Consider the following 57,671-nt stretch of genomic DNA (forward strand, 5'->3'; position numbering starts at 1 on the left):
CATAATCCCCCTGTTATGGTCTATGACACTTCAGGTGTTTATACAGATCCGAATGTTCAAATTGATTTAGACAAAGGTTTACCTTCAGTTCGCCAAAACTGGATTGAAGAACGTAACGATACTGACGTACTTTCTGGTTTAACTTCAACTTTTGGTCAAGAACGTTTAAAAGACATTCGCACCGCTGACATTCGTTTTGCTCATATTCAAAACCCACGCCGCGCTAAAGCTGGCAAAAATGTCACTCAAATGCACTATGCCAAGCAAGGTATTATCACACCTGAAATGGAATATATTGCAATTCGTGAGAATCAGCGCCAGCGTGAAGGTGTTGATATGCGTCAACATGCTGGACAAAATTTCGGTGCAAAAAACTTAAAAGAAATTACACCTGAATTTGTTCGCCAAGAAGTTGCTGAAGGTCGTGCGATCATTCCTGCCAACATTAACCATCCAGAACTTGAGCCAATGATTATTGGCCGTAATTTCTTGGTTAAAATTAATGCCAACATTGGTAACTCAGCGCTTGGTTCTTCAATTGACGAAGAAGTTGCCAAAATGACGTGGGCAACGCGTTGGGGTGCCGACACCATTATGGATTTGTCGACAGGTAAAAACATTCATGAAACACGTGAATGGATTATTCGTAACTCACCTGTTCCAATCGGTACCGTACCGATTTATCAAGCGCTTGAAAAAGTTGATGGTGTTGCAGAAGACCTAACATGGGAAATCTTCAAAGACACGCTGATTGAACAAGCCGAACAAGGCGTTGACTACTTCACGATTCACGCAGGTGTATTGCTTCGTTATGTGCCACTTACAGCAAACCGTTTAACAGGTATCGTGTCTCGTGGTGGTTCAATCATGGCGCAGTGGTGTCTAGCGCATCATGAAGAAAACTTCTTATACACTCATTTCGATGAAATCTGTGAAATCATGAAAGCCTATGACGTTTCATTTAGCTTAGGTGATGGCTTACGTCCGGGTTGTATTCAAGATGCGAATGACGAAGCACAGTTCAGCGAACTTAAAACCCTAGGTGAACTTACACACCGTGCATGGGAACATGATGTTCAAGTCATGATTGAAGGCCCTGGTCATGTACCAATGCACATGATTAAAGAAAATATGGACCTTCAGCTAGAAGTGTGTAAAGAAGCACCATTCTATACGCTTGGGCCTTTAACGACTGATATCGCTCCGGGTTATGACCACATTACTTCTGCAATTGGTGCAGCCATGATTGGTTGGTACGGCACAGCGATGCTTTGTTATGTGACACCAAAAGAGCACTTGGGCTTACCAAACAAAAAAGATGTTAAAGACGGAATTATTACCTACAAGCTTGCGGCACATGCTGCTGACCTTGCGAAAGGACATCCGGGTGCTCAAGTTCGCGATAATGCCTTGTCAAAAGCACGTTTTGAATTCCGTTGGGATGATCAGTTCAACTTAAGTCTAGACCCTGACACAGCACGTAGCATGCATGATGAAACCTTGCCCAAAGAGGCTCATAAATCTGCTCACTTCTGTTCAATGTGTGGACCAAAGTTCTGTTCGATGAAAATCACCCAGAATGTTCGTGACTATGCCAACAACCTCACTAATAGCAATTCAGAGGTTGAAGAAGGCCTCAAAGCGATGAAAGAGGTTTATCAAGAGCAAGGTCAAAAACTGTATCACAAAGTGTAAATATTCAAAAAAAACACTTGCCTAGCCATGATTCTCGGTTAGGATGAAATAAATAGATTTCGTCCTGACCGAATCATGAGTATTGTTGAACGTCCAAGTTATACATCTAAAGATGTCGAAGTAACATCACGTGAATCTCTATTCCGTGGTTTTATTCAAGTTGAAAAAGTCAGCCTTCGACATCGTCTATTTAATCAATCTGAATATACTCATGTATTGCAGCGTGAACTCGTTCATCGGCCTGAAGCAGCTGGTGTACTACTCTACAACGATCAAAAACAACAGTTTGCACTGATTGAACAGTTCCGTGTTGGGGCTTTAGATGATCCTCAATCACCGTGGCAGCTGGAAATAATTGCAGGCGTGTTAGATGGTGATGAATCACCAGAAAGTTGTATTCGACGAGAAAGCCTTGAAGAATCAGGTTGCGAAGTTCAAAATTTAGAGCATCTATTTAGCTTTTATCCATCTGCTGGTGCTTGCTCAGAGTTATTTCATCTCTATGTTGCCGAAACTGAATTACCCGCTGAAGGGGGTGTTTTTGGCGTAGATGATGAGGGGGAAAATATTCAACTGCACTTATTTAATTATAGTGAAATCCAGACTCTACTTGACAGCGGACGTTTAAGAAATGCTCCTGTCATTATGGCATTACAATGGCTGGCCCAACACAGCAAAACGATAATAAACCCGAAGAGGTAGGACGGTGACTTTTCAAGTCTCAACACTTTCACAAAAAGACCATGTCATTATACAAATTACCGATACCCACCTATTGGAGTATCCGCATTTAGAATTTGTGGGGATGAATCCTGAAGAAAGTTTTCATGCCATTATTCAACAGATCCTAAAAAAACATCCTGAAACTGATGCCATTATCCATACTGGAGATTTGGCTCAAGCACCAACGCCTATTACCTACAAACGTTATATTCAATATATGCAAACCTTAGGTCTGCCATTTTTTCAGACACTGGGCAATCATGATAACGTTGATCATTTTCCATTACATAAAGAAAATCATCAGGAACCTGTGGTCATTTGTTTAGGAAACTGGCGCATTATTTTATTAAATAGTGCAGTAAAAGGTCAGATCAATGGGCACCTGTCGCCAGAACAACTACAAAATTTAGCGGCATTACTCGAAGAATTTTCAGATCACCCTGTTTTATTGGCTTGTCATCACCATCCTTTTGCAATGAAATCCAAATGGATTGATCATCACAAGTTACAAAACTCTAATGCTTTGCTTACCACATTAGGTCCATTTAAAAATGTAAAAGCTTTACTCTGCGGGCACGTTCACCAAGACTCACTAAACACTTGGCAAGGGATCGAATTTTTCTCGACCCCCTCAACAAGCGTTCAGTTTAAACCGTTTAGTAATGAGTTTGCCCTAGACCAAAATGCTCCCGGCTACCGTTACATTCGTCTAAAAAACGATGGTAGTTTTGAAACAGAAGTCTTCCGTCTTGAAAATTTTCAGGGTCTTATAAATACCAATATTTCAGGCTATTAGCTCTATTTTATATATGCTTATATGCAATTATGACTAGGGTAAACACGTTTTGAAATTATTTACGAGGCGGAATGACTATCATCTTGCAGGAAAAATCTATATGATGACGACCCGATGGGAAAATCCCATCGATGGTTTTCTATAAAAACACTTGCATATCACCATATTTTTTGCGTATAGATAATACGTGTATGATGAGGAATGCCCTATTATGGCGAATGACAACCACAACCAAGTTTTGGATGAACATACAGAAGTTGTAGTGGAAGGTGACAAAGCTTCTGCAAAACGTGCACGTAAAGTGAAACCTAAAACTTCTGACATAGGCACAACTGCAAGTTTATTTGGTATTGCACCTTATCAACCTAAGAAAAATGAAGAGTACATGTCTGAAGGACAGCTCGAGCATTTCCGACAAATTCTGCAAGCATGGAAAGCTGAATTAATGTCTGAAGTTGATCGTACGTTGAATACGATGCAAGACGAATCAACTGCATTGCCAGATGTAAATGACCGTGCCACCCAAGAAGAAGAGTTTGCAATTGAATTGCGTACACGTGACCGTGAACGTAAGTTAATTCGTAAAATCGAACAATCTATGGAAGCAATTAAAAACGAAGACTACGGTTTCTGTGAAACATGTGGTATCGAAATCGGTTTACGTCGTTTAGAAGCACGTCCAACTGCAACGTTATGTATTGACTGCAAAACTTTGGCAGAAATTAAAGAGAAGCAAAATAACGGTTAATATGACCGCTGTAGCTACTCAAGAAAAGCCTAGCTTTTCATACTCAGGCCGGTTTGCGCCCTCGCCAACCGGCCCTTTGCATTTTGGATCACTCATTACCGCCGTCGCCAGTTATTGTGATGCTAAAGCTCACCAAGGCAAATGGTTGGTTCGTGTCGAAGACACAGACATCCCTCGTATTTATCCGGGCAGTGAAGAGCATATTCTCACCTCACTGGAAGCCTTCCAGTTCGAACCCGATGCAGAAATCATTTTTCAAAAAAACCGTTTAGACATTTATGAAAGCGTACTAGATCAACTTAAAAAAGAGGGTCTAATCTATGCTTGTCAATGTACACGCAAAATGCTGGGTTCAAATGCCATCTATGCGGGAACATGCCGCAATCTTAATCTTGATTTTAAAGACCAAGCAATTCGGGTAAAAGTTAAAGATCAACAAATCTGTTTTGATGACCGACTGCAAGGGCATCATTGTTCTAATCTACAACATGACCTTGGAGACTTTGTTCTTAAACGCCGTGATGGGATTATTAACTATCAACTTGCTGTCGTCGTGGATGATTATCTACAAGGCATTACCCATGTCGTTCGAGGCTCAGACCTATTAGATAACACCGAACGTCAGATCTGGCTTGGCGAGCTCTTAGGATACCCTAAACTGAGCTATATGCACCTTCCTCTCGCCATGAATGATCAAGGGCAAAAGCTTTCTAAACAGAATCTTGCTCAAGCACTCGATTTAACTAAAGCGCCTGAATTGTTGCAACAAGCAGTACAAGCCTTGGGACAACCTCATGTTGATTTAGACCAGCCTAAAGTGATGCTAAAGCAGGCCATATCACAGTGGAATGTTGATTTAATTCCCCATGGACAAGAGCTCAGCGGAACATATCTATAAATAAAAAAAGCCCGATTTGATATCGGGCTTTTTATAACAACTGAAATGCTTTAGAAGTTTGATTCTTCTCTTTCAGGGTTCACTTCTTGAGTTGATGCATCAATCTTTAAGATCAAGCTAATCATCGCAGCACACATCATTAAAGATGTACCACCATAACTAATAAATGGCAGAGTTAAACCTTTGGTTGGCATTAAGCCCATGTTCATGCCCGCATTTACCAAGATCTGAAGCAAGAAAATAATACTGATACCGTAAGCCAAATAGCCTGCGCGAAGATAATGATGTTTCAATGCACGATGACCAATTTTGATACAGCATGCCAACATCAAGAAAGACAAACCAATGACAATCGAAATACCAAAGAAACCAAACTCTTCACCTAACACCGCTAACATAAAGTCAGTATGCGCTTCAGGTAAATAAGATAGCTTTTGAACACTATGTCCTAAGCCTGTACCAAACCATTCACCACGGCCGAAGGCCATTAATGCATTTGATAACTGATACCCCACCCCTAATGGATCTGCCCATGGGTCAGTAAACGAAATCAAACGCTGGAAACGATACGGCTCAAATAAGATCAAAAATACGATACCGGTTACAATCGCACCTAACATAATTAAGAACTGTGTTGGCGGTGCACCAGCTAAAAAGAATACCCCGACCATCATCAATACAATTACAATCGTAGCACCCAGGTCAGGCTCGGCAATAATCAAACCGACCGTAATTGCCATGACCCCACTTAAACGTAATAAGCCTTTCCAATGAGTACGAACCTCTTTGGCACGGCGCACAACGTAGTCTGCGGTAAAGATTGCCATCATGACTTTGGCAACCTCGGTTGGCTGTAAGGTAAAGCCACCGATCTTAATCCAACGTGTAGAACCGTTCACTTCTGAACCCACCACCAAAGCAGCAAGCAGCAGAACCATGGTCAACAGCCACAGCGGGAAAGTATTTTTAAACCACGTATTGAGTGATATCCGATAGGTCAAATAAGCCACCACAGCCGCAGCAACAATTGAAATACCATGACGAATCACATAGTGAAACGGGTTTTCATGCATATATTCAGCATAGGGCATCGAAGCAGACGCCACCATCACTGAACCGATACACAACAATGCAACGACACAGAAAATCAGGACATTACGTGGCGTCACTTCCGCTGGCCATTTAGGCAATATCCGTTCATACCAATGATTGATTTTCTGGATTGTGGTCTGAGCTAAGCCTGCCATACTACATTCCTAATCATGTTTTCTTTAAACCAACGAATTGACGCAGGCAACAAACTGCTGACCACGGTCATTATAACTTTTAAACATATCAAAACTTGCACAGGCTGGTGATAACAACACCACATCTTCAGCTTGTGTTTCACGTTGACACAGCTCTACAGCTTCTTTGAGTGTTGCTGCATGCAAAATTTTGGTTGCGCCCTGAATTGCTTGTTCAATAACAGGAGCATCTTCACCAATCAATACCACAACTTTGGCATATTTTTCGATAGAAGAACGTAATGGAGCAAAATCTTGACCTTTACCCTGCCCACCTAAAATCAAGGCAACCTTACCTTTTTTAACCTCAATTGCAGCACCTAAACCGTCAATTGCTGCAAGTGTAGCACCAACGTTGGTTCCTTTAGAGTCATTGTAGTAACGCACATCATGTACCGTTCTCACATACTCACAGCGGTGCTCTAATCCTTTAAATTGTTTTAACGTTTCAAGCATCGACTCCATAGGCAAACCAATTGCTTCACCTAATGCCAAACACGCTAAAGCATTGGCTACGTTGTGCATGCCTTGAATATATAAATCTGAGCTTTTAATTAAACGCTGCAAACCACGTGCAAGCCAAAGCGTGCCATCACCATCTCTTAAAACACCATATTGATTTAAGTCTGGTGCATTTAGACCAAAGCTCTGCATTGGTGTTGTATCTGGAACAAGAGGGCGACTTAAAGCATCATCACGGTTAAATATTACTTTTTTAACGCCTTGAAAAATACGGTGTTTTGCTTGGTGATAACCCCACATATCGCCATGACGATCTAAGTGATCTTCACTCATGTTAAGGACCACAGCAACCTCAGCATTTAAATGTGAGGTGGTTTCCAACTGAAAACTTGATAGCTCAAGTACAAGCAACTCTGGTTGATCTTTTAGTAAATCTAGGGCTGGGCGTCCTAGGTTTCCACCCACAGCAACTTTTTTACCCGCATCTTTAGCCATTAAACCAATTAAAGTCGTTACTGTACTTTTCGCATTAGAACCTGTAATAGCCACAATAGGCACTTCGGTCGCACGGCGTAATAGTTGAATGTCGCCTATCACTGAAATACCTTGAGCAATAGCTGCCTGAATTTCTGGTAATTGTGGTGCAAGGCCTGGGCTTAAAATAATTTCTTCTGCTTGTAATAATAATTCTTGGTCAAGTTGACCAAAACTGGTTTTAACGCCAGCTGGAATCTGGTCATGACCAGGAGGGGTTGGACGAGAGTCCGTTACTGCAACTTGGTAGCCTTGTTCATGCAGGAAATTAACAGCAGAAACACCTGATATTCCTAAGCCTGCGACAACTTTTAATCCACCACGTTGTATTAACATTTTTGCCCCACAATTTATCAATCGACAGAATGGCAAAAATGTTAGCACTTTGCTGTTTTGAATGCTTTTTCAGTTTGAACTTTATTCATCTTTTTTTGTGTCAGTGCGTAAAAAAGCCATCAATATGATGGCTTTTTAAACGAAACAGGAAATACTAAATTTATTGCCATTTAATCGGCTTGATTTCTTGAACTGTATTGGTAGGTTTATCTTCGCTTGAACAACCACAACCACCAGCACAACCAAAGGTCATTTTTGGTTTAAGCCATTTTGCCAAGGTTGCCCAACCCTGCTTTTCACAAAATACAGAGAGTGAAGAAAAGACTGAATTTGCTGTTTTTGGAAATACTTTCTTAAAAACAACAACTGCACTCCAACTCACTAAAACCGCAATAATCAGATATTGAATCATATACAACCTCCTTTCTTGCTTTAACCCCAATAGTGGGAAGCAATTTGATAGGTAACAAACGATGCCAAATAAGCCAAACCGAACAGATATGCAGTCATGGCAGCAACATGTTTCCATGAACCTGTTTCACGTCGTACTGTTGCCAACGTAGCCAAACAATGTGGGGCATAAATAAACCACACTAAAAGCGACAATCCTGTTGCCAAAGACCAACCTGTGCCATCTGCACTAATCAGATGTGACAAACCTTGAGCTACAGCATCGTCACTCGTTGCAGACAAGGCATAAACCGTACCTAATGCTGCAACCACAACTTCACGCGCTGCCATTGCTGGAATTAAAGCAATACAGATTTGCCAGTTAAATCCGATTGGAGCAAATAAAGGTTGAATAAGGTGTCCGAGCATACCGGCAAAACTATAATCTATAGCAGGTAATGTCGCCCCTTCTGGTGGTTGTGGGAAAGTACACAAAAACCAGAGCAAAATAGAGAGCGCAAAAATGATTCCGCCGACGCGTTTTAAGAAGATTTTTGCACGGTCGAGCAAACCGATTCCCACACTTTTTAAATCAGGGAAACGATAACTTGGCAGCTCTAGCAATAAAGCATGCTGTGACTTATCTTTTTGCAAAAATTTCATTAAAAATGAAACACAAAGAGCGCTCACAATACCAGCCATATACAGACCAAATAACACCAGACCTTGTAAGTTGAAAAGCCCCCAGACCATTTTCTCTGGAATAAATGCAGCAATCAACAAGGCATATACAGGTAAACGTGCCGAACACGTCATTAATGGTGCAACCATAATGGTTGTAAAGCGATCACGAGGGTCACTAATACTACGCGTTGCCATGATTCCAGGTACTGCACAAGCAAAGCTTGAAAGTAAAGGAATGAAGGCACGGCCGCTTAAACCAGCTTGAAACATTAATTTATCAAGCAAAAATGCTGCACGCGGTAAATAGCCAGATTCTTCCAATACTAAAATGAAGAAGAACAAGATAAGAATTTGTGGCAAGAACACAACTACGCTACCTGCACCTGCAATAATTCCGTCAACAACCAAACTATGCATTAGAGGCTGTGTAATCACAGTTCCCACGACTTCACCTAACCAGCCAAAGAAGCCTTCAATGCCATCCATGAACGGAGCTGCCCAAGCAAAAACTGCCTGAAACACAATAAACATCATGAGCGCAAGGCTAAGCAGACCTAGAACTGGGTGTAAGAAAATTCGATCTAGAAAATCAGTACGCTTATCTCCCTGATCGACATATTGAACAACATCTTTAAAAATCATATCGATTTTTTGATGATGAGTTCCAGTTAAACCACTCAGTTCTGTCTGTGGCACACTGTATTTTTCTTGATCAAGAGCATGTAATAGATTTTCAATACCCGCATTACGGACAGCAACTGTTTCAACAACGGGTACGCCCAAACGTTGAGACAACTTTTGAGTATTAATTTGGATGCCGCGACGACGCGCTTCATCCATCATATTCAATACAATTAAAATCGGACGGCCAAGCTCGATCATTTCGAGCACCAGTCCTAAATGCAATTTTAAGTTAGTCGCATCAACCACACACAAAAATGCATCTTGCTGCCCTTCTTCTGCAATCTTACCCAAGCAAACATCCCGAGTAATAACTTCATCAGGACTAGTTGCATTTAGACTATAGGTACCCGGTAAATCGAGTACACGCACTGCTCGACCTGACGGTAACTGAAATTGACCTACTTTACGCTCAACAGTTACGCCCGCATAGTTTGCAACTTTTTGTCGAGTTCCAGTTAAATGGTTGAAAAGAGAGGTTTTACCGCAGTTAGGGTTTCCCACAAGGGCAATACGTAACGCATCACTCATGCGGGTACTCCTTCTTCTACTAGAATTTCAATTTTTTCCGCTTCTGCTTTACGTAAAGCGAAACGTGTAAAGCCAATTTGGATCAAGATCGGATCACCACCAAAAATACCTTTGGTAATCACTTCCACTCGTGTGCCGGGTACAAAGCCCAGACTTTCCAAACGAATTGCGACCAAATCTTGCTGCTCGGACTCTACTTCTATCCGATTCACTTTGGTGATGGTCGCCGCTTGCTTCACTTTTAAAGCTGATAAACGCACCGCATCCGATCCTAAACCTTTTTTTCTAGTATACATATAAATGAGAATAATTACCAAATAAGGTTAAATTTCACTTCTTATTCAGTTTAATCGACAAACCTTAAAGTTTCTTTTACAGTACAGAGGTTTAGAGGATCTAGTGTATGTTGAATAAAAAACCGCGTATTCCAAGCCCAGTTCAAATTCCTGAACATTTAAGCTTTTTACAAGGTTTTCGCGACTATTTAGTTGCACAGACAGTAAGTCCTCATACACGAAATGCTTATTTATCAGACCTTATTCAATGCAGTGAACTTCATAAAAAATCAGCTCTTCCAGAGTGGACAAGTGATGATATTGCTGATGTTTTGATTGAGTTGACCAAAGTTGGGAAAAGCCCCCGCTCAATTGCCCGCTGCTTATCTGCTCTACGCCAGTTTTACAAATTTTTACGTGAACAGAAATTACGAAGCGATAATCCTGTAGCAACTCATCATTCTCCAAAAATTGGACGAGCCTTACCTAAAGATCTATCTGAAGAAGATGTTGAAGCACTGATTCAAGCACCTGATATCAATACGGCACTTGGCTTACGTGATCGGGCAATGTTTGAAGTACTTTACGCGTGCGGTTTACGTGTTTCAGAACTACTTAACTTGCGATTAGAGCTTATTAATTTAAAACAAGGCTATTTACGTGTTACAGGTAAAGGCAATAAAGAACGTTTAGTTCCGTTAGGACAATTCGCCTGTGAATGGGTAGAACGCTATTTGAGTAATGCTCGGCCTCAGCTCTACAAAAGCTCGACTGACTATCTTTTTTTGACCCAACATGGCGGAATTATGAGTCGGCAGAACTTTTGGTATGCCATTAAACGCTATGCGCTTCAAGCCAATATTCAGGCTGAACTCTCACCTCACACCTTACGTCATGCCTTTGCAACGCATCTGCTCAATCATGGCGCTGACTTACGTGTAGTGCAAATGTTACTGGGTCATAGCGATTTATCTACAACACAAATCTATACGCATGTTGCACAAGTACGAATGCAACAATTACATGAAAAACATCACCCTAGAGGATGATAAAGCTTTAAAGCCCCAAGCAAGCATTTCATATCAATCGTTTGATTTCGTTCACAAAGGTTAAGAAAGTTTTAACAATACACATTAGATTTTTTGTTATGCTTAGCAGCTTCTGACTATAAATACTGATGAAATAAGGGTTATCTATGTCTTTTACCCGCTCTCAAATTTTTCTTGCCTGCGCTCTGGCATCTAGCCTTTTGTTCAGTGCTTGTTCTAAAGAAAACAAACCACAAAAAGAAGATGCGCTCACAGCGACTGCACCTGCTACTGGGGAAGCTTCAACCATTATCGAACGTAATGATAAGCAACGTTTGATCGAAACTTTGCAGAAACAATTTAAAAATGCAAACATCAACGCCAAAATTTTAGATATCAAGCCGACAGAAGTTCCTAATTTGTATTGGGTAAATCTCGAAGGAATGACATCAATTTATACAACCAGTGATGGAAAATATTTAATTCAGGGTGATGTAATCCGATTAGGAGGCAAAGAGCTTCATAATATTGGAGATAATCTTCAAGCTTCGGAAAATAAAAAGCATCTTGCTGCTTTAAAAAATGAAGATCTCATTGTCTACCCTGCAAAAGGTAAGGCTAAACACGTGATTTATGTGTTTACCGATGCAAGTTGTCCTTATTGCCATAAACTACATGAACACATTCCTGAAATTAATGAAAAGGGTATTGAAGTACGCTATATCGCTTGGCCACGTGGTGAGCAATTTATGCCGACCATGGAAGCTGTATGGTGTAGTGCAGATCGTAAAGCTGCCTTTAGCCAAGCAGTACAAGGCGTCAATATTCCGCCTGCTCAATGTAAAAACCCTGTTCGTGAACAATATCAACTTGGCTTAAACATGGGTGTAAATGGTACCCCTGCTATTTATAGTGTTGATGGCGAGTACTTAGGTGGATATCTAACACCTGATGAATTAATTAAACGTCTGAATAAATAATCCACTTAAAGTTGATGAATGATTAATCATCTATCTCTTACAAAAAGCGCTGCTCTCATTGCAGCGCTTTGTTTTTTCAATAAATAATGCTTTAACAATCTGTGTTTAAAGACTGATCTACTCTTCTTTTCCAAACATCGTACTCTAATTCATTGAACAGGCACTAAAAGCGCTAGAGTCTGGCGTTTTTTTTAGCTATGATCTAGCTTCAACTAAATGATTAAATGATGAATGGAGTGTGACGTGAAACCAGTTCGCCTGGCAATACTCGGTCTAGGAACCGTAGGTGGAGGAGCCCTTAAACTACTACAAGAAAATGCCGCTGAAATTAAACGTCGCACCGGTCGAGAAATTCAAATTACCCACGTTGGAACACGTCGTCCTCGTCCAGATCTAGAATTGGAAGGGATTAAACAAAGCGCAGATTTACTTGATATCGTTCGTCAACCAGACGTTGATGTCGTTGTAGAAGTAATGGGTGGTATCCATCCTGCTTACGAAATTATCATGGAAGCAATCAAGCACGGCAAACAAGTCGTGACTGCAAATAAAGCTTTACTCGCTGAACATGGCAATGAACTATTTAAAGCAGCTGAAGATAATGCTGTACAAATTGCTTATGAAGCAGCAGTTGCTGGCGGTATTCCAATTATTAAAGTCATCCGCGAAGGTCTTGCTGCAAACCATATTGAATGGTTGGCAGGCATCATTAATGGTACAGGCAACTTTATTCTGACTGAAATGCGTGAAAAAGGTCGTGCATTTGATGATGTATTAAAAGAAGCTCAAGAACTTGGTTATGCAGAAGCAGATCCAACTTTTGACGTTGAAGGTATTGATGCTGCGCACAAGCTTACAATTTTAGCGTCTTGTGCGTTTGGTATTCCTCTTCAGTTTGATAAGGTCTATACCGAAGGTATCAGTAAAATCACTGCACAAGATGTGAAATATGCAGAAGAACTTGGTTTCCGCATTAAACACCTAGGAATTGCACGTCGCGCTGAAAAGGGTATTGAACTACGTGTTCACCCAACGCTCATTCCAGATGAACAGCTTATTGCGAATGTAAACGGCGTTAAAAATGCTGTTTTAGTTCAAGCGCATGCTGTAGGCCCTACACTTTATTACGGTGCTGGTGCTGGTGCTGGTCCAACAGCTTCTGCTGTTGTTGCCGATGTAATTGATATTGTTCGTGACATCTCTTATACCGAAGACGGTGCAGGAACAATTCCTCAGTTGGCTTTTGAAGCATTAACAAATGTGCCAATTTTAAGCCGTGAAGAAATGACTACCGGTTATTACATCCGCTTAAATGCAGAAGATCAAACTGGCGTACTTGCAGATGTTACTACCATCTTAAGCCGCGCTGGAATTAGTATTGATGCCATCATGCAACAATCCCGTTTAAAAGACCTTATTCCAATCGTGATTCTGACCGATCCAATCGTTGAATCTAAAATGGATGAGGCTCTTGCACAAATCCAAGCATTACCTGCAATTCGTGGCGAAATCGTAAGAATTCGTTTAGAATCGCTCGATAGTTAATCAGGTTGAGGGAAAGATTCCCTCTCCCGCTTCACCTCTAATTGGAACACCATCATGTCTAATGCCAATCGTTATACTGGTCTTGTAGATCGTTATCGTGACCGTTTGCCAGTTTCGGCAACTACTCGTGCTATCTCTTTGGGTGAAGGCAACACCCCACTCATTAAACTTGAGAATATTCCACGTATTATTGGCAAAGATGTTGAAATTTATGTGAAATATGAGGGCTTAAACCCAACTGGTTCATTTAAAGACCGTGGTATGACCATGGCTGTAACCAAAGCGGTTGAAGAAGGCTCTAAAGCGATTATCTGTGCATCTACTGGTAACACTTCTGCTGCTGCTGCTGCTTATGCTGCACGCGCAGGTATCAAAGCATTTGTTTTGATTCCAGAAGGCAAAATTGCAATGGGTAAAATGGCGCAAGCAATGATGTATGGTGCGATCACTATGCAAATTCGTGGTAACTTCGATGATGGTATGCGTCTTGTAAAAGAAGTTGCTGATCAAGCGCCTGTAACGATTGTAAACTCAATCAACCCTTACCGTTTGCAAGGTCAAAAAACCATTGCTTATGAAATCGTTGAAGCTTTAGGCCGTGCACCTGATTATCACTGCTTACCTGTAGGTAACGCAGGTAACATCACTGCTCACTGGATGGGTTATACCGAAGCTGTAGCAAACCAACCTGCTGATCAGTTTGAACAAGTGATTTATGATGCAGCTACTGATCAATTCACTGGTCCAAAACCTGAAGGTTTACCAACAATGGTTGGTTACCAAGCTTCTGGCGCAGCTCCTTTCTTACGTGGTGCTCCAGTTGAAAGCCCTGAAACAGTTGCAACTGCAATTCGTATTGGTAATCCACAAAGCTGGAACCATGCAAAAGCTGTAGTACGTGACTCTAAAGGCTGGTTCGATGAACTTCAAGACAGCGAAATTTTAGAAGCTCAACGCTTACTTTCTATGTATGAAGGCGTATTTGTTGAGCCAGCATCTGCTGCTTCTATTGGCGGTGCGATTCGCGACATTAAAGCAGGTAAGATTGCTGAAGGTTCTGTCATTGTATGTACAGTAACTGGTAATGGCTTGAAAGATCCTGACACTGCAATCAAACAATGTGCTGATGCAGTAATGTTGTCAATTGATGCAACAATGAGCCAAGTAAAAGATTCGATTTTATCTAATATGTAAAATCTGAGTTTTCAAAAAAACGGCTGTTCAACACAGCCGTTTTTTTATGTCTTTTTTATAGCCATAAAAAAACGCTTCTTGATAGAAGCGTTTTTAGAATATTTAAATTAAATACGTTTTGGTAAATTACTTAACCAACCCAATAGGTTAGTTGCATCGTTATTACGTGCCTGCGTACTTGGCTCACCAAGTAATACAATCACTGCTGGACGCGAGTTTACAGTCGTATGCATGACAACACAGCGACCTGCTTCATTGATATAACCTGTTTTAGACAAGTTAATATTCCAACCACCATTACGCACTAAAGCGTTGGTATTATTAGATTTCAACACGCGATAACCCAAGTTAAAGTCATAGGTCGGTGTAGTTGAGAATTGACGAATCAAACCATATTGAGAAGCTGTACTCGCTAAAATTCCTAAGTCACGCGCAGAAGATACATTGCGTGGATCTAAACCAGTTGACTCATAATAATGCGTTGCATTCATACCTAAAGCACGTGCTTTAGCGTTCATTGCCGCTACGAATGCAGGACGTCCGCCCGGATAAGTACGCGCTAAAGCTGCCGCTGCGGGATTTTCAGACTTCATCAAAGCAAACAACAATACTTCTGCACGGTTCATTTTATCGCCAACACGAAGTGTTGAACTTGAATTTTTACCGTTTGCCCCAGCAAAATCGATTTGCTCAAGCATAATTTCTTCTGACATGTTTAAACGAGCATCTGCTGTTACCACTGCTGTCATTAACTTGGTAATAGACGCAATTGGCACAGAAGCATTGGTATTTTTACTAAACAGCACTTCACCCGTTTGCGCATCCATCACTAACGCAGCTCGAGCACTTACGCTCGGCTGAGCATTGTAACCACTCGTATCACGAATTGGAGCAAGCTTAGGAGCAGATGCTATAACTTTAGGTGCATTACTACCACGTAAAGTTGTAGTTACAGATGTTGATCCTTGAATAGTCGGCTCATCATCTTCATCATTCAACAGTTGACTAACGTCAGCTGAAGACCAATTTAAATTTGCAGTCCCAGTACTCCCTGAGGACGGGTTATTGACGAGTTCTGCAAAGCTTGTTGAACTCAAACTAAGCAAAATAGACATGCTTAGCACATGTATTAAAGACTTTTTAGAATTTTTCACGGCACAATACTCGACTCAGGGTGATACACATTTGCGCTTACTATAATTATGCCTTACATTTGAGGTATAAGGTATAACGCTTTTACCGACACAATTGTGCACAACTATTCGCTCACTATATAAGAATAGGATTGCTAATTTTGTCATTCCATTGCAAGCTAATTTTGCTTTATGTAACAAAAAACTTGTTTTTTGAAAGAAAGGAGGTCTTCTTGATTACAGTTTTAGTTGTGGATGACCATGAACTTGTACGTACAGGCATTTGCCGTATGTTAGAAGATCATGCCGATGTAGAGGTCATTGGACAAGCCGAATCGGGTGAAGAAGCAATTGCTATTGTTCGTCAGAAACATCCTCAAGTTGTGTTGCTTGATGTCAACATGCCAGGCATCGGGGGCGTAGAAACGACACGTCGTTTACTACAAACCGCACCAGACACAAAAGTTATTGCTGTAAGTGGTTTATCAGAAGAACCGTACCCTTCTCTTCTGCTTAAAGCAGGAGCTAAAGGCTATATCACTAAAGGTGCTCCCATTACAGAAATGGTTCGGGCAATCAACAAAGTCATGCAAGGCGGCAAATATTTCAGTGCCGATATTGCTGAGCAGTTGGCGAATTCCTATCTATCTGACACGCAGCAATCGCCTTTTGACGCTTTATCCGAACGAGAAATGCAAGTTGCAATGATGGTTGTAAATTGTATTAGCGCTCAGGAAATTGCGGACAAACTTTTTGTAAGTGTAAAAACGGTTAATACTTACCGCTACCGTATTTTTGAAAAACTCGCTATCGATAGCGACGTTAAACTCACTCATCTTGCAATCCGTTATGGTTTGATCAAGCCATAATTAAACTTATATGCAATTTCCCTTAAACTCATCGTTGTCCCATACGATTTTTCGTTTGGGCACGTGGTATGGTTTATATCGTCTTATTATTGCGGTTAGCCTCAATATTATTTTGGTTTTAACCGATGCTCAAATCGACAATAGTCTACAACAACCCGCTTTATATTCTTATACCCTGCTCGGCTATTCCATATTAAGCCTTCTTCAGCTTTTGTGTTTTAAGTTTGTTTCAACTCAGGCAACTAAGCAGCTTATTTTATTTTTTGTAGTTGATGTTATCTGTCTGAGTTTACTTACATTTTCTGTAGGCGAACCAAATTTACAACTCAGCTTACTGTATGTTATTGCTATATTTACCTCGGCAATTTTACTCAGCGCAAGAATGTCTTTACTCATTACATTACTTGCTGTCATTGCCGTTATTTACCAACGTTTTGTCGGTAGTTTGTTTGACTACAATAATCTAAATACGATTGGTAATAGTGCTTTATTAGCCTTCTTATTTTTTGTGGTGCACGGCATCGGGCAAATTGCGGTACAGCGCTTTAAACTACTTGAAGCACTGACTTTCCACCAATCTATAGAACTCTATCAACTGCAAAATATTAACCGCTATATTTTGGAACAAATTGAAGAAGGCTATTTGGTTCTAGATGAAAACTACGACATTGTTTTAAGTAATCCAGCTGCCTGCTCTCTGTTAGGGATTCCTCCTCAATTTGCTAGTGAAAAATATCCTTTAGCGAAATGGCACCCCGATTTATTTGAAATTCTTAAGTTTGATAACCTACAAGAAGGTGATCGTTTTATTTTTGAGTCTCGGCTATCGGCATATTCTATTAACATTAAAGTGCAACATCTTGTGGTGCCGCAACAAGCATTGACGCTACTCATCTTACAAGATGCACAGCAAATTAATCAGCAAGCTCAACAACTCAAACTTGCCGCTTTAGGGCAACTCTCAGCAAGTATTGCACATGAAATCCGCAATCCTCTTGCAGCAATTGTGCAAGCAAATGAACTACTTAAAGATAGTGATTCAGAACAGCAAAATACTTTACGCCGTATGATCGGTAAGCAAACCAAACGCATCGATAGTATTGTTCAAGACACATTAGGACTGGCCAACAGCGAAAGAACTTACCCAATCCAGATTGAATTAACCAACTTCATAAAGACGTTATTAGACGAAGATCTTTTAGATGTTAAACATTCAATACAGCTTAAAATTTCCGACTCATTCTTAAAATTATTATTTGACGAGAAACAACTCAGACAGGTACTCATTAACCTTGTCAGAAATGCCTTACGACATAATGCACCCGATTCACCTCATATTTTGATCAACATTCATTCACAGACAAATAAAATATATATTGATGTGATCGATTACGGCGAAGGGGTTTCAAAACGTGATATATCTCAATTATTTAAACCATTTTTTAGTACCGAAATTAATGGAACTGGTTTAGGATTATATTTGTCTCATAGTTTTTGTGAGGCAAACCATGCAAAGCTCACTTATGTAGAGCAAAAACAAGGGGCATGCTTCCGAATGGAATGCCCAATAATATATTGATTTTTTTATTAGGTTTTTGGGGAAATGGCAGAACAGCAACCACTGGTTTTGCTTGTAGACGATGAAGAAGATTTGTGCCTTTTAATGCAAATGACTCTTGCACGAATGGGGATTAAAACACATCTTGCTTATCGGGTTGAACAGGCCAAACAACTCTTTACTCAGTTTCATTATGATGCTTGCTTAACCGATTTAAACCTACCCGATGGTAGCGGTTTAGAATTGGTTAAACACGTTTCTCAAACTTACCCACACACACCAATTGCAGTTTTAACTGCATACGGCAATATGGATATTGCAATTGCAGCGTTAAAGGCAGGAGCTTTTGACTTTGTAAGTAAACCTATTAACCAAATTCACTTAGATCAGTTATTAAAAAAAGCGCTAAATCAGCCAAAACCAGAACATGAATTTGGTGAAACAGCTTTGGAAAATGACCTATTAATTGGTCGTTCGCCACCAATACAAAACTTACGGACAACTATTAAAAAAATAGCCCGCTCTCAAGCCCCTGTGTTTGTTACAGGCGAGTCTGGTACAGGTAAAGAGGTTGTTGCTAATCTTATTCACCGCTTGAGTAATCGCAGCGAAGGTCCGTTTATTGCGATTAACTGTGGAGCCATCCCAACAGAGCTCATGGAAAGTGAACTTTTTGGACATAAAAAGGGAAGTTTTACTGGAGCGACCCAAGACAAACAAGGCCTTATTTTTTCAGCTCATGGTGGCAGTTTATTCTTAGATGAAATTGCCGAATTGCCTTTAAGTATGCAAGTTAAATTGCTTCGGGCAGTGCAAGAGAAAAAAATTCGTCCTGTAGGTTCAGATCAGGAAATTGATGTTGATTTTCGAGTAATCAGCGCCAGTCACCAAGATTTAGATTTATTAGTCCGACAAGGTAAATTCCGTCAGGACTTATTTTTCCGTATTCATGTGATGGATATTATTTTGCCACCACTACGTGAGCGCGGTGGCGATATTTTGTTATTAGCCAATCATTTTATTCAAAAAGTTTGTATGGAATGGGAAATTCCAAGCAAACAATTAACTACAACTGGTGAAACTTATTTATTACAGCAAGATTTCCCGGGTAATGTTCGTGAATTAAGAAATATGATTGAACGAGCTATTACCTTAAGTGATGATGAGTTTATTGATTTAACACATCTAGCACCTCTTCTTAGAAGCAGTAGTGTTAACTCTCAAATCACCACTCAACCATTGAATGACACGTCAACTGCGATTGCCCAAACTCGACCAAAACTACCAATGGAAGGTTTAGAACGCTACTTAGAAAATATTGAAAAAGATCTTCTATTGAACGCATTGGACATGACTCATTGGAACCGAACATTAGCAGCTAAAAAGCTAGGAATGACTTTTCGTTCTTTACGCTATCGACTAAAAAAGTTTGGCTTAGATACCGAATTGGGAGAAGAAGTATAAAACTACTTTTTCTTTAGAAATAAGTCTGCAACGCGATCTAAATAGACGTCTTCTTTCATTTCTGGGGGCAAAGGATAGGTCTGATTAGGCTGAATACCTTGCCCTTCAATCATATTGCCGTTTGGCGTGTAATAGTGTGAGACTGTCATTTGTAGTGCCGCACCACTTGGTAAAGGAAATAGTTTTTGCACTACGCCTTTTCCATAACTTTTTTCACCCATGACCCATGCACGCTGGTGTTCTTTCATCGCTGCGGTAAAAACTTCGGCTGCTGATGCGGAGCGATGATTAATTAATATACCTAATTTTATATTTTGAAATTCATTGCCGGGCAAAGCCTGAAATTGCTGATTACCTTCCGAACGACTTTTAGTTGAAACAATAATTCCATTATTTAAAAATAAATCTGCCGATTCAACTGCTGCCGATAACAATCCACCCGGATTATTTCGTAAATCGATTAAAACGGCTTTTAAACGTGGCGAACTATTTTCTTCAATTAACCGTTTAATTTCATTAGCAGTGTCTTGCTGGAATACTCTAATTTTGAGTACTAAAACCTGATTATGTAGCATTACAGGTTCGATATCGGTTTCTATTTTTTTATTACGAACTAAGTTAATGTTTCCACTTAACTCTTCTGCTTGCACTTGAAGCGTACTTCCGATAGAACCGTAAAGCAGTCCAAGTACCTGATCTTGGTTTAAATTTTTTAGGTCTTGATTATCAATCTTGAGAATCGTCTGACCATTTCTCAGACCTAATTTGTATGAGTCTGAACCTGTTTTAAGATCACGAATTATCCATTTATGGAGATGTAATTCAGGGCTTAAAGCAAAATCAACCGAGGCAAGGTCACCTTCGGTATATTGAATGAGTTGACGATATTCTTCTGCCGACAAATATCGTGAATAACGATCCAGCCCACTCACTAGCCCTTTAATGGCTTGTTGAAATAAGGCATCGTCAGACTTCACATCGACATAGTTATCTCGAACGATTCCATAGATTTGTACAAACTGTTGAATCGACTCGATCGGCACCTCTGCATAACTATGTTCCGGCTCTTCCGAATCAGAGTGCAAAGGTGACAATTTTTCTTTTACAACTGGCACTGCAAAAGCAAATTGGCTGCAACACAGCAACATACTCACAATAAGTTTTTTATATTTAATGTGTTGCAGCATCCAATCACCTTTAACTTATGCAGATAGTGTAATCAGATTACGCCCTTGCATTTCAGCAGGAACAGGAATCTGCATTAAATTGAGAATTGTTGGTGCTACGTCTGCAAGCACACCACCTTCTGCAATTGTTGCTTGTGTTGGGCCAACATAGATAAACGGCACAAGCTCGGTTGTATGTTGAGTATGCACTTGCCCACTTTCGTAGTCTTGCATTTGTTCAACGTTACCATGGTCAGCAGTAATGAGCATATGGCCTTTTTTCGCCATAACTGCTTCATAGACACGACCTAAACAAGTATCTACCGCTTCAACTGCTTTAACCGCAGCGTCGAACACACCTGTATGACCAACCATGTCACCATTTGCATAGTTCACAACCAATAAGTCGTATTCACCCGAATTAATCGCGTTAACCAACTCATCAGTGACTTCGTAAGCACTCATTTCAGGCTTAAGGTCATATGTCGCAACATTTGGAGATGGAATTAAAATACGTTTTTCACCTGGATATTCATCTTCACGGCCACCACTAAAGAAGAATGTTACATGCGCATACTTTTCAGTTTCGGCAATACGTAACTGGGTTTTACCTAAAGAAGATAAATACTCACCCAATGAATTTTTGAGGGCTTCTGGCATGTATGCAACTGGCGCATCAATGCTTGCCTGATAACGCGTTAACATCACAAATTTAGAAAGGCTTGGTACAACTTTACGTTCAAAACCCGCAAAGTCTTTTTCTACAAATGCGCGAGTAATTTCACGAGCTCGGTCAGCACGGAAATTCATAAATACAACGCTATCACCGTCTTGAACTTTAGCGATATCACCAATACGAGTCGCTTTTACAAACTCATCATTTTCATTGGCTGCATAAGCTAGCTCTAACCCTTCAACTGCGGTTTGTGCAGTACGAAGTGCTTCACCTTCGGTTAATAAGCGATAAGCTTGCTCAACGCGATCCCAACGGTTGTCACGGTCCATTGCAAAGTAGCGACCAATCATGGTTGCAATACGGCCTTGGCCTGGATATTGAGCAAATAACGCATCTAATTTTTCTAAAGATGGCTGAGCACTGCGTGGAGGTGTATCACGACCATCAAGGAAAGCGTGTAAGTAAACTTTTGCACCGCGTTTTAATGCAAGTTCACACATCGCCACAATATGATCTTCATGGGAATGGACGCCACCTTCTGAAAGTAGTCCCATAATATGGACAGCGCCACCAGCAGCTTTTGCTTTTTCAACAGCATCGATCAAAACTTCATGTTTAAAGAAGTCGCCAGTACGAATATCTTTAGTAATACGGGTAAAGTCTTGATATAACACACGGCCAGCGCCAAGATTCATATGGCCGACTTCAGAATTCCCCATTTGACCATCAGGTAATCCGACATCTTCACCTGAACCAGAAATTAGACTATTCGGATGCTTGGCTTTCATTGCCGCCAAATTTGGTGTTTTTGCTGCAAGAAAAGCATTATCTTCAATCGCTTCACGGTGTCCAACACCATCCATAATGACCAGAACGTGAGGGATCTTGCCAGCAGTTGCATCCGTCATAATCAATTTCTCTTTTGTCTAGAATTTCGTCACAATATCTTACCGAATTTTCGGTCAAGACTCTATTTATTCCTATGGCTTTCACCAATACCCGTGATTGATGAAAACCATAAATCTCAATTATTACTAGCGAGCGCGGTAAAGCAAATAACTTCCGGCACCAAACATTAATAAGATAGGTACAAGTACGAACCATGCTGGAGATGGAGAATAAACCAAGCTCGCATAGCCCAAGAAGTCCTGCAAATAATAGAAACTCAAACCAATAAACAATGCGATCACCAAACGGAAACCCATCGATTGTTGGCGTAATGGTCCAAAAATAAAAGAACACGCTACGAGTACTAATGCGATGAGTGAAAATGGCGAAGCAACTTTTTGCCAGAAAGCCAATTGATAAGTCTTTGGTACCTGACTATATTCATCCATATAACGCATAAAGCTAATCAGTTGGCTTGGTGATAGATCTTCAGGATCTAAAGTCACCATGTGCACATATTTAGGCTGTAATGCTAACGAAAGCGATTGCTCTTCATGATCAGTTTTGATGGCATTTCCTGCCGCCAAAATGTCCATTTGTTCAGCTTTTTTCAAAGCCCATTGACCATTTTTAATAAACTGTCCTTGCTGAGCATTAATTAATGATTGCAAGTAATAGTTCTGGTCAAAGTCGACCACTTGAATATCTCTTAAATTACCCTGAGAGTTAGCATAGTCGATATAGATAAATCGCTGCCCTTCACGTGACCAATAACCTTTCACTTCGCCTAAAGCAGCTACAGAGCGGTGACTCTTAACACTTGCTGCTTTTTCATTGGTATATGGAATAACCCATTCACTTAAGGCAAAAGACAAAATAATAAGCAGTAAAGCTGAGCGCATCACCCAACCAACAATACGCCATAAGCTAATACCAGCAGAGCGCATAACAATAAGTTCACTGCTAGTTGCTAGTGACCCTAAACCAATTACAGCACCAATCAAGGCAGAAATAGGCAAAATTTCATATAGATAACGAGGAGCACCCCACAACACATAGATGAGAGCTTGCCATGCATTATAGTCTGGTTTGAGCTCACCCAACTCACCCAGATACGTAAATAAGATCTGTAAAATCGACAAAACAACTGTGGTGCCAAACATTGCAAGCGCAGTGGTTTTCGTCACATATTTGGCGACTATTCGACGTGCTAACATTATAATTTCACTCGCTTGATCTGTTTCTTGATTTTTGGTGCCAACTTTTGTTTACGTGAAAATAAGGCTGCTGCAACGCCATAAACCACCAACACGGCAGGATAAGCCCAAATATCGAGTTCTTCTTTACTAATACGAGTCTTGATTGCAATCATTAATACGATCAGACTGGAAAAAATAAAAATCGCCGGAATAAGACGGTAATAACGACCTTGTCGTGGACTCACCTCAGACAATGCTACAGAAAGCATTAAAGCAATAATAATGGTGAATGGTCCAAACAAACGCCATCCCAACTCACTTCTTATGACTGGATCATTTGTTTTTGAAAAGAGTTTAGTCGTTGATAATGCTTCTACATCGCCACTTTCAAACTTAACATCTTTATCATTTTCTAAACGTAGACGATAAGACTGAAACTCTGCTTGCGTATATTTTGGTTGTCCCGGGAATATTTCATAACGACGGCCTTGTACCAGATCAACGACATTGGCTGTATCATTTGCAACTTCTACACGAGTCGCTTCTTTTGCCAAGATCATGACATCTGGTTTATCTTCTTTGATCGCACGTTGATAAAAGAAAATGTCCTTCAAATTCTTTCGGTCTTCTGACAATGAACCTGCATAAATCGTATAGGGTCCAGAAGAAATAAATTCTCTTGGGCGAACCAAATCGAAGCCTGTCCGAACCGCTTGGGTGGTGGTTAATTTCTCAAACTCACGCAGTCCCCACGGCGTCATCCAGAGCATAAGCACAGACTGACAAACCATATAAACAAGCGTCATTGGAATGAGTAATCGTGCTAATTGATGACGGCTCACACCACTACCGTTCAGTACTGCCATTTCATGGTCAACATATAAACGACCAAACACCAACATTAAACCAATGAAAAAACCTAGTGGTAAAATGAGTGTTAGAAATTCAGGTAAACGATATCCAATGATGCTAAACAAGATACTGGCATCTAAACGCCCCTGCGCCGCCACACCAAAGTATTTGATCAGACGACCACCCATCATGATTAAGGTCAATAAAGAAATGACCACCAATGAGGTAGAGACAACTTGCTTGACGAGATAACGCCGAATAATCAAAGTAATACTTCCAAAAGGCTAATCGGGACGACTGCTAGTTTACCCGAATGTTAAAAATATAAAACCGCACATTGCAACGCTATGCTTGAAAGTGTTTCAATGTTTTAATTCATCATAACTTTCTATAGGCAATCACGACAGCCATGAAATTTACAACTTATACAACTTTTCCCGAACAGACATCTAATGAATCTTTGTGGGTTTTAGTTGATTCAGAACAGCTACAAAGCAACGTCAACACATATCAAATCAATAACCTAGAAAGCGTTCTGAACGCTACCCAATTTAAAGGCAACTTCAATGAAACTCTGCCTTTATTTGGTCAGATTTCAAATCAGCCTCACAGCCAATTACTTGGCTTAGGAAAAACGGCTGAACTTCAGGCAGTCAAGCTCGCTAAACTTGCCCAAACGATTATCAAATCGACACAAAATAAATTTAAGCATATCGCAATTGATATTGCTGCGTTACCTGTCGAGCACCATTATTTATTTGCTTTAAGCTTAACTCAAGCAGCTTATGGTTATGATGAGTTTAAATCGAAAAAAAATGAATTTGTGTTACAACAGGTTGATTTAATTAGTTCAACGACTAGCCTAGATGAAAAACAACTGGCTTTAGTACATGCAGTACAGTCTGGTCAGTCTTATGCACGTGATCTTGGCAACCGTCCGGGCAATATTTGTTTCCCAGAATATTTGGCAGAACAAGCTCTAGCTTTAGCCGCAGAATTCCCTGACTTACTTAAAGTAACTGTTTTAAATGAGCAACAAATGGCTGATTTAGGCATGTATGCTTTTCTTGCAGTCAGCAAAGGATCTGAACGTCCGGGCCGTATTGTAACGCTCGAATATCAAGCACAGATTGATCAAGCTCCGGTTGTTTTAGTAGGTAAAGGCGTCACTTTTGATACAGGTGGTATTTCATTAAAACCAGGCCTTGGCATGGATGAAATGAAATTCGATATGTGTGGCGCAGCATCTGTACTTGGTACCATTCGTGCCTTATGCGAAGCAAAACTTCCTATTCATGTAGTTGGTGCAATTGCAGCAGCAGAAAATATGCCTTCTGGTAAAGCAACTCGTCCAGGTGACATTGTGACAACCATGAGCGGTCAAACTGTTGAAATTTTAAATACAGATGCTGAAGGCCGTTTAGTACTGTGTGACACATTGACCTATATTAAACGCTTTAATCCAGCAGTCGTGGTTGATATTGCGACCTTAACAGGTGCATGTGTAGTTGCTTTAGGCAAAGTACTCAGTGGGTTATTCTCACCAGATGATGCTTTGGCAGCAGAGCTCCAACAAGCTGGTGAACAATCGTTTGACCGTGTATGGCGTATGCCAGTGATTGATGATTATCAAGAATTACTTGATTCACCATTTGCGGATATTGCAAACATCGGTGGACCATATGGCGGCGCAATTACAGCTGCATGTTTCCTTGAGCGCTTTACACGTGAATATCGTTGGGCTCATTTAGATGTAGCAGGAACAGCATGGTTATCTGGTCCAGCTAAAGGTGCAACCGGTCGTCCAGTACCATTACTCATGCAATTTCTAGCGAATCGTGTAAATACGAATGGCTAAAGTTAGTTTTTATCTGTTTGAAACCAGCGAAGAACGGCAAGTCGATAGTGCTTGCCGTTTATGTCGAAAAATATTACAGAAGCATCCTAAAATCTGGTGGTATTGCCCAGATGTGCAGCTACAACAGATGCTTGATGAAAGATTATGGGAATTCGACCCTGTCAGTTTCATTACGCATGACGTTGATCAGACTGATGCTGCTGTATGTATTTCGGCTAAACAACCACTTGAACAAGGCCTGTTAGTATTTAATTTTAACAATCATGCACTTGAACAAGTTGATCATTTTAGCCACATTATAGAAATTGTTGAAAATAATGAAACAGCCAAGCAAATTGGTCGAGAAAAATTTAAAATGTATCGCCGTTTGGGTATAGAACCGCGGACCTTTAAATTATAACGCGCTAAAATGTAAATACTGTTGATCAAGGAGAAACATGGTGGCATTAAATGTCGGGCAAGATTTTAAAAAAAGATGGTTAAATGCGCCTGAAGCTGTCCGTCATACCTATCAACAGGATCTGGCACGTATTTGTGACTTACTAGAGCCTCAAACGCCTATTCAGCTTTGGGTTTTAAATGATGAAAAAGCGCAGTTAGAATCACAGCAAAAAATTGAACAAGCCTACGCAGATCTTAAAGCAGAGCTCATTGAGCAAGCACGTATTCGTCGTCAACTCGCTTTAGAAAAATCGCTTGCTGACAAACGTGCATCAGAAGCTGCTTATGCTGCGGAGTTGCAAGCAGACGAAGTTCGAAAATTTAATGAACAGACTGAAACATTACACACATTACGTAGTCATTTAGAACAAGAGGTTGCAGAGCAAACTGCGCGTTATCAGAAAAACCCTGAAACACCGGCAGTCAATTACTCTGCTGGCGTAAAACTTAGTATTACCGATGATCAAATCTTATCTGAGCTTGAAAGTTTACGCATTCGTTTAGAACTTGAAGCTGAGAGCTTAATTGAACAGTCTGTAACAGCTTTCCGAGCTAAGCTAAATTCGGCAGCTCAAGAAGAAATTGAATACATTTTAAAGAATTCTAAGTTTTCTGATGAAAAAATAGAAAAGTAAAGTTTTTAAGACTCTCTTTGTCATAAAAATGACATTTAATTGTCACAGAATAGTCATGCACAATATTCTTTTAGTTCAAATAATTATTAGAATACCGCATGGTTATTTATGAAAATTAATGAGGGTAAAAATGGACATTCCGCATCAGATTTCAAAGCAACTTGAGCAGCTTAATCAGGGTGAACAATGGACATTTTCAGCACAAGAACTTTATATGAGTCATAACGACTTTAACTCTTTATCTATCTTACTCACACGAGAGTCAGAAAAAGGCGAATTTTCAATTACACGCACCCAACATAATAAACCATGGGTCGGCACAAACTCGGTTACGCTAACCAAGCAATAAATTTTCAAAATAAAAAAACCGGAACAAGTGTCCGGTTTTTTTATTTTAACGATTTAGCTTTTTATTTTAAAAAACCATTCTCAGCTAAAAAAGCCATACTAATATTTGACTCTGTTTTTTGTTCAGCTGCTTTGTCACCTAGCAATAAACGCTCGATATAACGCGCCAAAACATCGACTTCAAGATTTACTTTGCTACCAACTTGCCATGTTCCAATGTTAGTACGCTCTGCTGTATGCGGAATTAAGTTTAAGCTTAAAATATTTCCACGTAAGTGGTTAATCGTTAAGCTAATCCCATCTACGGTCACAGAACCTTTTTCGGCTAAATATTTAGCAAGTTCTGTCGGTGCTGTAACTTCATAATAGATTGAGCGAGCATCTTCACGTACTACAGTAATTTCACCCACACCATCAACATGGCCACTCACAATGTGTCCACCAAAGCGTGTTGTCGGTAACATTGCCTTTTCAACATTGACACGTTGCCCAACTTTCCAGTTACCTAAAGTTGTTCGATTCAAGCTTTCACGAGAAACATCCGCTGCGTACCAATTATCGCCCCATTCAATCACGGTGAGACAAATACCATTGGTCGCAATTGAGTCACCCAAATGTACATCTGACATATCCAGATCAGTCTGAATACGTAAACGCACATCACCACCTACGCTTTGCAGGCTTTCAACTTTTCCTAAACTTTCAATAATGCCTGTAAACATGGCTCAATCTCCAAATCTTTTTACACTGCTTAAATTGCAGCGCTTACCAAAGTGCGAGCTGTGTACTATTACCTGAAGTATCTACACCACCTAGCTCGGCGAAGTGGTAAAGCTGGCCTAATAACTGACGCAATGGTGGTCCTGACTTAGCATGAGTATCAGTAATCACAATAAACTCAAGCACGCGTGCACGTTCAGACTGTCGCTGTTTACTTACTCGATAGCGTGGAACATCTTGTGTTAACAAGGTCACTTTGCCGCGCTCCAGATTAGCCATAAGCAAATCTTTAGGCTCGATATTACCATCAGTTGAATAACTGGTCAGAATATAACGGGCATTGATGGTTGAAAGTAACTTTTCATACGCATCTTTTGCATATTTAGAAGAATTATATGGACTTGGACGCTCTTTACGCCAAGCTCTATCAATTCCACTCTTATAACCTTTAGTATCTGGTGATGGTAAATCGACCTGATCCCATAAAGTTAATGCATTCAAAACATGATAATTACTACTATATGCGTGCTGGTTATAGGGTGGATCGAGATAGGCAACATCGACTTCAAAACCACTCATTTGATTTGCGAGATGCTGTGAATCTACACACCACATTTCAGCAGCAGGACGCTTACGGTCACCAATCTCGCAAAAACGGCTTGGTGTTAACCAAAGCAATGACTCAATTCGTTCCAATGCAGTTTGTGTACGTCCGCCCCACCCTTGATGGAAGCTTTTAAATACACCGCTGGTGTTACTCACAAAACTTGCTGAATAGAGTAATGGTGCAAGCAAAGCACTCATCTCTACATCATTAATTGCACCTTGTGCCTGCCATGTTGCAATCTGCTGGCGAATCGCATCAATACGCATACCATTACGGCGTTTAAAAAATAAACGGTCACGAGCTGGATCGTATACATCATCGTTACGGGGGCAAAGGTTATGCGTTACCCAACCTTTAACTTCAGGTAAGCGATTTAAATAGTCGATTGCCTTCTGATAGCCACCTAGCTCTTTAAATGCAGGTGCATCGGTACAAGCTAAAATCGCATGATTTAAAGCATGGCTATAAGGTTCCCAGTCATTTGCAATCACACGGTAACCATTTTGACGTGCCAAACGAGACACGACACCACTGCCGGCAAAGAAATCGGCAAAAATCGGAGGATTCTTTTTCTTGCTATTCAGTGTCCCTGTAATTTCAAGGGCTTCTAAAATTAGATGGAGCAATCGGCGCTTGTTACCTAGGTAAGGAACAAGCTGATGGAAAAGATATTCGTCTGTCGTACGGGCCGCATGACGACGTTTGTGATAAACCGAAGGCTCTGAATTCATACTTTCTCTTGCGTAGGGATTAACCTTAAGCGTATATCTTGATCAAGTTGTGTCACATCAAGAAGTGTAAAACGAAGTTGTTGTGCCATATATTCAAACTCTGCATTGAACATGGCTCTTGCACTTTTCCCCAAGAATGTTGGGGCAATATAACTGATCAACTCATCTACCAAACCTTCTTGTAAAAAGGCAGTAGATAATGTCGCACCGGCTTCCACCAATACATCATAAATTTGATGTTGCTTAGATAGGGTCTGTAACAGTATTTTTAAAGGCTGAATTTCTAATTGTATCATGCCTAAATCGGCAAGTTCTTGACGATATGGCCCCATGACCATCACAGTTTCAGGGTTTTCTAAAATTTTAGCATTAAGTGGCAAACGCCCCTGACGATCTAAAACAACCCGTTTTGGTTGAGCAATTGTCTCAATATCAATATGACCGAGTGAACGCACATTAAGCTGACAATCATCTGCAATCACAGTTTCAATACCTGTAATCACCGCTCCTGAAATGGCACGCCAATGCTGGACATCTTGACGGGCAGCGGAACCAGTAATCCACTTCGACTCACCTGATGCCATTGCCGTACGTCCATCTAGACTTGAAGCTACTTTTAAGCGTACATAAGGCATACCCGTAGACATTGCCCTTAAGAAACCTTGATTTAATTTTTCTGCTAAATCTTCACAAATGCCAACTTCTACTTCAATTCCAGCATTTTTCAAAATTTGAACACCCTTACCCGCAACGAGCGGATTTGGATCAGGACATGCTACAACTACCCTTTTAACCTGTGCTTTAACCAGTGCTTCAGCACAAGGAGGCGTTCGCCCATAATGCGCACATGGCTCAAGCGTGACATAGGCTGTTGCACCTTGTGCTTGTTCAGCTGCCTGACGTAAAGCAAAGACCTCTGCGTGTGGTTGACCCGCTTTAGGATGGAAGCCTTCACCAATTAACTGATCATCTTTGACAATGACACAACCAACATTTGGATTAGGCTTAGTCGAATATAGACCTCGTTTGGCAAGTTCAATGGCTTGCTGCATCCAATATTGATCTTGTTTCAACTCAGACATAAAAATCTCAAATAGTTATTGTTCACGTTGTTGCATTTGCTCAATTTGACGACGAAACGCCTCAACATCCTGAAAATCTTGATATACAGAAGCAAATCGGACATAAGCGACATGGTCAAGGGCAAATAGAGATTGCATGACGATTTCACCAATTGTTCTAGATTTTACGTCACGTTCACCTAAACGGCGAATCTGCAACTGAATATCACTTAAAACTGTTTCGATCTGCTCTTGTGTGACCGGACGTTTTTGCAAAGCATGCATTAACGAACGACGTAATTTGGCCTCATCGAAAGGTTCATTTTTTCCATTCGATTTGATCACACGGGGCATTACCACTTCATAGCTTTCAAAAGTGGTAAAACGTTCACCGCAACTTACACACTCACGACGTCGACGAATCTGACAGCCTTCGGCGGCTAAACGTGAATCGATGACTTTACTATCTGCGGCGTTGCAAAATGGACAATGCATAGCGGATTTATAGGGTCGATTACTTTGACCTAGTGTAGCAAAATTTCTACACTTACAGAACCAGCATTCTATAAGACAAAAAAACAGCCCTGAGCAAGATCAAAGTATCGCTTTGATCACAGCGCAAGACTGTTCTTTTAAGACAGCAGATATATTAATGATGATTATTCAATACGTTCGCCATGTTGGCTTAAATCCAGACCCATGCGCTCATCATCAGCGTTCACACGGATACCAATCACAAGATCAATCACTTTAAGAATAACGAAAGTCGCGATACCACTGTAAACCATGGTTGCCAATACGCCTTCAACTTGTACCCATAATTGGCCAGCGAATGTTGGTGCTAAGGTAACGTTAGCTGCTTTAATAATTTCGTCACTGTAGAATACGCCAGTTAAAATCGCACCGACAATACCACCTACAGCATGTAAACCAAACGCATCCAAAGCATCGTCGGCTTTAAGTAAGCGTTTAAGTGCAGTAATACCCCAGAAGCACACTACGCCACCGATAAGGCCCATGACTAAAGCACCGCCTACACCGACAAAACCTGCTGCTGGTGTAATCACAACCAAACCAGCTACCGCACCAGAAGCACCACCTAATACAGATGCTTTGCCACGGATCATACGTTCAACAACCAACCAAGAGAATGCAGCAGCAGCGGCAGCAACTTGAGTCACTAAAATTGCCATACTTGCACGAGCACCCGCGCCTAATGCACTACCACCGTTGAAGCCGAACCAACCCACCCAAAGTAAGCTTGCACCAACAACAGTTAGAGTTAGGTTATGAGGAGCCATAGATTCACGGCCCAGGCCAATACGTTTTCCAAGCATGTAAGCAGCAACGAGACCTGCAACACCTGAGTTGATGTGTACAACTGTACCACCAGCAAAATCTAATGCGCCTGCTTTAAATAACCAGCCATCTGTTGCCCAAACCCAGTGAGTAATTGGTGCATAAACAACAAGTACCCAAATTGCAATGAATGCCATGAAAGCTGAATATTTCATACGGTCTGCAATAGAACCACTAAGGATTGCAACTGTAATGATGGCAAAAGTCATTTGGAAAATAACAAAGAGACTTTCAGGAATTGTCCCACTCAATGCATCAAACGCAACTCCGTTGAGCATTGCTTTAGACAAATCACCAAAAAATGCACCTGTGCCAGAGAACGCGATTGAATACCCTGCAATCACCCACAGCAAACTTACTAAAATTGCAGCGGAAAGGCTGAACATCATAGTACTTAATACATTTTTCTTACGTACCATACCGCCGTAGAATAGTGCCAAACCAGGAATGGTCATTAATAAAACCAAAGCTGTTGAAACTAAAATCCAAGATGTATCGCCTGTATCAAGTTTTGGTGTCGGTGCTGGAGCTGCTGGAGTTTCAGCAACTGGTGCTTCTGCAGTGGTTGCAGTAGCTGGAGATGTTGATGTAGCCGCAACTTCCGATGTAGGCGTTGTTACAGCATCTTCTGCCCAAACGGCAGTACCACCCAAAAGAGCGCCTGATAGACTCAGCGCCATAAGCATTTTTTTCATTCGTGTCCCCCAACCTCATTTGCGAGTTATTTTCTACTCAGCAAGCTTTGTGCCAATTAGACAGCATCTGGTCCAGTTTCACCCGTACGGATACGGATAACTTGTTCCAGGTTAGTCACAAAAATCTTACCATCGCCGATTTTTCCAGTGCTTGCTACACGAGTAATTGATTCAATTACCGCGTCAACCATTTCATCACTAATCGCAATTTCGATTTTTACTTTAGGTAAGAAATCAACCACATACTCTGCGCCACGGTAGAGTTCTGTGTGTCCTTTTTGACGACCAAAACCTTTAACTTCAGTTACGGTAATCCCTTGTACACCAATGTCAGAGAGCGCTTCACGCACATCATCCAATTTAAACGGTTTTACAATTGCAGTTACAAGCTTCATGTTTGTTTCCTTCGGCTTCTTTTCACCAGTAAGGTTTTATGTTCAATTTTCATGCCAATATTTCAAAGGTTGAGGGAAATGAATCTATTGCATGAACTTTCTTTATAACCTATTTAGTGATCAAGATGTAGATGAGCTATTAAAAATAAAATGAATTTTCAGTATCGTTGAGTGCTGATTTAATGTTCTATTTATACTAAAAGAATTGAAACCTATATCCCACGTTCAAGCAGTGTTAAACTGTAAACCATAAGGTAATACAACACTTTGGATATCTCATGTTAGAAACATTATTACAGGCCATTTTGGAACAAATTGATGAGCCTAAAAAAGATTTGGAAAAAAATTTACGTGCTTTATTAAATGAAGCAGTCGAAAAGTTGGATCTTGTTTCCAAACAAGAGATTGACCGTCAAAAGACCGCACTTCAATCGGCCACTCAACGTTTAGAAGAGCTACAAAAACAAGTAAGTCTGTTAGAAGAAACTTTAAAGAATAAAAAATAAGCACCAACGTAGCGCACTTATACTTTACAACGATTAAAAATGAAGCACCATAATGGAACAATAAGATGTCTTTTTCTAAAATTTATACACGGGGACTTTTGGGTTTACATGCACCTCTAATTGAAGTTGAGGTCCATGTGAGTCAAGGCTTACCTTCTCTTACCATTGTCGGACTAGCAGAGGCGGCTGTAAGAGAGAGTAAAGACCGAGTTCGCTCAGCCATTATTAATAGTGGATTTCAATTTCCAACTAAACGGCTGACCATTAATCTTGCACCAGCAGATTTGCCCAAAGATGGGTCACGTCTGGATTTACCAATTGCTGTAGGCATTTTAATTGCTTCTGGTCAGCTTCCTGAAAACTGTGCCGAAGATTTTGAATTAATTGGTGAATTAGCGCTGGATGGGCATGTAAGACCAGTGTCAGGTACTTTAACTTTGGCAATGGCCTGTCAACAGGCCAAGCATAAAATGCTTTTACCTCTCGATAATAGTCAAGATATTAACCATTTACCGGACCTTGAGTGTTATCCAGTGGGCCATTTAAAAGAAGTCTGTGAACATTTTCTGGGCACGAAATCTCTATCTTCGATTGAACCTTCAACGGCATCAAATCAAATGCCTTATAAATTTGATTTGGCCGATGTAAAAGGTCAGCTACGCCCACGCCGCGCATTAGAAATAGCCGCAGCAGGCGGACATTCTCTGCTCTTTAAAGGACCACCGGGCACAGGTAAGACTTTACTCGCTTCGCGTCTTCCTTCAATTTTGCCACCTCTTTCTAATCAAGAAACACTTGAAGTTGCGAGTATTTACTCGATTTCCAATACATCGCATACGTTTGGACAGCGTCCTTTTCGTTCGCCCCACCATACGGCATCAGCAATTGCACTGGTTGGGGGCGGATCTCATCCTAAACCAGGTGAAATTACCCTATCTCACTTAGGCGTTTTATTTTTAGATGAACTTCCAGAGTTTGATAGAAAAGTGCTAGAAGTTTTACGCCAGCCGCTTGAGTCAAAAGAAATCATTATTTCACGAGCAGCTCGGCAAATTACTTATCCGGCTAACTTTCAACTCATTGCTGCGATGAACCCCTGCCCATGTGGTTATGCGTTTAACCAAGACAGCCGTTGCCAATGTTCACCTGAGAGTATTAAACGTTATCAGAACCGTATATCGGGGCCATTACTTGACCGCATCGATTTACATATTGATGTGCCACCGTTAAAAGCTCAAGAACTGCAAGATCCAACACCTGCTGAAGACTCCAGCAGTGTTCGACAACGCGTGATTTCTGCTTATGAACAACAAATGCAAAGACAAAATTGTTTAAATCAGGCGCTCTCACCAAAACAACTTGAGCAATATGCAGTACTTGATAGTACTTCACAGCGAATGATTGAAATGGCACAGCAACGTTTAAATCTATCAGCTCGTGCTTATCACCGTGTTTTACGAGTAGCGCGGACCATTGCCGATTTGGCTCAAAGCGAGATGATCCAAAGTCCGCATCTCACAGAAGCACTCTCCTATCGAGGAAATCATTCTTAAGGTACAACAGCGGATCGTGTATCCGCTTTTTTAATATGTATATGAGTTGTTCATTAGAGAATTTGTTAAAGCCTATATAAAAAGGCAAAAAAGAGGACGCTATGAAAATTTTGGCTATCTCGGGTAGTGCAAGAAAAGCATCTACAAATACCGCGCTATTACGAGCGATGAAAGATATCGCACCGTCCAGTATTGAGTTTTCAGTTTTCGATCAAATTAATAGTTTTCCTGTCTTTTCTCCAGATGATGAGGGCGAAAAAACACCTTCCATAGTGGAAGATTTCATCAAATCTGTTTCTAATGCAGATGGAATTATTATTTCAAGTCCTGAATATATTCGTTGTATTCCGGGCGGTCTTAAAAATGCAATTGATTGGATGGTTTCCCGTACCGAAATCATAGACAAGCCCATTGTTCTAGTTCATGCATCTAGTCGCGGTGACGACATGCTAGTTTCTTTAAGAAGAGTACTTTCGACAGTGAGCAGCAACTTTTTTGAAGATTTGTTTTTACGCTTCTCTCTCCTCAGTAAATCTCCCGAACAAATTTTTGAAATACTACATACTGAAGAATATAAGTCACAAATTACGCCGTTCCTGCTTAGCTTTGTCTCAGAGATTCAAACATATAACGGCCAATTAGAGTGAACTTTCTTAAAATGAAACAGCGGATAATGAGTCCGCTGTTTCATTAAGAACCTTATCTAAGGTCTCGATTAGAGAAGTAATTTCTTTCTCTGATAAAGCGGCAAAACCCAAGCGAATACAACAATTAGAAGACCCTATTTGTTTAAACTTATGCTCTGTATCAATGTTAAGTTCTTTTAATTTTATAAGCTGATCTTGAGTAAATGGTTTCTGGAATTTCACCCATAACGCCATTCCACCCGCGGGTGGTTGTATATGAACACGCCCTACAAAAATTCTTTTAAACTCAGCTAACGCATGGTCTCGGCGTAGTTGATATATTTTTTTCATTTTACGGATGTGTCTTTTAATTTCACCCCGTTGCATTAAATCTGCTAAGGCAAGTTCAGTAATATTATTACCTTGCCGATCAATCAATAAAATATCTTCAGTAATCGATTGAATGATTGATGGCGATGCCACGATGTAGCCTAAACGGATCCCGGGTGCAAAAACTTTAGACAATGAGCCAACATGAATGACTAGTTCAGAATGAGGCAAACTCGCTAAGGGTGGCATAGGCCGACTGTCATAATGGAATTCATGGTCATAGTCATCTTCAATAATATAAAAGCCCCATTTTTTTGAAAGCTCTAAGAGTTGAAGACGGCGATTCATTGGCATCGTGACAGTTGTGGGATATTGATGATGCGGAGTTGTATAAATAGCAGCAACCGAATGTTCTTTTAAAATCCGTTCTAAATCTTCAATGACAATACCTTGTTCATCTAATTTGACAGAAACGACCTGAAAACCATTTGATTGGAACGCTTTAAAAGCAGATGGATAGTAAAGCTCTTCAACAATGATAACACCCTGCCGATTAGGTAATGCACGAGATGCAAGAAAAATTCCCATCTGGCTACCCCGTACAATACAAATCTCATCTGCGGCAACATTCATAAAACGTTCCATTGACAACATTTGTTGTAAGGCTTGTCTTAACTCAATCATACCTCGTGGGTCACCATATCCCATGTACTGGTTTTGAGTAATCTTAATCAGTGCATGCCGATAGGCGCGTGAAAATAGTTCGTAGGGAATAAGCCGTGGATCTGGCACACCATCGTTATGTGGATATAAACCAACTTCTTGAATAATTGGCTTCTTATTAACTTTTCGCTCAGATATTGACTCTATTTTGAGTTGTTTCTCTGGCAAAACATCTGCCACAAATGTGCCTTTTCGGGGGCGAGTCACCAGCCATCCTTGTGCTTCTAACTCTTCATAGACCGCTTGTACCGTTTTCCGATTAATTCCTAATTCTTTTGATAGGCTACGAGACCCCGGCAGCATAGTCCCTTGCGCCAAACGGCCACTTAAAACTTCCTGACTAATCAAGTTAGTAAGCTTTAAAAAAACTGTTTTTTCTTCTCTTTCATCGATACGAAAATGTACTTGCCAAGGTCTTAGCATATTTGCCCCATCTGGACCATATAACTTATAAAAACTGGATGTATTGATTCATCCAGTTGTTTTCTATTCTGCCTTCACCTACTTAATTTGGTCAACTGGACTGGAGAAGAGATGAAGACTGCTTCTGTAAACAAACAAGATCTCATGCAACACGCACAGCAAGACATGCAAAAGTGGATTAGCGACTCAGATTTAACTGACCGCCAAAAGCTTGCACTCACTTGTCGTATTTTATTTGATCATGGCCATGATGCTGGTTTAGCAGGCCAAATTACTTGTCGTAGTGAAAATAAAGAATCCTTTATTACCCAACGTTTTGGTTTAGGTTTTGATGAAATTACTGCCTCAAACTTGCTTGAGGTGAATCAAGACTTAGAACCTATCAATCAAGAAGGTATGGCAAACCCAGCCAACCGTTTTCACACGTGGATTTATAAAGAACACCCAGAGGTGAACTGCATTATCCATACGCATCCGACTCATGTAGCTGCATTGTCGATGCTTCAAATTCCACTCATGATTTCACAAATGGATGTCTGTGCACTTTACGAAGATTGCTCATTTGTAGGCCATTGGCCGGGTGTTCCTGTAGGCAATGAAGAAGGTATTTTGATCTCTTCTGCTTTAGGTAAAAACCGTGCTGTTTTGTTATCTCACCATGGTCAACTGGTCACAGGAAAAACCATTGAAGAAGCATGCAACTTGGCTCTTTTAATTGAACGCGCAGCTCAACTGCAACTATTAGCCATGTCTGCTGGGCAAATTCAGCCGATCCCACACGATTTAGCTACAGAAGCTCATGACTGGGTATCTACCGATAAACGTAACAAAGTGAACTTTGCTTACTACGCACGTAAAGCTTTGAAAAAACATTCTGACTGTATTTAAAAAAGAGACTTCAACCATGAAACTAAACGGCATTATTGGCTACCCTGTTACCCCTTTTTCTGATGACAACACCATTAACCTTCCTGTTTTAAAACAGATGCTGGATTTGCTTATTGAAAATGGCTGCGATGCAATTGCACCTCTAGGCAGTACAGGTGAAAGCGCTTATCTTGAATGGGATGAGTGGTGTTTAGTCGCTAAGACTTCAATTGAAAGCATTAATAAACGCTTACCTGTCATTATTGGGATTTCAGAACTCACGACCGATCAAGCCATCAAAAAGGCGCAAATCGCACAAAGCTATGGTGCAGATGCACTTATGGTGATTCCTGTATCGTACTGGAAGCTCACAGATCAAGAAATTTTTGAATATTACCAAGCGATTGCTCAAGCAACGACTTTACCGATTATGATTTATAACAACCCTGCAACTAGCGGTGTTGATATGTCACCAGAGCTAATTGTGCGTATGTTTAATAACATTGCAAATATTACGATGGTGAAAGAAAGTAGCGGCGATATTCAGCGTATGCATAAAATTTATGAATTATCAAAAGGAGAACTTCCGTTTTATAACGGCTGTAACCCTCTAGCTTTGGAAGCTCTATGTGCTGGGGCAAGCGGTTGGTGTACGGCTGCACCAAACCTGTTAGGTAAACGACCTCAACAGCTTATTGAATATGTAAAAAATGGAGAATTAGAACAAGCACAGAAGTCATTTTATCAGCAGCTTCCTTTACTACGCTTTATTGTCACTGGGGGTTTGCCCAAAACGATTAAAGCAGGTTTACAACTAGAAGGTGTCGCTGCTGGGGCACCACGTAAGCCTCTGTCTAAAGCTGCGGATATTGAGCTTAGCCAATTAAAACAGCTACTTTCTGAAATAGAAAACTAATAAAAAAGCGGGTTTATTTACCCGCTTTTTATAACTCAAAACTTAGAATGTTTTAGTTAAACTAAATACTAAACCTGTGTCATAAGGTTTTTTCTGAGCATCAGTCATGCCAGAAGTACTAATGTCTGTACCTACTACATCTAGCTCAGCCAAAATGCCTAGGATGTTACGATTTACACCAACTTTATAATCGATATAGTTATCGTCTTTACCTGGACCACCAGCAACTACGGCTAAAGCATCTTTATTTTTGAATTTGTTATAGCCAACTGAAGCAAGGCCTGTAAAACCTGTATCTGCGATTGGCGCTGAATAACCGACATTAAAATACCAGAACTGCTTAGAATGAGCCCAGTAATCATCTGAATAGTTCACACCTACGCTAAGTGCATCCCCTTTAAATAAAGAATCAGCAAAAGTTAATTTACCGTAAACCTCATTAAAATCTAAACCATTTTTACCATCATAACCAATGCCATTACGGTCAAAACTATGGCCCGAACCAATATAGCCATAATGAATTACACCGACATCATAAGTAGGCGCAAGCGTATCCGTTAATTTCAAAGTATTGGTATAACCCAAAGCGACATCAGTTTCTGTTGAGTTGCCTGTTACTCCAAAATCAACACTTGAACCCCAAAGTGATAAATAAGCACCAGACTTATGAGAAAAAGTAAAACCACCTTGAATTGCAGGGTTATTTGATGATTGGGTAACTCCGCGGAAGCGGTAGTCTGTGGTTGCTGCGATGCTCCCTGTTGCGGTGATGCCATAAAAAGATGGTGCATCTTCAGCCATAGCCATGGTTGAACCTGCTGCAAAGATACCAAGACCTAAGGCCTTAAGTGCAAATTTCATCATTCTGATCTCCCCCATAATGAATGCACGATTTATGTATATAAAACACATTGTGTTACTTAAGCTTTAGCAATTGCTGTGCCAAGTCCATTTTTTCCATCTTTAGACATCATTAATATTGAAATCAAAATATCTCTACAAGAAAAATTCCACTTTATATTTATAAAAATATATTTATAAAAAACAATATTATAAAAAAATAATTTCAACCATTGAGAAGAAATCAACATGAGTAAACACCTTGTCGGAAATAAATGAGCGACATCAGCAGTATCCATTTACTCCATGTAAAATTTCTATCTAAGCTTAAATAAGAGATATAAAAATTACGTAAATTTCTTAAAGCTGAGCTTTTGATGGTCTGTAAATGGGCATTTCTTTTAATGAGATTTTTTTATTTTTCTTGTTTTAAAACTTATGAACTATTTTGGGTCTTTTTTAAGTAGCCATATGAACGAAAAAAGTGATGCACAAAATTTACGCAGAATATTGCACTAAGTTTGACCATTTAAACTAAATTCTATTGGTCTTCTACAGTGATCTATTTTTGTACATTACTCTTCAAAATAACGTTATAAAGTAACATTTTAAAAAACATTAAAAATAAATTGTCGAAAAAATCAACTCAAGAGAAGATTAAAAAGTAAACATATCCACCAAAAAAGATCAAAAAACAAACAGAAGAATCAACTATTTTTTGAGCTTGGAATATAAAATAAATGGTAAAAATACACTAAAAAATAAATTACTTTTTTTATTTTAAACAATACATTAAGTATAAAAGCTTAATAGTAAATTTAGTCAACAAGCAGTAGCACATTAATCAATTTCTGCATAGCATATATAAAATAAAATCAACAAAAATATATCTTTTTTATAGATTACTTATACAATTGATTGAAATCCTAGGCCCTGAACAATAACAAGGCACAGGATTTATCGTTTTTATGAGGTTCTTTAAATATGCTAAATGCACAAAAACTTACATTAGCAGTTCTCATTTCTGCGGCAATAATTTCCTCAGCTCAGGCAAGCGAGCAAAGCGAGGCAAAAGGATTTGTTGAAGATGCGAACGGTTCTATTCTCTTCCGTACAGGTTACATCAGCCGTGACAAAAAACAGGGCGCGAAAGATACTAGCTCATTTGCTCAGTCAGCAATTGTAAGTATCGATTCAGGCTTTACCCCTGGTATTGTTGGCTTCGGTGTTGGCGTTGTTGGCGACGGTTCATTTAAGATCGGTGAAAATAAAAATGCCGGAAACCAAATGATTCCTAAACATAATGACGGTTCGGCTTACGATCACTGGGCTCGTGGTGGCGGTAGCGTTAAAGCACGATTCTCGAATACAACAGTACGTTACGGTACTCAAGTACTCGATTTACCTGTTCTTGCAAGTAATACTGGACGTATGGTTCCTGAATACTTTACAGGTACTTTATTAACCAGCCATGAAATCAAGAACCTTGAATTGGTTGCTGGTAAATTTACTAAAGACCAAATGTCTGATCAAATCAATACCGATGCTGATGTATATGGCAACGGTCTTGATCGTGCTATTGTTTGGGGTGCTAAGTACAAATTTGATGACAATTTAAACGCATCTTACTATGGTTTAGACAGTAAAAATAAACTTGAACGTCATTATGTAAATGTGAACTTTAAACAGCCATTGGCTAATGATAGTTCATTAACTTATGATTTCAGTGGTTATCATACTAAGTTTGATGAAAATGCTATTACATATTCAGAAACTACTGATGACAAGTCTAACCGTAAAAACAATATTTGGGCAATTTCAGGAACTTATGCAACTGGTCCACATAGTGTGATGTTAGCATACCAACAAAACAGTGGTAATGTTGGTTATGACTATGGCCAAAATGCTGATGGTTTCCAAAGTATCTATTTACCGAACTCTTACATGTCTGACTTCATCGGTAATGATGAAAAATCTGCACAAATTCAGTACAACGTTGATTTTGGTAAGTTAGGCGTATTACCTGGTCTAAACTGGACAACTGCATTTGTATATGGTTGGGACATCAAAGTTAAAAATGTAACTGACAGTGCTCAAGAACGTGAGTTCTTTAACCAAGTGAAATACACTGTTCAAAGCGGTTTTGCTAAAGATGCAAGCCTTCGTATTCGTAACTCTTACTATCGTGCAAGCGATTCATATCAAGGTGCTTACATTGGTGACACCAATGAATGGCGTATCTTCCTTGATATTCCTGTGAAATTATTCTAATTCACAAATTTATCAAGTATAAAAAAACCTACGTCTGGCAACAGATGTAGGTTTTTTTATTAAGCTCAGAATATCAATTGAGGCATTCTGAGCCCTATCAATTAAAGCTTATTTAGCAGCTTCAATTGCTTTTAATACTTCAGCTTTAGCAACGTCAGCACCTTCCCAACCACTGATTTTTACCCACTTACCTGGTTCTAAATCTTTATAGTGACTGAAGAAATGCTCAATTTGGCTAATTAATAACGGAGGAAGATCTGTATATTCCTTAACGTCTTTATACAATGGAGACAATTTCTCGTGTGGAACAGCGATTAATTTCGCATCGATACCACCATCATCTTCCATTTTTAATTTGCCCACTGGACGGCAACGAATGACTGAACCAGCAGCAACAGGATGTGGAGTTACAACAAGTACGTCTAACGGGTCACCATCTTCAGACAAAGTATTTGGAACATAACCATAGTTCGCTGGATAGAACATTGCTGTACCCATGAAACGGTCTACAAACAATGCATCAGAATCTTTGTCGATTTCATATTTAATTGGTGCTGCATTTGCAGGAATTTCAATGATGACATAGATGTCATTTGGGGCATCTTTACCTGCTGGGATATTGCTGTAACTCATATCAATACTCTTTCGTTATGAAGTCAGATGTAAAATCCACTCGATTATAGCGTGGATATCATCAAAATGATGCCGATTATACAATGCGCACACGCGAAAGTTGATATGAATGATGACAGAATGACACTCAAGTCAGTTTAATCGTGACCACTAATAAGAAGATTGGGCACAATATAGATAAGAACCAGACAATCGAACGTAAAGTTGCCCAGTTACTTAAATAACAGATCCCATAAATAACTCTTAAAATAATATATGCCCAACCTAATCTCAGAATAAAATATTCTGGAACGACCATATATTCAGCCATTAAAATAGCCGTTAAGAATAAAGGTAAGCTTTCAAAACTATTTTGTTGTACGGCATTTGCACGAGCAGCCAAACCAGTTGTTTTGGCAAAAAAAGCTCTCGGGTTTTGATTATCGGCAGGCTGAAAACCACCTGTAAACTTTGCAATTACGGTAAATGCGTATGGCAGCAAACATGCCACTAAAATAATATAGATAATGCCGCTGATGCCCTGCATAGTGCCATCCATCACTGAAAATACTGTTGATCATGCTATCATAACATTGCGTTTTTACCTGAAATTTTATGCAATCACTTGTCATCACTGATTAATAGGGCCATGTATGCAACAACCTGATCAAAAAGAATTGTTTGAAGTCTTGGATAAGCAAAAACAGAATCAACTTCAGATAGATCGCATATTAAAGATCGTACTCCCTATTATGGCTTTTTTACTTAGTGTGATTTGTGCAAATTTGAATTGGCAATCGACACTTGGCACCTTTGTTATTTTAACAATTACCTTTATTGCAGTCGGTATTAAACGACTTACTTTGTGGCATTGGCTCATTGTGATTACGATATATTGCTTAGCAGATAATTATTTAAGTTATGGTCAGCTCGATTTAACTCATCTACGCTTACAACTCGGCACAATGCTTGTTTTTGTTGGGATGGTCGGAATTGGACGTCCTTATATAGACCGCTGGTTTATAAAAAGTCATAAAATCTAAAAATAAAAAAAGCGCCCTAAGGCGCTTTTTTATTAGTTGATTAGGCCGGTTTACGTAAGTCTTTACGTAAAATTTTGCCTACATTTGATTTTGGTAATTCATCCATAAACTCAACATAACGAGGGCGTTTATAACCTGTTAAGTTTTCTTTAGCGAAGCTCAAAACTTCTTCAGTCGTTAAGCTTTGATCTTTTTTCACAATAAAGAGTTTTGGCACTTCACCTGATTTTTCATCTGGGACACCAATGGCTGCAACTTCCAATACTTTTGGATGTTTAGCAATAACTTCTTCGATTTCACTTGGGTAAACGTTAAAGCCAGAAACCAAAATCATATCCTTTTTACGGTCTACAATTTTTGTATATCCACGGCTATCCATTACGCCGATGTCACCAGTACGGAAGAAACCATCTGCTGTCATCACTTTAGCTGTCTCATCAGGACGATTCCAGTAGCCCTTCATCACTTGAGGACCGCGAATCGAGATTTCGCCTTGCTCACCTAGAGCAACTTCTTTACCGTCATCATCTAAAATAGCAACTTCAGTTAAAGGTAACGGAATACCAATAGTGCCGCTAAATTCAGTAGAAGCAGGTGGGTTTGCAGTTGCTACCGGTGAAGTTTCTGACAAGCCATAACCTTCAATAATGGTTGTACCAGTAATTTTTTTCCACGCTTCTGCTGTAGAAGGTAAAACGGCCATACCACCGCCCATCGCCATTTTTAAATTGCTATGGTCAAGTTGTTTGAATTCTTCATTGTTTACTAAAGCATTAAACAATGTGTTTACAGCTGGGAAGAATGATGGTTGATATTTACGTAATTCGTTAATAACAGCTGGTAAATCACGAGGGTTCGGAATCAAGATATTTGCCTGACCTTTATACATACCGTACATCGCGCAAACCATGAACGCAAAAATATGATAAAGCGGTAATGCACAAACAATACGGTCGCCTTTAGCGCCATCATTTGCTCCAAATTTACTTTGGAAAATACCATCACACTGAAGTAAGTTTGCTACAAGATTACGATGAGTAAGCTCTGCACCTTTTGAAACGCCTGTTGTACCACCAGTGTATTGAAGTACAGCAGTATCACTTAAAGTTAAAGTCGGACGCTTATAATTACTCGCATTTTCTTTATTTAATGCTGAGTTAAATTTAACGTGCCCTGGAATATTCCAAGCTGGAATTTGTTTACGTACTTTACGTAATACAAAATTCACCAGAGTACCTTTGAGTGTACCGAGCATGTCTCCTACTGATGCAACTACAACATGCTTCACTGGAGTTTTACCCAAAATGCTTTGGTAAACACTGGCAAAGTTTTCGATAATTACAAGTACTTCTGCACCTGAGTCATTTAATTGATGCTCAAGTTCACGCGCAGTATAAAGTGGGTTAACGTTTACTAACACTAAACCTGCACGTAACACAGCTAATGCAACTACAGGATACTGCAATACATTCGGCATCATCACTGCCACACGAGTTCCTTTTGCTAACCCCAAATTTTGCAAATAGGTCGCGAACTTACGGCTTGCAAGTTCTAACTCATTAAATGACATCGCTTTATCCATAAAGATAAAGGCATCGCGAGAACCAAATTTTTGGAAATTACTCTCAAAAATATCAACAAGTGAGGTATTTTCCGCAGGCAATGCTACTGTTTCTGGAATCCCTGTTTTTTGGTATTCTGCAAACCAAATTTTTTCCATAATGCCATTATCTCCGATTCGTAATCCTTAGTAATAACTGTTATTCAATGCCCCAGCTATTCTTTAGCTTCTTGGTGCCAGAACATATTTAAAACTTATTGGCACATTCATGACACTTCGAACAAGATTATGAGACAGAAGTTTTGACAATTTAACCCTGCCAAATTTTTTGCATGGAGTACAAATTACGTACTCCAAATTGCTGTCCTTTTAATCGTTATTCAATACCAACAAGTTCAGTTCATTGCTTGAACATGTTGCCATATATAGCGTATTTATGTTGCCAGACGCTAGCTTTATCTCTGAATCAACAGTTTATTTGCTTTTTGATATCCACGTGGTAAGAGCTGACCTTTTGAAGCTCGTTTACCCATATATTTTTGTAGATCATCACCTTTTAATTTTAGATGTTGCTGACCTGCAACCACCTGAATTATTTCATCTAAGTTCAGGGTTGTCATGGATAAAATTTGCTCTTTCGCATCAAGTTGTATCAACTTATTACCTTTACCCTTATTTAGATTTGGTAGTTCTGCCAAATCAATAATCAAGAGTCGACCTGCTGAGCTGAGCACTGCTAAGTGCGTCATATTTTGAGCAGATATCAATGGTAAAGCTTTTGATTCTTCAGGAACAGACAAGAATGTCTTACCTGCCTTGGCATTGGTATCTAACTGTTTGGTTTGAGTTTTAAACCCATAACCAGAGGTACTCGCCGCGATAAGTTCAGACTCTTCGTCTTCTAGATAAACCTGAATAAACGACACGCCACTTGCAGGAGCAAGTTTAGAACTTAATGGTTCGCCCAAACCTCTTGCTGATGGCAAACTACTAATAGGTAAGGCATAACTACGCCCTGTCTCATCAAGGAAATAGATCCGTTGATTGGTTTTACCCACAGCGTGACTTAAATATTGGTCGCCCGCACGATAGTTTAAATTCTCTGCATCAACATCCGCACCTTTTGCAGCACGAATCCATCCAGCTTCAGATAAAACCACCGTTACCGCTTCAGCTGGCATTAAATCCTGTTCTTTAATCTGAACAGCTTCAGCACGCACCACGATTGGAGAACGGCGTTCGTCACCAAACTTTTTCGCGTCTTCTTTTAATTCACCAATAATCAGATTTTTTAAAGATTCTGGATTTTCTAATTGCTCACGAATAATGGCAGCTTTTGCAGCAAGCTCATCTTGTTCATGACGGATTTCCATCTCTTCAAGTTTTGCTAAATGACGCAACTTGAGTTCTAAAATTGCTTCTGCCTGTATCTCATCAATATTGAAATGTTCCATCAATACAGGTTTAGGCTGATCTTCTTCACGGATAATACGAATCACTGTATCAATATCAAGATAAGCAATTAAAAGACCTGCCAAAATATGCAGACGTTTTTCAATTCGGTTTAAATGATATTCTAAACGGCGAGTTACCGTTTTTTTACGGATCTCAATCCATTCAAGCAAGATACGACGAATCGATTTAACTTGAGGACGTCCATCCTCACCAATCATGTTTAAATTAACACGGTAGCTCGACTCTAAATCGGTGGTTGCAAATAAGTGGCTCATTACCGCTTCTGCATCAATGCGATTAGAGCGAAGTACAATCACTAATCGTGTTGGGTTTGCATGATCCGACTCGTCACGAATATCAACGACTAATGGCAGCTTTTTGGCCTGCATTTGGTCGGCAATTTGAGTAATCACCTTAGAGCCCGATACTTGATAAGGCAGTTCAGTAATCACGATTTCATTTTTTTCGATGGTATAAACCGCTCGCATGCGGTAACTGCCACGCCCAGTGGTCTGAATTTTGAGTAATTCTTCTGGCGGAGTAATAATTTCAGCTTTTGTTGGTAAATCTGGCCCTGGAATATATTCAGCCAATTTTTCATCTGAAGTTTGCGGGTTACGAATTAATGCAATCGTTCCTTTAATCACTTCACGTAAATTATGTGGCGGAATATCGGTTGCCATACCAACCGCAATACCAGTTGTGCCGTTGAGTAGAATATTAGGAATACGCGCTGGCAACGTAATAGGTTCTTTTAAGGAACCATCAAAGTTATCTTGCCAGTCAGTTGTGCCCTGACCTAACTCATTTAACAACAACTCACTGTAAGCAGAAAGCTTTGCTTCGGTATAACGCATCGCAGCAAATGACTTAGGATCATCTGGTGCCCCCCAGTTACCTTGTCCTTCAATTAAAGGATAACGATAACTAAATGGCTGAGCCATCAATACCATCGCTTCATAACATGCCGAGTCACCATGAGGATGGTATTTACCAAGTACATCACCTACTGTACGCGCTGATTTTTTTGGCTTGCCGCTATTTTTTAAGCCTAGCTCGCTCATGGCATAGACAATACGGCGCTGTACAGGCTTTAAGCCATCACTGATATGCGGCAATGCACGGTCCATAATGACGTACATGGCATAATTCAAGTAAGCCTGTTCAGTAAATTCGGCTACAGAGCGGTTTTCTGTCGCTTGATGCGCAAGGCTGGTCATAGTCAGCTTATCTTCCAAATCAGTCGTTATTTTAAATGAGTCTTATGCTAAGTGGGCTATGTTACAGACACAAGAGGGAGTCTGTCACCTGAGCGTCAAATTATGTCTCATCTCTCTATATTTTTAGTTACTTGCTATAAAGTTAGGCAAAATTACAAGCCTATCGACTCTAGTCTTTTCCCTTGGGTTTCTTCACCTAATATTAAAATTACAGCTGCGACCAAAAGTAAAACAACAGTAAACATCATAAAAACATGGCTAAACCCATGCTTTGCAACCATCATATGGGTAACCACAATCGGCGCCAAAATTCCGCCTAAACGCCCCATTGCCGATGCCCAGCCCGAACCAAAAGCCCGAATATTGGCTGGATATTGTTCTGGCGTATAGGTATATAGCACTCCCCATGCCCCTAAATTGAAGAAAGACATGAGGCAGCCCCAAAACATAATGCTATTTACGCTGTCGGCTTGTCCAAAGAAATATGCAGACAGTGCACAAAACCCGATAAATGAAGCGAGAGTAATTTTTCTACCCAATCGTTCTACAAACCATGCCGCTGCCAAGTAGCCCGGTAGTTGCGCCAAAATCATCAGCAAAACATATTCAAAAGATTTAACAATGTCATAGCCCTGTTTCACCAATAAACTTGGTAACCAAGTAAAGATCCCGTAATAGGAATACACAATTCCAAACCAGATCAGCCAGAGCATTAAACTACGGCGTGCAAAAGGGCCACTCCAAAGTTGTTTAAAAGAGACCTTTTGTTGTATGGCGACAGGCACAACTTCAATGTGATGAACGATTTGGACACCCGCCTGAGCTTCTAGTTTTTGTACTAAAGCATGCGCTTCTTCGATGCGGCCACGGTTAATCAGGTACGGTATGGACTCGGGGAGTTTTTTCCAAATCACTAGAATATAAATCAGAGGGAGGCCGCCCATCAGAAATGCGATATGCCAGCCAAATTTAGGAATAATAAAATAAGAAATTAACGCCGCAACTAACCAGCCTAAACCCCAAAAACTTTCAAGTAATACAATAAAACGACCACGTACATGTGAGGGTATATACTCACTCACCAATGTCACTGCAACTGGTAGCTGCCCGCCAAGTCCAAGACCAACAACAAAACGGAAAATCAATAACCATTTCAAATCTGGAGCAAATGCACATAAGGCAGTCGCAATACTATAAATTGCCATGGTTGTGGCAAATATTGTCTTTCGACCAAAACGATCGGCTAAAGCTCCCGAGCAAACTGCTCCAATCGCCATTCCTACAAAGCCAATACTGACAATCCAACCGCTTTCGGCTGGTGTTAATGCCCAGTCTTTAACAAGCGTTGTCATGATAAAAGCAATGATACCGGTGTCCATCGCATCAAACATCCAACCTAACCCAACCACCCACAATAATGTGTAGTGGAATTTGCCAATTGGAAGATTTTGTATACGTGAAACCAGATCCATAAGAAAACTCTACTGGAAAGAATAAATGAGCAATACAATATTTAATTGTTATAGCATGCTCACATCGTATTCTGCATGATTAATGTTCATCGGTTGATGAAGCTGATTCTGCATCGTCATCTTTATAAATAAACTTAGGCATTTCTAAGCCGAAATAGATCGCAATCAGACGCAGAGTAAAACCGAAAATTAAGGTTGAAATAACAGTTAACTCTAAACTGAATCCCAAATCTAAGCATACCCAATAGCAAATGACCGCTACAAAAGAAATACTCGCATAAAGTTCGCGACGGAAAACGAATGGAACATCGTTACATAAAATGTCACGTAAAATACCGCCAGAAACCCCAGTTAACACCCCTGCTACAGCCGATACGACAAAACCATGCCCCATTTGTAAGGCAATCTGACAACCAATAATGGTAAATCCAATTAGACCTAAAGCATCGAGCACCAAAAAGATGTTATGTAAGTGACGCATCCATTTGGCAATAATGATTGTGACAAAAGCAGCACAACAAGTCAGAACAAGATATTCAGGATGTTTTACCCAAGTTAAAGGATAGTGGCCAAGTAATACATCACGTACCGACCCACCACCTAAAGCAGTCACACAGGCAATCAGTACGACACCGAACCAGTCCATACTCCGTCGCCCAGCAGACAATGCGCCTGTCATGGCTTCGGCAGTAATCGCAATAATATAAATAACGGTGAGTAACATTGCCCTTTCCCTCAGGCCAAACAGTGCGCGTATTTTAAGATAAAGTTATAGGAATTGTGCACAGCATTGTTTAAATTTTTTTCCAGAGCCACATATGCAAGGCTGTTTCATCGTGACCTGCATATCTACAGTGGGATCAAGAAAAAACCATTGTTGTTGATGATATACAAAATGTGAAACCTCATGGTGAACCTGAGCTTTTTGTCCATCATGATAATGTGCCTTGAATTCAACTTGTGCATGGGTTTTATCGAGTTTTTCTTTAACGTTAACGACGTCTAAACCCAACCATTGATTTTGTTTACTCCAGTCTGCAATGGCATCTTTATCAAGTGCATTTTGCTGACCTAAAGCGGTTGTTTTCACAATATAATCAATTTGCTGTAATGCAAAAGCACTATAGCGCGAACGCATCAGCTGCTCTGCCGTCAGGGCTTTTGCTGTGCCTAAATGTAAAGGCTCACAACATTCTGCATAGCTGCCTTTTCCACATGGGCAAGTGTGTTGAGTCATTCTGTGTTTCTCAAATAAAAAAATAGCTCAGAGTTGAGCTATTTTATGATGTTTCTAGACTTAAAATGTCATTTAATCTTTTGATTCATCTTGTTCGATAGAAACAATATGAACTTTCTCGATTTTATGACCTTCCATCGTAATTACTTCAAAGCGATAACCATCTGCTTCAACAGCTTCACCATTTTCTGGTAAGCGACCTAAATGGAATAACAAGTAACCTGACAAAGTTGAATACTGTTCACTCTCATCGACCAAATCACGGCCTAATAAAAGCGATACGTGGCGAATGTCCGTTGAACCTTCAAGTATTAATGAACCATCTGCCAAGCTCTCAGCGGCTGCATCTAGCTCATCTTCATCAGGGAATTCACCCGCAATGGCTTCTAAAATATCAATTGGCGTTGCAATACCTTCAATTGAACCGTATTCATTTAAAACGATTGCCATTTGTAACGGTGCTTGACGTAATTGCTCCATCACCATAAGTACTTGAGCATTTTCATGCACAATGACAGGTTCGCGTAAATGCTTTTGGAAATCGACCACACCTGTTTCGATAAAGCCATTTAGAACTTTATGAGTAAGTGCAATACCTTCAATATTATCAAGCTCACCACGTGCAACAATCAAACGAGAGTGTGTCATTGACATTAAACGTTCTTTTAAAACGTCTGGTTCGTCGTCTAAATTAATCCACTCAAGTTCAGGTCGTGGAGTCATAACAGACTTTACAGGTCGCTCTGATAAACCAAGAACACCTTGCACAAGCACACTATGATAAGCGCCATTTTCTTCGTCAAAAACTTCATCTGCAAAAGCTTGTGTAGCCAATACGTCTTCTTTATCAGAAGATTGCGTATCTGAGCTAGAACCACTGCTCTTACTTCCTAACATACGTAACACGGCTGAGGCAGTGCGATAACGTAAATCGGTGGTCGTAACCATCTTTTCCTGATTGCGACGCATGCTTTGGTTGATAATTTCCACCAAAATTGAGAAGCCAATTGCAGCATATAAGTAGCCCTTCGGAATATGGAAACCAAAACCTTCCACGACCAAAGAGAAACCAATCATCATCAAGAAACCAAGACACAGAATAACGACTGTTGGATGCTTATTCACAAAGTCCATGAGCGGTTTAGATGCCCACAACATGATTCCGACAGCAACAATCATTGCCAGCATCATGACACTTTTGTCTTTAACCATACCAACGGCGGTAATCACACTATCTAACGAGAACACGGCATCAAGCACAACAATCTGGACAATGACCATCCAGAACGCAGCATGAACCGGATTATCTTCTTTTTGCAGTTGTTTGCCTTCCATGCGCTCATGTAATTCCATGGTGCCTTTAAAGAGCAAGAACACACCACCGAACAACAAGATCAAATCACGACCAGAAAATGGATGATCAAAAATATGAAAGAGTGGATGAGTAAGCGTTACGACCCAAGCAATGGCAGCCAACAAAAGCATACGCATGCCTAAAGCCAATACTAATCCCAGTTTTCGAGCCTTACCACGCTGCTCTGGTGGCAGTTTTTCGGCCAAAATAGCGATGAAAACGAGGTTATCGATCCCCAATACAATTTCAAGAACGATTAATGTTGCTAAACCCACCCAAGCAGATGGATCAGACATCCATTCAAAGATCATCGATCCTGCTCCTGTGCTAATTGGATTTTATCTTTATTTGGCAACACAGCAGGCATGCCCATACAAAGGAGGGAAAATGTTTTTTTAAGACAAGAAATTAAAACGGAGCGACTACAACCACTACCCATATTTGTTCATATGTTGTTAAACGAATTTTTAGTATAGGCAAGATTTAACATAAATTCATCATTTTTATTTGTTCATGACAGGCATTCACCAAACCCATACAAAACATGAGTCTTTACTATAAATCTGCTTATAAAGTTGTCATATCTTTTGCTTAGTGTAGACAAGAAATATGAACGTGATAAGGTGAAAATAAAACAATGAATAGCGTATTAACAATGGCAGTAAATGATTCACCAATAACAGCTGTAAAAACAAAACAACCTCTTATTGCATTATATTGTGGTTCACGTGCAGGAAATAACCCGATCTACCGAGAAAAGGCGATTGAACTCGCTCATGGAATTGCTGACCAAGGTTTCGGTTTAGTCTATGGTGGTGCCAGCATTGGTTTAATGGGACAAGTTGCTGAAAGCGTTCTCGCAAACGGCGGAGAAGCTGTCGGTGTCATTCCTGAATTTATGCTCGATTATGAAGTAGCCCATGCTGGCTTAACCGAATTACATATCGTAGAAACCATGCACGAGCGCAAAGCCATGATGGCAGAGCGTGCAAGTGCATTTATTGCATTACCCGGCGGTTTAGGAACATTCGAAGAAATATTGGAAATAGCCACTTGGGGCCAACTTAATCAACATCAAAAACCCATGATTTTGTATAACGTAAATGGTTTTTATAATGCATTGATTGCCCAACTAGACCATGCGGTTCAAGAAGGCTTTCTTCCCCTTCAGCACCGAGCTAAATTAATTGTATGTGATGATGTCGCTCAGATTTATAACGTCATTAAGAATTTAAAAATGCCGAAAAGATTTGTTGTTTAGTTACCCACCTACTCTCCATAAAAAAGCGGTTCTGCCGCTTTTTTTGTTTTAACTATTTTCACCGCTATCTTCAAAAGCACTTAGATTTATTAAAGGGGTAATCAACATTGTCTTACTTTTTTTACTTTCAATTTGTTTTACACTAGACCAAAACGTTAACTTTCAAATGTTATGAATGCCACGCCGACTCACCAAGCCTTGCAACCTGAATATCGCTTACTCGTACTTTTGGTTTCCATTGGCTTTTTTATGCAGGCTTTGGACACAACAATTGTAAATACAGCTATTCCTGCAATGGCTCACCATTTAAATGAAGACCCTCTACGCATGCATAGTGTAGTGGTGGCCTATGTTTTATCAGTAGCCGCCTGCATTCCTTTAAGTGGATGGTTAGCAGATCGCTTTGGTGTTAGAAATATTTTCTTATCGGCAATCGTTATTTTTACTTTAGCCTCTTTAGGTTGTGGTCTTTCTCAGAGCCTAAATGAACTCTTATTTTTCCGAGTCATCCAAGGCGTAGGGGGAGCCTTACTACTTCCTGTTGGCCGACTATCACTTTTAAAGATTATTCCCCGAACTCAGTTTTTAGCTGCAATGAGCTTAATGAGTCTTGCAGGTTTACTCGGGCCGTTGGCTGGTCCAACTTTAGGTGGCTGGTTAGTTGAAGTTGCAACTTGGCACTGGATTTTCCTGATTAATATTCCCATGGGTATCTTAGGCATCTTAATGACATTAAAAGTCATGCCTAATTTAAAAGAACCTTCAGTCAAAACATTTGATTTAGGCGGCTTCATCTTATTAGTGGTAGCCATGATTGGATGGTCTTTGGGTATCGAACATTTAGCCTCACCTGAATATTCCAAATGGTTCAGTATTTCGCTATTAATCGTCGGCATAATCGCAACGCTTTGGTATGCCTATCACTCTCATACTCATCAAAATGCGTTGTTCCGTAGCCGACTTTTTAGAAACAAAATTTATGCGATTGGTATTTTAGGTAATTTCTTTGCCCGCTTTGGTGGTAATGCTTTACCTTTTGTTTTACCGCTCATGCTACAGGTGGCTTTTGGCTTTGAACCTTTCATAGCAGGTTTAATGATGATTCCATTAGTCTTGGGTTCATTATTTTCAAAGCCAATTGTCAGACCGATTATTCAAAAGATTGGCTACCGACGTTTTTTACTCATTAATACAACGCTGGTCGGGCTATGTATCGCCTCTTTCGCGATTATGACAATTGACACTCCAACTTGGTTTAGAGCCTTACACTTTTTCTTATTTGGCACATTAAACTCACTGCAATTTGTGGGTATGAACACATTGACCTTAAAAGATCTGCCTCAACAAGATGCAAGTAGCGGTAATAGTTTCTTGTCAATGATCATGATGCTATCAATGAGTATTGGCGTGGCACTCGCTGGCACACTCATTAATATCTTTACTGATTATTATGGAGCTGACCATGTGACCACTGCATTCCATGTCACTTTAATTTGCCTCGGCTGTATCAATGTAATTACAGCGCTTATTTTCTGGCAAATTCCAAAAAATACCCCCGTATAAACCGTTGCATTTTTAGCGTGGTTTCTCCCTCTTGAATCACGTTATGATGTCGGCTTCAAATCTTTAATGAGTTTTGCATGACCAAACTGGCTAAAACCTTTTTCACAGCACGGTACAATACCTTTATCGGAATTGGCTTGGGATGTGTTATGGGAGTTCTGGCTTATTTTGGTCTGTTCTATCAGCAAAAAGCCGTTGCACAAGATTATCCAGTTCAAGGATTCGATGTCTCTCACCATCAAGGTGATATTGACTGGAAAAAAATATCGCCGGAAAAGTTCCAATTTGTCTATTTAAAAGCAACCGAAGGTGGTGATTACAAAGATTCAAAATTTCAAGAAAACTGGTTAAAAGCTCGTGAACATGGGCTTCATGTAGGGGCTTATCACTTTTATCGTCTATGTCGTGATGGTAAAACTCAAGCAGATAACTTTATTGCGACTGTACCTAAAAAATTAGATGCACTTCCACCCGTTATTGATCTGGAATATGACGGTAACTGTATTAATTCACATACCAAAGAACAGTTACTTAAAGAAATAGGCATCATGCATGATCGTCTAAAACAGCATTATGGCAAACAGCCTATCTTTTATATTTCTAAAACTTTTTATCACATTGTGTTAATCGGTAGTTTTCCCAATACACCACTTTGGGTTCGTGATTATGAAGGAAAACCCGAACTTAAAGACAAGAGAAAATGGCTCTTTTGGCAGCATAGTAATCAGGGTAAAATTGAAGGGATAATAAAGCCCGTAGACTTAAATGTTTATGAGGGTTCAGTCAAAGAATGGCACCAATTCTTACAGCAGCAAGGCATCGTGAAAGCACAATAATATGCGCAAAATCATTCATATCGATATGGATGCCTTTTATGCATCAGTCGAATTGCGAGAGCGTCCTGATCTAAAGCATCTCCATGTGGTTATTTCATCTCATCATCCGCGAGCTGTGATTGCTGCTGCATCTTATCCTGCCCGCGAATTTGGTTTACGTTCAGCCATGTCGATGACTCAGGCAAGAAAACTATGCCCTCAAGTCGTTATTATTGAGCCAAATTTTGAAAAATACCGCACAGTCTCTGCTCAAATTCACTCTATTTTTCAGCAATATACTCTGCTTATTGAACCTTTATCGCTCGATGAAGCCTATTTAGATGTCACTGAAAACCTAAAACAGATTGCGAGTGCAACCGAGGTTGCGATGCATATTCGAGAAGATATTTTTAGGTTAACTGGACTGACTGCATCAGCAGGTGTAGCCCCTAATAAATTTTTGGCAAAAATTGCTTCGGACTGGAACAAACCTAATGGTTTATGTGTAATCAAACCTTCGCAGGTTGCTAGTTTTATTCAAGACTTGCCACTTAAAAAGATTCCTGGCGTCGGCAAAGTCACTCAAGAAAAATTACAGCAGCTTCAATTACATACTTTGGGTGATTTACAGAAAATTGAAGAGGCTGTTTTAGTTCACCACTTTGGTAAATATGGACAACAACTTTATCTATATGCTCAAGGAATTGACCATAGACCTGTTCAGGCTGAAAGAGCGCGTCAACAAATTTCGAAAGAGACCACTTTCGATAGTGACTTTACTTTGGTTCAATGTCAGCCCTATTGGCAAGGACTAGCCGAGAAAGTCTGGCAAAGCTTAGAGAAAAAACAACTCAATGCACGTGGTGTGAATATTAAGCTTAAACTCAAGAATTTTCAGACTTTACAACATAGTAAAAGCTTTAAAAGACCGATCCAGTCACTGCAGGACTTAATCCAAGTTTTATTTTTATTATTAAATGAAATGCAGATTCCTGAACATTTTCAGTTTCGCTTAATTGGTATAGGAGTTTATCAATTACAAACCCAAGCGGATGACTTCCAGCTTAACCTATGGTAGTTGATTAATTTTCACTCAAAAGAGCAACTTTTAAACAAAATAGACTCCCTTTTACTGAAACTTTAGAGTAACCTAATCAACGCATCTTCATTACCCATGTATTTGCAACATGCCAAAGCAACCTTTACTTTCGGCATATCGTCCTGTGATTGGCGTGACGACCAAATCCGAATATTACAGGGCTCTTTCTGATACATGGCTTAGATATCCCTTCATCACAATAATCTACTGAAATTCCTTTCTACTTGCTTGCACCAACCCAGTAACTCTTCATAAAATCAACACTATTAAATAAAGCCACTCTAGAGCATTTTTATGACGGTAAAGCGTTTACATGTAACCTCACGCTACTGCGAAGTTGCGATTTCAGGTAATTTGGTACATTTAGCTGGCCAACTCGCAGATGATACAAGCGTCGATGTTACAGCACAGACTCAACAAACTTTAGATAATATTGACCGTCTATTGGCAGAAGCTGGAACAGATAAAACCCATATTCTTTCT

Annotated in this window: 55 protein-coding genes and 1 pseudogene (2 of these 56 running past the window's edge); 28 read left to right on the plus strand and 28 right to left on the minus strand. The window is 40.0% G+C overall.

Features of this window, described 5'->3' with window-relative positions; genetic code table 11:
• The 5 genes from thiC to gluQRS form a co-directional block, all read left to right on the plus strand.
• A protein-coding gene (gene thiC / locus F968_RS17530) for a phosphomethylpyrimidine synthase ThiC (protein WP_004795134.1) crosses the window boundary here: on the plus strand, window positions 1-1,695 show its 3' portion. Its footprint begins 183 nt before the window's first position; only the last 1,695 of its 1,878 coding nucleotides appear in the window; the start codon falls outside the window, past its left edge; it ends in the stop codon at window positions 1,693-1,695.
• Window positions 1,696-1,770: 75 nt separating this feature from the next.
• Window positions 1,771-2,397 (plus strand): NUDIX domain-containing protein, encoded by a 627-nt coding sequence (locus tag F968_RS17535; protein ID WP_004795135.1) that lies wholly within the window; start codon window positions 1,771-1,773, stop codon window positions 2,395-2,397.
• 4 nt (window positions 2,398-2,401) lie between these two features.
• Window positions 2,402-3,214, plus strand: coding sequence for a 3',5'-cyclic-AMP phosphodiesterase (gene cpdA / locus F968_RS17540; protein ID WP_004795136.1), 813 nt, complete (start codon window positions 2,402-2,404; stop codon window positions 3,212-3,214).
• A gap of 211 nt (window positions 3,215-3,425) precedes the next feature.
• Window positions 3,426-3,962: an RNA polymerase-binding protein DksA gene (gene dksA / locus F968_RS17545; RefSeq protein WP_002121205.1), complete on the plus strand. Its 537-nt coding sequence runs from the start codon at window positions 3,426-3,428 to the stop codon at window positions 3,960-3,962.
• A 1-nt stretch (window position 3,963) separates the two neighbouring features.
• Window positions 3,964-4,860 (plus strand): tRNA glutamyl-Q(34) synthetase GluQRS, encoded by an 897-nt coding sequence (gene gluQRS, locus F968_RS17550; protein WP_004795139.1) that lies wholly within the window; start codon window positions 3,964-3,966, stop codon window positions 4,858-4,860.
• A 50-nt stretch (window positions 4,861-4,910) separates the two neighbouring features.
• Here the strand turns inward: gluQRS and ftsW are convergent, their stop codons facing one another.
• The 5 genes from ftsW to F968_RS17575 all read right to left on the minus strand — a co-directional run bounded on the left by ftsW (window position 4,911) and on the right by F968_RS17575 (window position 10,024).
• On the minus strand, window positions 4,911-6,107 hold the full coding sequence (gene ftsW / locus F968_RS17555; protein WP_004795141.1) for a putative lipid II flippase FtsW: 1,197 nt from the start codon (window positions 6,105-6,107) through the stop codon (window positions 4,911-4,913).
• Between the two features lie 24 nt (window positions 6,108-6,131).
• Window positions 6,132-7,478 carry a UDP-N-acetylmuramoyl-L-alanine--D-glutamate ligase gene (gene murD, locus F968_RS17560; protein ID WP_004795143.1) on the minus strand — a complete coding sequence of 449 codons (1,347 nt, stop codon included), beginning with the start codon at window positions 7,476-7,478 and terminating at the stop codon, window positions 6,132-6,134.
• Window positions 7,479-7,638: 160 nt separating this feature from the next.
• On the minus strand, window positions 7,639-7,890 hold the full coding sequence (locus F968_RS17565; RefSeq protein ID WP_004795147.1) for a DUF6587 family protein: 252 nt from the start codon (window positions 7,888-7,890) through the stop codon (window positions 7,639-7,641).
• A gap of 20 nt (window positions 7,891-7,910) precedes the next feature.
• A complete protein-coding gene (feoB, locus tag F968_RS17570) occupies window positions 7,911-9,764 on the minus strand; it encodes a ferrous iron transporter B (RefSeq protein ID WP_004795148.1) in 1,854 nt (617 codons plus the stop codon).
• Window positions 9,761-10,024: a FeoA family protein gene (locus F968_RS17575; RefSeq protein WP_013199126.1), complete on the minus strand. Its 264-nt coding sequence runs from the start codon at window positions 10,022-10,024 to the stop codon at window positions 9,761-9,763. Before F968_RS17575 ends, feoB begins: the two co-directional genes overlap by 4 nt.
• 143 nt (window positions 10,025-10,167) lie before the next feature.
• Here F968_RS17575 and xerD point away from each other — a divergent pair, with 143 nt between their 5' ends.
• The 4 genes from xerD (at window position 10,168) to thrC (ending at window position 14,786) form a co-directional block, all read left to right on the plus strand.
• A complete protein-coding gene (xerD, locus tag F968_RS17580; protein WP_004795152.1) occupies window positions 10,168-11,088 on the plus strand; it encodes a site-specific tyrosine recombinase XerD in 921 nt (306 codons plus the stop codon).
• A 146-nt stretch (window positions 11,089-11,234) separates the two neighbouring features.
• Window positions 11,235-12,047 carry a DsbC family protein gene (locus F968_RS17585; RefSeq protein ID WP_004795153.1) on the plus strand — a complete coding sequence of 271 codons (813 nt, stop codon included), beginning with the start codon at window positions 11,235-11,237 and terminating at the stop codon, window positions 12,045-12,047.
• A gap of 243 nt (window positions 12,048-12,290) precedes the next feature.
• Window positions 12,291-13,592, plus strand: coding sequence for a homoserine dehydrogenase (locus F968_RS17590; protein WP_004795155.1), 1,302 nt, complete (start codon window positions 12,291-12,293; stop codon window positions 13,590-13,592).
• A gap of 54 nt (window positions 13,593-13,646) precedes the next feature.
• A complete protein-coding gene (gene thrC, locus F968_RS17595) occupies window positions 13,647-14,786 on the plus strand; it encodes a threonine synthase (RefSeq protein ID WP_004795157.1) in 1,140 nt (379 codons plus the stop codon).
• 107 nt (window positions 14,787-14,893) lie between these two features.
• Here thrC and pbpG read toward each other — a convergent pair whose 3' ends face one another.
• Window positions 14,894-15,940, minus strand: a complete 1,047-nt coding sequence (pbpG, locus tag F968_RS17600) for a D-alanyl-D-alanine endopeptidase PBP7/8 (protein ID WP_147306163.1) — start codon at window positions 15,938-15,940, stop codon at window positions 14,894-14,896.
• A 212-nt stretch (window positions 15,941-16,152) separates the two neighbouring features.
• On the opposite strand from pbpG, the gene F968_RS17605 reads away from it, so the two are divergent.
• From F968_RS17605 to F968_RS17615, 3 genes are read left to right on the plus strand one after another with little or no spacing between them, the layout of a single operon-like run.
• Entirely contained in the window at window positions 16,153-16,788 is a 636-nt protein-coding gene (locus F968_RS17605) for a response regulator transcription factor GacA (RefSeq protein WP_004795161.1), read from the plus strand.
• 10 nt (window positions 16,789-16,798) lie between these two features.
• Window positions 16,799-18,367: a sensor histidine kinase gene (locus F968_RS17610; RefSeq protein WP_004795163.1), complete on the plus strand. Its 1,569-nt coding sequence runs from the start codon at window positions 16,799-16,801 to the stop codon at window positions 18,365-18,367.
• Between the two features lie 24 nt (window positions 18,368-18,391).
• A complete protein-coding gene (locus F968_RS17615; protein WP_004795164.1) occupies window positions 18,392-19,810 on the plus strand; it encodes a sigma-54-dependent transcriptional regulator in 1,419 nt (472 codons plus the stop codon).
• Between the two features lie 2 nt (window positions 19,811-19,812).
• On the opposite strand, the gene F968_RS17620 is transcribed toward F968_RS17615, so the two are convergent.
• From F968_RS17620 to lptF, 4 genes are all read right to left on the minus strand, one after another.
• The gene (locus F968_RS17620) at window positions 19,813-20,997 is read right to left on the minus strand and encodes a S41 family peptidase (RefSeq protein WP_004795168.1); all 1,185 of its coding nucleotides are present in this window, start codon (window positions 20,995-20,997) and stop codon (window positions 19,813-19,815) included.
• 15 nt (window positions 20,998-21,012) lie between these two features.
• Window positions 21,013-22,560, minus strand: a complete 1,548-nt coding sequence (gene gpmI / locus F968_RS17625) for a 2,3-bisphosphoglycerate-independent phosphoglycerate mutase (protein ID WP_004795170.1) — start codon at window positions 22,558-22,560, stop codon at window positions 21,013-21,015.
• Window positions 22,561-22,686: 126 nt separating this feature from the next.
• Window positions 22,687-23,757, minus strand: a complete 1,071-nt coding sequence (gene lptG, locus F968_RS17630) for an LPS export ABC transporter permease LptG (RefSeq protein WP_004795173.1) — start codon at window positions 23,755-23,757, stop codon at window positions 22,687-22,689.
• Window positions 23,757-24,857: an LPS export ABC transporter permease LptF gene (gene lptF / locus F968_RS17635; RefSeq protein ID WP_034596483.1), complete on the minus strand. Its 1,101-nt coding sequence runs from the start codon at window positions 24,855-24,857 to the stop codon at window positions 23,757-23,759. Before lptF ends, lptG begins: the two co-directional genes overlap by 1 nt.
• Before the next feature lie 143 nt (window positions 24,858-25,000).
• Here lptF and F968_RS17640 point away from each other — a divergent pair, with 143 nt between their 5' ends.
• The 4 genes from F968_RS17640 to F968_RS17655 all read left to right on the plus strand — a co-directional run bounded on the left by F968_RS17640 (window position 25,001) and on the right by F968_RS17655 (window position 27,874).
• Entirely contained in the window at window positions 25,001-26,449 is a 1,449-nt protein-coding gene (locus F968_RS17640) for a leucyl aminopeptidase (RefSeq protein ID WP_004795175.1), read from the plus strand.
• Entirely contained in the window at window positions 26,442-26,849 is a 408-nt protein-coding gene (locus tag F968_RS17645) for a DNA polymerase III subunit chi (RefSeq protein WP_004795177.1), read from the plus strand. The genes F968_RS17640 and F968_RS17645 overlap by 8 nt, the downstream gene beginning before the upstream one ends.
• Window positions 26,850-26,886: 37 nt before the next feature.
• Window positions 26,887-27,525, plus strand: a complete 639-nt coding sequence (locus F968_RS17650; RefSeq protein WP_004795179.1) for a cell division protein BlhA — start codon at window positions 26,887-26,889, stop codon at window positions 27,523-27,525.
• A 130-nt stretch (window positions 27,526-27,655) separates the two neighbouring features.
• Window positions 27,656-27,874: a hypothetical protein gene (locus tag F968_RS17655; RefSeq protein WP_004795180.1), complete on the plus strand. Its 219-nt coding sequence runs from the start codon at window positions 27,656-27,658 to the stop codon at window positions 27,872-27,874.
• Window positions 27,875-27,935: 61 nt separating this feature from the next.
• On the opposite strand, the gene F968_RS17660 is transcribed toward F968_RS17655, so the two are convergent.
• From F968_RS17660 to glnK, 6 genes are all read right to left on the minus strand, one after another.
• Window positions 27,936-28,595: a riboflavin synthase gene (locus tag F968_RS17660; RefSeq protein ID WP_002121149.1), complete on the minus strand. Its 660-nt coding sequence runs from the start codon at window positions 28,593-28,595 to the stop codon at window positions 27,936-27,938.
• A 43-nt stretch (window positions 28,596-28,638) separates the two neighbouring features.
• Window positions 28,639-29,931 carry a DNA adenine methylase gene (locus F968_RS17665; protein WP_004795183.1) on the minus strand — a complete coding sequence of 431 codons (1,293 nt, stop codon included), beginning with the start codon at window positions 29,929-29,931 and terminating at the stop codon, window positions 28,639-28,641.
• Window positions 29,928-31,013, minus strand: a complete 1,086-nt coding sequence (gene ribD, locus F968_RS17670) for a bifunctional diaminohydroxyphosphoribosylaminopyrimidine deaminase/5-amino-6-(5-phosphoribosylamino)uracil reductase RibD (RefSeq protein ID WP_004795185.1) — start codon at window positions 31,011-31,013, stop codon at window positions 29,928-29,930. Before ribD ends, F968_RS17665 begins: the two co-directional genes overlap by 4 nt.
• Window positions 31,014-31,028: 15 nt before the next feature.
• Complete coding sequence (nrdR, locus tag F968_RS17675; protein ID WP_004795187.1) at window positions 31,029-31,487, minus strand: transcriptional regulator NrdR; 459 nt, start codon at window positions 31,485-31,487, stop codon at window positions 31,029-31,031.
• Between the two features lie 164 nt (window positions 31,488-31,651).
• Window positions 31,652-33,046 (minus strand): ammonium transporter, encoded by a 1,395-nt coding sequence (locus tag F968_RS17680; RefSeq protein WP_004795189.1) that lies wholly within the window; start codon window positions 33,044-33,046, stop codon window positions 31,652-31,654.
• Window positions 33,047-33,102: 56 nt separating this feature from the next.
• Complete coding sequence (glnK, locus tag F968_RS17685; RefSeq protein ID WP_000780326.1) at window positions 33,103-33,441, minus strand: P-II family nitrogen regulator; 339 nt, start codon at window positions 33,439-33,441, stop codon at window positions 33,103-33,105.
• A 278-nt stretch (window positions 33,442-33,719) separates the two neighbouring features.
• Between glnK and F968_RS17690 the strand changes: the two genes are divergently transcribed.
• The 3 genes from F968_RS17690 to F968_RS17700 all read left to right on the plus strand — a co-directional run bounded on the left by F968_RS17690 (window position 33,720) and on the right by F968_RS17700 (window position 36,147).
• Window positions 33,720-33,947 (plus strand): accessory factor UbiK family protein, encoded by a 228-nt coding sequence (locus tag F968_RS17690; RefSeq protein ID WP_004795193.1) that lies wholly within the window; start codon window positions 33,720-33,722, stop codon window positions 33,945-33,947.
• A gap of 65 nt (window positions 33,948-34,012) precedes the next feature.
• Window positions 34,013-35,500, plus strand: a complete 1,488-nt coding sequence (locus F968_RS17695) for a YifB family Mg chelatase-like AAA ATPase (protein ID WP_004795194.1) — start codon at window positions 34,013-34,015, stop codon at window positions 35,498-35,500.
• Window positions 35,501-35,601: 101 nt separating this feature from the next.
• Window positions 35,602-36,147: an NADPH-dependent FMN reductase gene (locus F968_RS17700; RefSeq protein WP_004795196.1), complete on the plus strand. Its 546-nt coding sequence runs from the start codon at window positions 35,602-35,604 to the stop codon at window positions 36,145-36,147.
• A 6-nt stretch (window positions 36,148-36,153) separates the two neighbouring features.
• Here F968_RS17700 and F968_RS17705 read toward each other — a convergent pair whose 3' ends face one another.
• Window positions 36,154-37,602 (minus strand): MocR-like pyridoxine biosynthesis transcription factor PdxR, encoded by a 1,449-nt coding sequence (locus tag F968_RS17705; protein WP_004795200.1) that lies wholly within the window; start codon window positions 37,600-37,602, stop codon window positions 36,154-36,156.
• 111 nt (window positions 37,603-37,713) lie between these two features.
• On the opposite strand from F968_RS17705, the gene F968_RS17710 reads away from it, so the two are divergent.
• Complete coding sequence (locus tag F968_RS17710) at window positions 37,714-38,490, plus strand: aldolase (protein ID WP_004795201.1); 777 nt, start codon at window positions 37,714-37,716, stop codon at window positions 38,488-38,490.
• Window positions 38,491-38,506: 16 nt separating this feature from the next.
• On the plus strand, window positions 38,507-39,385 hold the full coding sequence (locus tag F968_RS17715) for a dihydrodipicolinate synthase family protein (protein WP_004795203.1): 879 nt from the start codon (window positions 38,507-38,509) through the stop codon (window positions 39,383-39,385).
• A 42-nt stretch (window positions 39,386-39,427) separates the two neighbouring features.
• Here the strand turns inward: F968_RS17715 and F968_RS17720 are convergent, their stop codons facing one another.
• Together F968_RS17720 and F968_RS17725 are read right to left on the minus strand one after the other, a co-directional pair.
• Window positions 39,428-40,249: a TorF family putative porin gene (locus F968_RS17720; RefSeq protein ID WP_004795206.1), complete on the minus strand. Its 822-nt coding sequence runs from the start codon at window positions 40,247-40,249 to the stop codon at window positions 39,428-39,430.
• A 56-nt stretch (window positions 40,250-40,305) separates the two neighbouring features.
• Window positions 40,306-40,524: a hypothetical protein gene (locus F968_RS17725; protein WP_034596486.1), complete on the minus strand. Its 219-nt coding sequence runs from the start codon at window positions 40,522-40,524 to the stop codon at window positions 40,306-40,308.
• A 685-nt stretch (window positions 40,525-41,209) separates the two neighbouring features.
• Here F968_RS17725 and F968_RS17730 point away from each other — a divergent pair.
• On the plus strand, window positions 41,210-42,496 hold the full coding sequence (locus F968_RS17730) for an OprD family outer membrane porin (RefSeq protein ID WP_004795208.1): 1,287 nt from the start codon (window positions 41,210-41,212) through the stop codon (window positions 42,494-42,496).
• Window positions 42,497-42,604: 108 nt separating this feature from the next.
• Here F968_RS17730 and ppa read toward each other — a convergent pair whose 3' ends face one another.
• Together ppa and F968_RS17740 are read right to left on the minus strand one after the other, a co-directional pair.
• Window positions 42,605-43,129: an inorganic diphosphatase gene (ppa, locus tag F968_RS17735; RefSeq protein ID WP_004795210.1), complete on the minus strand. Its 525-nt coding sequence runs from the start codon at window positions 43,127-43,129 to the stop codon at window positions 42,605-42,607.
• Between the two features lie 127 nt (window positions 43,130-43,256).
• A complete protein-coding gene (locus tag F968_RS17740) occupies window positions 43,257-43,655 on the minus strand; it encodes an MAPEG family protein (protein ID WP_004795212.1) in 399 nt (132 codons plus the stop codon).
• A gap of 106 nt (window positions 43,656-43,761) precedes the next feature.
• Here F968_RS17740 and F968_RS17745 point away from each other — a divergent pair, with 106 nt between their 5' ends.
• Window positions 43,762-44,151, plus strand: a complete 390-nt coding sequence (locus tag F968_RS17745; RefSeq protein ID WP_004795213.1) for a hypothetical protein — start codon at window positions 43,762-43,764, stop codon at window positions 44,149-44,151.
• A 40-nt stretch (window positions 44,152-44,191) separates the two neighbouring features.
• On the opposite strand, the gene F968_RS17750 is transcribed toward F968_RS17745, so the two are convergent.
• The 6 genes from F968_RS17750 to F968_RS17775 form a co-directional block, all read right to left on the minus strand.
• Window positions 44,192-45,871 (minus strand): long-chain-fatty-acid--CoA ligase, encoded by a 1,680-nt coding sequence (locus F968_RS17750; RefSeq protein ID WP_004795215.1) that lies wholly within the window; start codon window positions 45,869-45,871, stop codon window positions 44,192-44,194.
• Between the two features lie 296 nt (window positions 45,872-46,167).
• The gene (gene parC, locus F968_RS17755; RefSeq protein WP_004795218.1) at window positions 46,168-48,387 is read right to left on the minus strand and encodes a DNA topoisomerase IV subunit A; all 2,220 of its coding nucleotides are present in this window, start codon (window positions 48,385-48,387) and stop codon (window positions 46,168-46,170) included.
• Between the two features lie 152 nt (window positions 48,388-48,539).
• Complete coding sequence (locus F968_RS17760) at window positions 48,540-49,859, minus strand: niacin transporter NiaP (RefSeq protein ID WP_004795221.1); 1,320 nt, start codon at window positions 49,857-49,859, stop codon at window positions 48,540-48,542.
• Window positions 49,860-49,938: 79 nt separating this feature from the next.
• A complete protein-coding gene (locus F968_RS17765) occupies window positions 49,939-50,583 on the minus strand; it encodes a trimeric intracellular cation channel family protein (protein WP_004795225.1) in 645 nt (214 codons plus the stop codon).
• Window positions 50,584-50,628: 45 nt separating this feature from the next.
• The gene (locus F968_RS17770; RefSeq protein ID WP_004795226.1) at window positions 50,629-51,096 is read right to left on the minus strand and encodes a YchJ family protein; all 468 of its coding nucleotides are present in this window, start codon (window positions 51,094-51,096) and stop codon (window positions 50,629-50,631) included.
• 72 nt (window positions 51,097-51,168) lie between these two features.
• Complete coding sequence (locus F968_RS17775; RefSeq protein ID WP_004795227.1) at window positions 51,169-52,761, minus strand: TerC family protein; 1,593 nt, start codon at window positions 52,759-52,761, stop codon at window positions 51,169-51,171.
• Between the two features lie 326 nt (window positions 52,762-53,087).
• Here F968_RS17775 and F968_RS17780 point away from each other — a divergent pair, with 326 nt between their 5' ends.
• From F968_RS17780 to dinB, 4 genes are all read left to right on the plus strand, one after another.
• Complete coding sequence (locus tag F968_RS17780) at window positions 53,088-53,711, plus strand: LOG family protein (protein ID WP_004795229.1); 624 nt, start codon at window positions 53,088-53,090, stop codon at window positions 53,709-53,711.
• Between the two features lie 171 nt (window positions 53,712-53,882).
• Window positions 53,883-55,274: a multidrug transporter subunit MdtD gene (gene mdtD / locus F968_RS17785; protein ID WP_004795230.1), complete on the plus strand. Its 1,392-nt coding sequence runs from the start codon at window positions 53,883-53,885 to the stop codon at window positions 55,272-55,274.
• Window positions 55,275-55,351: 77 nt separating this feature from the next.
• On the plus strand, window positions 55,352-56,110 hold the full coding sequence (locus F968_RS17790; RefSeq protein WP_034596491.1) for a glycoside hydrolase family 25 protein: 759 nt from the start codon (window positions 55,352-55,354) through the stop codon (window positions 56,108-56,110).
• Window position 56,111: 1 nt separating this feature from the next.
• Window positions 56,112-57,167, plus strand: a complete 1,056-nt coding sequence (gene dinB / locus F968_RS17795) for a DNA polymerase IV (protein ID WP_004795234.1) — start codon at window positions 56,112-56,114, stop codon at window positions 57,165-57,167.
• A gap of 4 nt (window positions 57,168-57,171) precedes the next feature.
• Here dinB and F968_RS20040 read toward each other — a convergent pair.
• Window positions 57,172-57,288: pseudogene (locus F968_RS20040) on the minus strand (hypothetical protein).
• A 194-nt stretch (window positions 57,289-57,482) separates the two neighbouring features.
• Between F968_RS20040 and F968_RS17800 the strand changes: the two are divergent.
• On the plus strand, window positions 57,483-57,671 hold the 5' portion of the coding sequence (locus tag F968_RS17800; protein WP_004795237.1) for a RidA family protein. It continues 165 nt past the right edge of the window; the window shows 189 of its 354 coding nt (coding positions 1-189); it begins with the start codon at window positions 57,483-57,485; the stop codon falls past the right edge of the window.

The sequence above is a fragment of the Acinetobacter sp. NIPH 817 genome (assembly GCF_000368405.1).
Taxonomy (GTDB): domain Bacteria; phylum Pseudomonadota; class Gammaproteobacteria; order Pseudomonadales; family Moraxellaceae; genus Acinetobacter.

What these genes read in the sequence shown, in the direction of transcription:
- F968_RS17535 (WP_004795135.1), top strand. Translation starts at nt 1,771, where the DNA reads ATGAGTATTGTTGAACGTCCAAGTTATACATCTAAAGATGTCGAAGTA.
- dksA (WP_002121205.1), top strand. Translation starts at nt 3,426, where the DNA reads ATGGCGAATGACAACCACAACCAAGTTTTGGATGAACATACAGAAGTT.
- gluQRS (WP_004795139.1), top strand. Translation starts at nt 3,964, where the DNA reads ATGACCGCTGTAGCTACTCAAGAAAAGCCTAGCTTTTCATACTCAGGC.
- ftsW (WP_004795141.1), bottom strand. Translation starts at nt 6,107, where the DNA reads ATGGCAGGCTTAGCTCAGACCACAATCCAGAAAATCAATCATTGGTAT.
- murD (WP_004795143.1), bottom strand. Translation starts at nt 7,478, where the DNA reads ATGTTAATACAACGTGGTGGATTAAAAGTTGTCGCAGGCTTAGGAATA.
- F968_RS17565 (WP_004795147.1), bottom strand. Translation starts at nt 7,890, where the DNA reads ATGATTCAATATCTGATTATTGCGGTTTTAGTGAGTTGGAGTGCAGTT.
- feoB (WP_004795148.1), bottom strand. Translation starts at nt 9,764, where the DNA reads ATGAGTGATGCGTTACGTATTGCCCTTGTGGGAAACCCTAACTGCGGT.
- xerD (WP_004795152.1), top strand. Translation starts at nt 10,168, where the DNA reads ATGTTGAATAAAAAACCGCGTATTCCAAGCCCAGTTCAAATTCCTGAA.
- F968_RS17585 (WP_004795153.1), top strand. Translation starts at nt 11,235, where the DNA reads ATGTCTTTTACCCGCTCTCAAATTTTTCTTGCCTGCGCTCTGGCATCT.
- thrC (WP_004795157.1), top strand. Translation starts at nt 13,647, where the DNA reads ATGTCTAATGCCAATCGTTATACTGGTCTTGTAGATCGTTATCGTGAC.
- F968_RS17610 (WP_004795163.1), top strand. Translation starts at nt 16,799, where the DNA reads ATGCAATTTCCCTTAAACTCATCGTTGTCCCATACGATTTTTCGTTTG.
- F968_RS17615 (WP_004795164.1), top strand. Translation starts at nt 18,392, where the DNA reads ATGGCAGAACAGCAACCACTGGTTTTGCTTGTAGACGATGAAGAAGAT.
- F968_RS17620 (WP_004795168.1), bottom strand. Translation starts at nt 20,997, where the DNA reads ATGCTGCAACACATTAAATATAAAAAACTTATTGTGAGTATGTTGCTG.
- gpmI (WP_004795170.1), bottom strand. Translation starts at nt 22,560, where the DNA reads ATGACGGATGCAACTGCTGGCAAGATCCCTCACGTTCTGGTCATTATG.
- lptG (WP_004795173.1), bottom strand. Translation starts at nt 23,757, where the DNA reads ATGTTAGCACGTCGAATAGTCGCCAAATATGTGACGAAAACCACTGCG.
- F968_RS17640 (WP_004795175.1), top strand. Translation starts at nt 25,001, where the DNA reads ATGAAATTTACAACTTATACAACTTTTCCCGAACAGACATCTAATGAA.
- F968_RS17645 (WP_004795177.1), top strand. Translation starts at nt 26,442, where the DNA reads ATGGCTAAAGTTAGTTTTTATCTGTTTGAAACCAGCGAAGAACGGCAA.
- F968_RS17650 (WP_004795179.1), top strand. Translation starts at nt 26,887, where the DNA reads ATGGTGGCATTAAATGTCGGGCAAGATTTTAAAAAAAGATGGTTAAAT.
- F968_RS17655 (WP_004795180.1), top strand. Translation starts at nt 27,656, where the DNA reads ATGGACATTCCGCATCAGATTTCAAAGCAACTTGAGCAGCTTAATCAG.
- F968_RS17660 (WP_002121149.1), bottom strand. Translation starts at nt 28,595, where the DNA reads ATGTTTACAGGCATTATTGAAAGTTTAGGAAAAGTTGAAAGCCTGCAA.
- F968_RS17665 (WP_004795183.1), bottom strand. Translation starts at nt 29,931, where the DNA reads ATGAATTCAGAGCCTTCGGTTTATCACAAACGTCGTCATGCGGCCCGT.
- ribD (WP_004795185.1), bottom strand. Translation starts at nt 31,013, where the DNA reads ATGTCTGAGTTGAAACAAGATCAATATTGGATGCAGCAAGCCATTGAA.
- nrdR (WP_004795187.1), bottom strand. Translation starts at nt 31,487, where the DNA reads ATGCATTGTCCATTTTGCAACGCCGCAGATAGTAAAGTCATCGATTCA.
- F968_RS17680 (WP_004795189.1), bottom strand. Translation starts at nt 33,046, where the DNA reads ATGAAAAAAATGCTTATGGCGCTGAGTCTATCAGGCGCTCTTTTGGGT.
- glnK (WP_000780326.1), bottom strand. Translation starts at nt 33,441, where the DNA reads ATGAAGCTTGTAACTGCAATTGTAAAACCGTTTAAATTGGATGATGTG.
- F968_RS17690 (WP_004795193.1), top strand. Translation starts at nt 33,720, where the DNA reads ATGTTAGAAACATTATTACAGGCCATTTTGGAACAAATTGATGAGCCT.
- F968_RS17695 (WP_004795194.1), top strand. Translation starts at nt 34,013, where the DNA reads ATGTCTTTTTCTAAAATTTATACACGGGGACTTTTGGGTTTACATGCA.
- F968_RS17700 (WP_004795196.1), top strand. Translation starts at nt 35,602, where the DNA reads ATGAAAATTTTGGCTATCTCGGGTAGTGCAAGAAAAGCATCTACAAAT.
- F968_RS17705 (WP_004795200.1), bottom strand. Translation starts at nt 37,602, where the DNA reads ATGCTAAGACCTTGGCAAGTACATTTTCGTATCGATGAAAGAGAAGAA.
- F968_RS17710 (WP_004795201.1), top strand. Translation starts at nt 37,714, where the DNA reads ATGAAGACTGCTTCTGTAAACAAACAAGATCTCATGCAACACGCACAG.
- F968_RS17715 (WP_004795203.1), top strand. Translation starts at nt 38,507, where the DNA reads ATGAAACTAAACGGCATTATTGGCTACCCTGTTACCCCTTTTTCTGAT.
- F968_RS17720 (WP_004795206.1), bottom strand. Translation starts at nt 40,249, where the DNA reads ATGATGAAATTTGCACTTAAGGCCTTAGGTCTTGGTATCTTTGCAGCA.
- F968_RS17725 (WP_034596486.1), bottom strand. Translation starts at nt 40,524, where the DNA reads ATGGATACTGCTGATGTCGCTCATTTATTTCCGACAAGGTGTTTACTC.
- F968_RS17730 (WP_004795208.1), top strand. Translation starts at nt 41,210, where the DNA reads ATGCTAAATGCACAAAAACTTACATTAGCAGTTCTCATTTCTGCGGCA.
- ppa (WP_004795210.1), bottom strand. Translation starts at nt 43,129, where the DNA reads ATGAGTTACAGCAATATCCCAGCAGGTAAAGATGCCCCAAATGACATC.
- F968_RS17740 (WP_004795212.1), bottom strand. Translation starts at nt 43,655, where the DNA reads ATGCAGGGCATCAGCGGCATTATCTATATTATTTTAGTGGCATGTTTG.
- F968_RS17745 (WP_004795213.1), top strand. Translation starts at nt 43,762, where the DNA reads ATGCAACAACCTGATCAAAAAGAATTGTTTGAAGTCTTGGATAAGCAA.
- F968_RS17750 (WP_004795215.1), bottom strand. Translation starts at nt 45,871, where the DNA reads ATGGAAAAAATTTGGTTTGCAGAATACCAAAAAACAGGGATTCCAGAA.
- parC (WP_004795218.1), bottom strand. Translation starts at nt 48,387, where the DNA reads ATGACCAGCCTTGCGCATCAAGCGACAGAAAACCGCTCTGTAGCCGAA.
- F968_RS17760 (WP_004795221.1), bottom strand. Translation starts at nt 49,859, where the DNA reads ATGGATCTGGTTTCACGTATACAAAATCTTCCAATTGGCAAATTCCAC.
- F968_RS17765 (WP_004795225.1), bottom strand. Translation starts at nt 50,583, where the DNA reads ATGTTACTCACCGTTATTTATATTATTGCGATTACTGCCGAAGCCATG.
- F968_RS17770 (WP_004795226.1), bottom strand. Translation starts at nt 51,096, where the DNA reads ATGACTCAACACACTTGCCCATGTGGAAAAGGCAGCTATGCAGAATGT.
- F968_RS17775 (WP_004795227.1), bottom strand. Translation starts at nt 52,761, where the DNA reads ATGATCTTTGAATGGATGTCTGATCCATCTGCTTGGGTGGGTTTAGCA.
- F968_RS17780 (WP_004795229.1), top strand. Translation starts at nt 53,088, where the DNA reads ATGAATAGCGTATTAACAATGGCAGTAAATGATTCACCAATAACAGCT.
- mdtD (WP_004795230.1), top strand. Translation starts at nt 53,883, where the DNA reads ATGAATGCCACGCCGACTCACCAAGCCTTGCAACCTGAATATCGCTTA.
- F968_RS17790 (WP_034596491.1), top strand. Translation starts at nt 55,352, where the DNA reads ATGACCAAACTGGCTAAAACCTTTTTCACAGCACGGTACAATACCTTT.
- dinB (WP_004795234.1), top strand. Translation starts at nt 56,112, where the DNA reads ATGCGCAAAATCATTCATATCGATATGGATGCCTTTTATGCATCAGTC.